Here is a 55,489-nt window from a genome sequence, read left to right as displayed (position 1 = left end):
GGCACGATGTCCATATGGAGGCCGCGCAGGCTACCCATCAGGGTACCAAAAACGGCGCTCAGCATGGTAGCGGCGAGGTAGCCGAGGGTCAGGTCACGGCGGCCCCCCAGCCAGGCAAAGAACATCAACATTGCCAAAAAGGCCAGAACAACGAGTTCCAGCACGAATAACGTGTAGACGTTGAGATGCATAGTTATGTTTTTATCAGGTTGGCGGTGGCGCGCTGCCTTAGGGCTTCGGGCCGTACTTCTCATCCCACTCACGGCGGTAGCGGCGCGCTTTGGCCCGGTCACGTAGGTAGAGATAGGCGCTGACCACGCAGACCGCGCCCGAGAACACAATGTTGCGCATGTCCTGGTCATACAGGCTGACCAGCAGGCAATCCAGCGCTGCCACGATGGCAAACCACTTATAGAGGTGGGACTGGCGACGGGTCAGGGCATTCAGCCGCTTGAGTTGGCGCGACTCATCCAGGAATTTTCGTTTTTCCATCGTGGCATCTCAGCAGGCTGGGCGACTAAAAGGGGCGGAATCATGCGGCATTGGCGGCCTAAATGTAGCAAAGAGTGCAGGCATTACGCGAGGGAATAATCTCCATGAATAAATTGCGCCAATTTCAGGCGCAGATTGTGGGGGTATAGGGTAAATTCCTTTTTCTTTACCACGCCTTAGCGTCAACTTCCCGTGCTTTATGCGGTTAAGGCCACTGCTGGCAGGCGTAACGGGCGAAAGCCGGCCGCTCGCGCAGTCGATCGTAGTAGTGTTCGAGGGCCGGCCAGTGGGGCCGCTGGAGCGGCGTCATCATCCATCGGTGCAATGACAGCCCCAGCACGATGTCCGCCAGCGTGAAGTGCGCGCCCGTCACGTAGGCCCCGGTGTGCGCCAGCTGCTGCGCCAAAATGCCGATGGCGTGGTTCCACTGCCGCTCGCCTTCAGCTAGCTGCGCGGCATCGGGGTTGGGCGGGGTGTTGCGCATCCGGGCGTTGAACACGTAGCGCCAGGCGCTGTTGAGATCGCCCAGTTGCCAATCCATCCAGCGGTCAATGTCCGCCCGGCGGCGCGCATCGGCGGGGTAGAGCGGGCTGTCCGGCTGGCTGTTGGCCAGATAGCGGCAGATGGCGTTCGACTCCCACAGGATAAAATCCCCCTCCTGCAATACCGGCACCATCCCATTTGGGTTGAGCGCCAGAAACTCCGGCTGCCGGGGATCGCGATGCCCCGCGCCCCAGGACTCCTGCTGATAGGGCAGTTGCAGCTCGTCACAGGTCCACAGCACCTTACGCACATTGATTGATGAACTCCGGCCCAATATTTTTCGCATCTCGTCTCTCCGTTATCTCGCCGCTTCTGTTAACCATAAATCATTTCCCACGGCTTGCGGGGTAAATGTTGCGCAGCCGGTGCCGATAATAGGGCTGATGCCGGCAGGCAGGCGGCGCAGGGTGCGACGCCGTCTGCAGATGACATGGAGAGCTTTATGAGCCAGCGTAAAATTACCGATGCCGCACACGTTTATCAGGATTTCGATACCCGCTTCTATGAGTGGGAGGATGGGATGGCGTCAGCCGGCCTGAAACTGGAGCTGGCGAAGCAGGATTTTGCCGGCTTTGACTGGAACGTCACCGGCTATAACTTTGGCCGGCTGATTGGCGGGGTGCTGAATGTCAGCGAACATGACATCCACCGCCAGCGCGGCAACCTGTTCTCAATGCCCGATCACATCTTGATCTTTATCGTGGTGATGGGGGCGATGGATTGCCGCTGCTTTGGCCGACGTACGCTGCTCCAGCAGGGGGACATTTTGATTCAAGACTCCTCGCAGCCAATCCTGATCCACGTCCACCCCGGCAAGCAGCCGCCGCACCTTTGCACCTACCAGTACATTATCCTGCCCAAGCATCTGGTCTCACTGAACCTGGATATCGCCGCCCTGCATGGGCATGTGCTGCCAGCGGCCGCGCCGATGAACTTCCTGTTGCGCCAGCACTTCAATAGCATGTTGCAGGTGTTTGATAACCTGACCGAAGCGGAGATTCTGGCGACCGGCGAGGGGGCCAGCGCCATGTTCCTGCACACCCTGGCGCTGGTGGGCGGGCAGCCGCTGGAGGCACCGTTCGCCTTCAGTTCGCGGCTGGAGCGCATCTGCCTCTTCATTGAGCAGAATTTGGCGCAGCCGCTCTCCGTGGAGGGGCTGTGCAAGGAGTTCGCCCTTTCGCGCGCCGCGCTCTACCGGCTGTTTGAGCCGATGGGCGGTGTGGCGCAATTTGTGCGCAACCGCCGCGCCACGCTGGCCAGACGGCTGATGCGCACCACCTCGCTTGCCGACCAGAGTCTGGCGACCATTGCCCGCCGCTGTGGCCTCTCACCGACGGCGCTGCGCCGTATCCTGTCGCAGGAGTATGGATTGTCGCCGCGCGATCTGCGTCAGGCGTTGCAGGGGCAGGCCGCCGGGCGCGAGGCGCCAGCCACCCACCTCAACTGGATCAGCAACCTGTAACCGCCGCTCACGCCCCTCATTTTTCCTCATTTAGCCGCGGGTAGGGCGATCGCCTCCCAGGTGGCGCACTACGCTTACCCCCATGCTGCCGTGGAAGGGGGACACGAGACGATGTGGAGGCGTGTATTACCGTTGATGATGCTGTGGCTGGTCGGATGCGCCAGTACGCAGACGCAGCAGGCGGCGGAGAGTTTTGCCGTAACCAGCAACCGGGCCGGGCGGGTCAGCGGTCAGGCGGTGCTGGAGCTGCATCGTGGCATTGGGGCGCTCAACCGCCGCCAACAGCAGCTGGTGCTGGAGAGCCAGCCGGACATCCCGGCGCGGCAGCCGCTGCCGCTGGAGCATACCGTGCAGCGTATGGCCGCGGCCAATGCGCTGGCGCAGTATGGCGAGGCGCTAACCGCGTTGGCACGGCAGGATCGTAGCCCAGAGGCCGCCGCTGCCTTCAGTGGCCTGATTGACAGCACGCTGGCGGCGACCGGGCTGGCTCTGCCGGTGGGCCCCCTGCGGGCGCTAGGCAACGAGCTGGCGGAACGCCACTTCCTACAACGCAAACTCACGCAGGTAAAAACCCTGATGCGGCTCTACCAGCCCGCCGTTGATCAGCTGACCGAACTACTGGTGGAGGATTTCTCCCCGGACGGCAGCGGCTATATGGCGCTGTTCCTGACCAGCGCGGCCGAGCTGCGTCTCCATGCGCGGCAACGGCTGGCTGATCCACAGGTCACGGCCAGCCAGCGGCGCGATGCGCTGGCGGCGCTGGAGATGGCTGAGCAGGCGCGTGAACAGGGTGAGGCACTGGGGCACCAGCTGGTGGAGATGCTGACGGAGTTGCGGAGCGCCCAGCACGCCACCCTGTCGCAGCTGGAGGAGGGCGGCGAGACGCGCCCGGCGCTGGCGCACTTCCGCCAGGGCGTCGGCCAGACGGAGCGGATGATGCTGTTGCTGAACAGGCCAGAGCAGGAGGGGAGCAATGAGTAATCAGGTATTGCAGCAATTGAATGCCGTACTGGCGGAGTTGGAGCGCATCAGTGCCAGCGGCGGCAGTGCAGGCAAGCGGGCCGATGGGTTATTGGCGCAACTCTACCCGCTGAAAAAGGGGTTGTTGCTGGAGGTGATTGGCACGCAGACCGCCCACTATGCGGTGCTGGCTGAAGCATTGCAGCAGGGCGCGGAGCAGGCACGACAGGCCCAACAGCAGTTGCTCAAACCCGCGGCGGTGATCGGTGGCATTGAGAATTGCATGGCGAAGGCGCTGAAGTTGCTGGCGTCGCGCTAAAAAAAACGCCCCATTCGGGGCGTTTTTTATGGGGTCAGCTTCGCTTACTGCGCGCGGGCTTTGGCCGGTGCGCTCTCTGCCGCGGTCTCTTGCGTCATGCGGAACAGCTTAGGTGCGGTCAGGATCATCAGCAGCGCAATCACGCCCGTCACGATACCGATTTGCAGGAACACATGGCTGTAGATCGCCAGTGAGGCGTGCGCATCCGGAATATCCTGCGGCACGGCAGTCAGGTTCGCTACCTTGCCAGCAATGATGGCAGCAGCCGCGGTGGTCAGGAACCAGGAACCCATGATGAAGCCCATCAGGCGCTGCGGCACCAGCTGGGCCACCATCGCCAGACCAAGGCCGGAGATCATCAGTTCACCGACGCTCTGCAGCGCATAGCTCAGCACCAGCCAGCTCACGGAGACGATGCCAGCGTCATTCGCCAGGCTCGCGCCCCACGGCAGCACCAGGAAGGCGGCGGAGCAGAGCACCATGCCGATGGCAAATTTGTGCGGCATGGGCAGGCGATCACCAAATTTGGCGTAGGCCGCGGCCAACAGCGGGCTGGCCAGCATGATCCAGAACGGGTTGAGGGCCTGGAACTGCTCCGGCTCCACGTTGAGGCCGAAGATGGTGTGCTCAACGTTATGGATGGCGAAGAAGTTCAGCGAGGTCGGCATCTGGCTATAGAGCACGAAGAACACTACCGCTTCCAGCATCAGCAGGAAAGCGACAATCATCTTGCGGCGGGCGATGCCATGCAGCGTGAAAGTCTCTTTGGCAAAGACAATGATGATGCCAACGGAGACCACGGCCAGCGCCAGGCGGGCGATGTCCTGATGGTGCAGCAGCCAGCTGGAGATGGCGGCCAGTACGGCCACGCCCACCACGGTCATCAGCAGTTTGCCCATCTGGAGCGGCTCAAAGTCTGGCTTGGAGCCATGCGCCTTCACCCAGTGGTTGCAGCACAGGAAGTTAACCAGAGTGATCAGCATCCCGACCACGCTCAGTGAGAAGGCCACGCTCCAGCCATAGTGGGCGGCCAGCCACGGGGTCGCCAGCATCGAGAAGAAGGAGCCGATGTTGATCGCCATGTAGTACATGGTGAATGCGCCATCGAGACGCGGGTCATCCTTCTCATAGCAGGTTGAGAGCAGGGACGATGGGTTGGCCTTGAACAGGCCGCTACCGACGGCGATGGTCGCCATACCAAGGTAGACCCAGAAGATGTCATGGCCGGAGTAGGCCACGCAGGCATAGCCCACCGCCAGCACCAGCGCCCCGAGCACGATCACGCGCTTGGTGCCCAGCACCTTGTCGCCCAGCCAGCCGCCAATAGCGACGAAGCCATAGACCAGCGCGCTGAAAGAGGAGAAGAGCGTAATGGATTCTGCTTCGCTCAGGCCCAGCATTTTGACCAGATAGACGGCCATGATGCCTTGCAGGCCATAAAAGCCGAAACGTTCCCAGAGTTCGATGGAGAAGATCAGATAAAACGCTTTAGGTTGCTTAAACGCGTTAAGGCTGACCTCTTGTGATGATTGTTTGTTTGATGTGGACACTAAAACCTCTTTTTTCACGACCTGTTTTAAGTTGCACAGGGAAGGGGGGGCGTAAGTGATGCCGTGGCATCCTTCGCGTTGTTATAAGATAAATAGCGGCTGGTAATGTTCCCTATCTTTGTCAATCAGGCAAGGGATTAGAAATAATCTGTTACAAACATCCCCACCGGCAGATTGCGCAGCCCTTGCAAATACAATGCAGCATGAAAGATTGCTGCTTGGGGATTTACCAAATTAATATTTTGCTTAATGAGTCATCAAAATTTACGAAGTGATATGTTCTGCTTTTATTAAGACATACAGTTTATCTGATTGCTCATAAACCACATTACTGCCAATGATAGTGTGTGACCACGCTTTACCACCATATCGCCCTGTTTAACAATAAATGGCATTTTTCTGATATCCGTAAGGAATATAAAAATGTGACTTGGTTCGCGTTTTTTGCCTAAATTTCAGGTTGAAAAAAATGTTTTTATCGGGAAGTCCAATAAAAGGCAGGGGACGATAGGGTTTTATCTGTTTTAAATCACATTTCCGATACAAAGCTAACATGCTGGTCACGAAATAAGCAGTGCAGGCAAACGGTTGCGTATTGTAATGAGGTTTGTCACGCTGATGGGGTAGGTAAAGGAAGAGGTGTTGGGGGAGAGGGGATGTACGGGCATAAAAAAACCGGCCAGAGGGCCGGTTTGGTCAGACGCGCCGTGGCGCGTCAGGGGGAGGTTAGTTCAGTTCCAGCTCGTTCATTGCAGCGATGTTGAAGCCACCGTCAACGTGCAGGATTTCACCGGAGATGCCCGCTGCCAGGTTGGAGCACAGGAACGCGGCGGAGTTGCCCACGTCCTCGGTGGTCACGGTACGGCGGATCGGGGTGACCGCTTCGCAGTGGGAGAGCATCTTACGGAAGTTCTTGATGCCGGAAGCGGCCAGGGTGCGGATCGGGCCAGCGGAGATGCCGTTGACGCGCACGCCTTCCGGGCCCATGGCGTTTGCCATGTAGCGCACGTTGGCTTCCAGGGAGGCTTTCGCCAGACCCATGACGTTGTAGTTCGGGATCGCGCGCTCTGCACCCAGGTAGGAGAGGGTCAGCAGGGCGGAGTCCGGGTTCAACATGCTGCGGCAGGCTTTCGCCATCGCCACGAAGCTGTAGGAGCTGATGTCGTGCGCGATGCCAAAGCCCTGACGGGTTACAGCGTTCACGTAGTCACCGTCCAGCTGGTCGGCCGGCGCGAAGCCGATGGAGTGAACGAAACCGTCGAATTTCGGCCAGGATTTAGCCAGTTCAGCAAACATTGCATCGATGCTTTCATCTTCTGCCACGTCACACGGCAGCACCAGGTTAGAACCCAGCTCGGTCGCGAACTCTTCAACGCGGGATTTCAGCTTGTCATTCTGGTAAGTGAAAGCCAGTTCCGCGCCTTCGCGGTGCATAGCCTGAGCGATACCGTAAGCAATGGAAAGTTTGCTGGCAACGCCAGTAATCAGAATGCGTTTGCCGGTAAGAAAACCCATAGCAATAATCCTTGTGGTCATTGTTGCGTGCGGAGGGCGCGCCGGCATCAGGCCTGGCCGCGCGTCCGCGTGAATAAACCGGGCGATTCTAGCATGCCCGGAGGAAATTGGGAGACGATTCGCGATCTGCTCCGATCAGTGGTCAAAACCGGCCATCGCGCCGCCAGGCGTCGGCGGTCAGTGCCTCCCCAAAGTGGCTGTGGATCAGGCGACGGGTGAGGTCGTGTAGCGGCGCCGCCAATACCTCGGCGGTACAGCCGCGCTCCACCACCTCGCCGTTGTGCATCACCAGCACCTGATCGCTGATATGTTTCATCATTCCCAGGTGCTGGGTCACGTAAATGTAGGATAGGCCGTGTTTTTCCTGCAATTCCAGCATCAGGTTGATGATCTGTGAGCGCATGGACATATCCAGTGAGGCCAGCGCCTCATCAGCGATGATCACCTTGGGTTGCAGGATCAGCGCGCGCGCCAGCGCCACGCGCTGCGTCTGGCCGGCGGCCAGCATGTGCGGATAGTAGCTGGCGTGGTCAGGCAGCAGCCCCACTTGGCGCAGGGTCTGGTAGATGCGCTGCTCGCGCGACGGCGCGTCCAGATCGGTGTTGATGCGCAGCGGCGCGTCCAGCAGCTGGCCGATGGGCTGCCGTGGGTTGAGCGAGGTGCTCGGGTCTTGCAAAATCATGCGGATGCGCTGGCTACGGTAGCCGTAATCACCAAATTCCAGCGGATGGTTGTCAATCAGCATCTCGCCGCCGCTTGGCTCCACCATGCCAGAGAGCATCTTCGCCAGCGTCGATTTACCGGAGCCGTTCTCGCCAATGATCGCCAGCGTCTGGCGCTCGCGCAGGGTAAAGCTCACTGGCTTCACCGCTTCCACCATCATGCGCCGGAACATGCCGGTGCGGTAACGGAAGGTTTTGCTAAGGTTGCGCACCTCAAACAGCGTCTCCATCACGACTTCTCCATGTTAAGCGGGAAGTGGCAGGCGAAGGCGTGGCTTTTCACCGGCTTCAGCGGCGGCGTCTCAATGCACTTCTTCTGCGCATAGGGGCAGCGTGGCCCCAGCCGGCAGCCAATCGGCAGGTGCTCCAGCGAGGGGATGGCCCCCGGCAGGGTGTTGAGCCGGCTCTTATGCGGCAGGGAGCGGCCAAAATCGGGCATCGCCCGGATCAGCGCCTGCGTATAGGGGTGGTGCGGCGTGGAGAGCAGATCCTCACAGGTGGCGCTCTCCACCGTCTGGCCGCAGTAGAGCACATTGATGCGGTTGGCCCACTTGCTCATCATCTGCAAATCGTGGCTGATCAGCAGAATGGTGGTGTTGTTGTTCTGGTTCAGGCGTGCCAGCAGGCGGAAAATTTGCGCCTGAGTGGTCGGCTCCATCGCGTTGGTTGGCTCATCAGCAATCAGCAGTCGTGGCTGGTTGGCCAGCGCGATGGCGATCATCACCTTCTGGCACTCCCCCTCGGTCAGCTCGTAGGGGTAACTGCCCATGATGTCCTTGTGATCCTTGATGCCCACCCGGTGCAGCAGCTCGATCGCCCGGCGCTTGCGCCAGTGCCAGCGTTGCCACCATTTGCCCTTGAAGGTCCAGCCGGGGATCGCCTGCATCAGCTGGCGGCCAATGTTCTCCGAGGGATCGAGGCAGGATTGCGGCTCCTGGAAGATCATCGACACATGGTGGCCCACCACCTTGCGCCGCTCGCGCGGCGTCAGTTGCAGCAGGTCGATGTCATTGAAGCGGAAACGATCGGCGGTGACGCGCCAGTTGTCCTTGGTCACGCCGCAGATTGCCTTGGCGATCAGGCTCTTGCCCGAGCCGGATTCACCTACCAGCCCGCGCACTTCCCCCTCCATCAGCGAGATGCTGACGCGATCGACCGCCTTGACCGGGCCGTCCGGCGTCATGAACTCAATGGTGAGGTTACGGATATCCAGCAGGGGCATCAGCGCACCCCCATCGGGATCAGATTACGCATCTGTCTACCTGTCATGATTCGATCCCCGCATTGATTGCCCGGCGCATACCGTCGCCCATCAAGTTGATGAACAGGACGCTGACCATAATGGCCGCGCCCGGTAGCATCACTGTCCAGGGGGCAACGTAGACCAGTTCCAGCGAGTCTCCCAACATCGCCCCCCACTCCGGGGAGGGAAGCTGGGCGCCGAGATCGAGAAAACCGAGGGCGGCGATGTCCAGGATCGCCATCGAGAGGGCGCGGGTGAACTCACTCACCAGCACCGCAGCAATATTAGGAAGTATGGCATACCAGAGCAGATAACGAATAGAAGCGCCATCCAGCCGCGCCGCCACCACATACTCTTTTTCCAGCTCGTCGTGTACCGCGCTGTAGACAGTGCGCACCATGCGCGGCACCAGCGCCAGCCACACCGCCAGCATCGCGTGCTCCAGTTTCGGCCCAATGAAGGCCACCACGACAATTGCCAGTAGCAGGGTCGGGATGGAGAGCAGCGTATCCAGCACGTGGTTCATCACCGCCGACCGCAGCCCGTGGGTAATGCCGGCCAGCACCCCGAGCAGGATGCCAAACAGCGCCGCGCCAAAGGTGACCACCATGGCCGAGCCGAGCGTCGGCGCCGCGCCGGAGAGCAGGCGGCTCAGGATGTCGCGCCCCAGATCATCGGTGCCGAGGAAGAAGGAGACGTTGCCGTAGCGCGACCAGGAGGGCGGCAGCAGCTGGTAGCCGAGGAACTGCTGGTCGAGCGTGTAGGGCGCGAAGTAGTGGCCGAACAGGCAGAGCACCAGCAGCAGCAGCACGCCGTAGAAGCCGATCATCGCCAGGCTGTCGCGGTAGAAGTGCAGCCAGAGCGCCCGCATCGGGCCAATGGTGCGCTTTTCGCGGTAGACGTTATCGAAGGGCATACCACTCCTTATGTTTCAATGGGTTGGTCAGCGCGCCAAGGATGTCGGAGAGCACGTTCACCACAATCACCAGCCCGCCGACCAGCATCACGCCAGCCGAGATGGCGGCATAGTCCTGCTGGCGGATGGCGTTGACCAGCCAGCGCCCCAGCCCCGGCCAGCTGAACACCACCTCGGTGATCATCGCCAGCGTCAGCATGGTGGAGAACTGCAGCCCCAGCTTGGGGATGATCGGCGGCAGCGCGTTGTGCAGCACATGGCGGCGGATCACGGTAAAGCGCGACAAACCACGGGTGGCGGCGGCCTTAATGTAGTTCTTGCTGAACACCTCATCGGTGCTGATGCGCATCAGCCGCACCACCTCGGTGGTGGGGGCAACCGCCAGCGCTGCCACCGGCAGCACCAGGTGGCGCAGGGCGCTCACCAGCATGTCATGGCGGTAGGGCGAGTCAGAGAGCCAGGCATCCACCAGCGTAATGCCGGTGACTGGCTTCAGCTGGTAGAGCAGATCCAGCCGGCCAGAGACCGGCAGCCAGCCGAGGTGCAGCGAGAAGAAGAGCATCAGCAGCAGCGCCAGCCAGAACACTGGCATGGAGAAGCCAATCAGCGCCAGCGTGCTGATCAGGGTGTCGGGCCACTTGTGGCGCGTCACCCCGGCGGTGATGCCGAGCGGGATGCCGATCAGCAGCGCCAGCCCGAAGGCCAGCAGGCACAGCTCCAGGGTCGCCGGGAACACCTCATGCAGCTGCTCGCGGATCGGCTGGCCATTGATGCTGGAGACGCCAAACTCCCACTGCAATAGGCTGTGGAAGTAGAAGGCGTAGGCATCGGTCAGCGCCGCGCCGCTCAACGGGGCGTGGGGCGTAAAGTAGCTGAGGCTGAAGCCCACCAGCGACAGCAGGAACAGCGTGATCACCAGCAGCAACAGGCGACGCAGGGTAAAGATAATCATGGTTGCGATCCCTCCGTGGCCTCGCGGTACACCCCGGCGAACGAGGCGTTGCCAAACGGGCTAAGCACCAGCCCCTTGATGTCATAACGGTAGGCCTGCAAGCGCAGCGAAGAGGCGAGCGGTAGCACCGGCAGCTGCTCCGCCAGAATGCGCTGCGCCTGCTGGTACTCATCAATGCGCTGGGCCAGCTGTTGGGAGCGCAGGGCGCGTTGCAGCACGGCATCAAACTCGCTGTTGCACCAGTGCGCGTAGTTGGTCTGCGAAGCGATAGCCGCACAGCTCAGCAGCGGCCGGAAGAAGCTGTCCGGGTCGTTGCTGTCCGTGGCCCAGCCCGCCAGCGTCAGATCGTGGTTCATCTCCATCAACCGCGCCTCCTGATAGCGCCCCTCCACCGGGCGGATCACCACCTGGATGCCCACCTGAGCCAGATCAGCCTGGATCAGCTCCGCGGTCTTCAGCGGACTGGGGTTATAGGATTGTGAGGCGGTCGGCACCCAGAGGTGCAGTTGCAAATTGGTGATGCCCTGATTTTGCAGCAGCTGGCGCGCGCGTGCCGGGTCATAGGCTGTCACGCGCGAGGCGTTGTCATAGGCCCAGGAGGCGCGTGGCAGGATCGAGGCGGCGGTTTCGGCAGTGCCGTAGTAGATGGACTGCATGAGGCGCTGGTTATTGATTGCCAGCGCAATCGCTTCCCGCACTTTCGGGTTGTCGAGGGGCGGCTTGCCAGTGTTGAACGCCAGATAAGCGACGTTCATGCCGGGGCGCAGCGTCATCCGCAGGCGCGGGTCGTCACGCAGGATGGTGAGCTGGCTGGCGGCCGGATAGGCCAACACGTCGCACTCGCCGGTCAGCAATTTGGACAGGCGGCCCGTGCCACCGGCACCAAGATCAATGATCACCTGCGGCATCCGCGGCACGCCCTTCCAGTAGGCGCCGTTGCGCGCCAGACGGATATACTGCCCGGCGCGGTACTCATTAAGCATAAACGGCCCGGTGCCCACCGGCTCGCGATCTAGCTCCTCCTGACGGCCAATCCGGGTCAGGTTATCGGCATACTCGGCCGACAGCACCGGCGCGTAGTGGGTCGCCAGATGCCAGAGGAAAGAGGCGTCCGGCTGATTGAGCTGGAACTCCACCGTATTGTCATCCAGCTTGCGGATGCGCTTCACGCTCTCCGCGAAGCGCAGGCTATCAAAGTAGGGGTAGCTGCCGCCGTTGATCTCATGGTAGGGGTGGCGCGCGTCAATAACCCGCCGGAAGCTGAACACCACATCATCGGCATTCAGCTTGCGGGTTGGCGTGAACCAGCCGGTAGTCTGGAACGGCACATCGCGGCGCAGGTGGAAACGGTAGGTCGCGCCGTTGTCGAGCACTTCCCAGCGTTGCGCCAGCTCCGGGATCAGCCGGTAGGTGTAGGGGTCAACATCCAGCAGGCGATCGTAGATCTGCGCCGCCAGGGTGTCGATCGTCAGCCCGCTGCTGGCCATCTGCGGGTTGAAGGTGTTAAGGACGCCGCTGACACAGTAGACGAACCCGCTCTGGCGGATGTCCGGGGGTGTGGCGGGCACCGGCCGGGGCGCGGCACAGACGCTGCTGGCCAGGCCGGCCAGCGCCAGCAGCCAATAGGTTAAAACTCGCATAAGCGCTTCATTGTTAAGTAAGCAATAAGATGATTGTACCGTACTCTGGCGATCACCCCAATCTGTTGCGCCGGTAGAGGGCCTTGGGTCAGGGATTTTTTGTCGTTTCCGGCCCCTCGCCCGGCAAAAGGGCATGTTTTTTCAGCATCCCGCGCAGCTGGTGGTAGGTGAGGCCGAGCAGGGTGGCGGCACGGCGCTGGTTATAGTGCGCCTGAGTCAGCGCCTGCCGCAGCAGGTCATGCTCTTGCTGGTGCTGCCAGCCGCGCAGATCCAGCGGCAGCGGCGGTAGTGCGCCAGTCTGGGCGGTGGACGGCTCCGGCGCGGCCCCCTGCGGCTGGAAGGGGTTGAGGATGATCTCATCCAGCGCGTGGTCGCTGGTGCCGTGGCGATACATCGAGCGCTCCACCACGTTTTTCAGTTCACGCACATTGCCCGGCCAGCCATAGCCCAGCAGGGTGGCGCGGGCGCGCTCGCTAAAGCCGGGAAACAGCGGCAGGTGCAGCTCACGGCACATGGAGATGGCGAAGTGCTCCGCCAGTAGCATGATGTCCTGCTGGCGGCGGCGCAGCGGCGGTAGCGGCACCACGTCAAACGCCAGCCGATCCAGCAGGTCGGCGCGGAACTTGCCGGCCGCCGCCAGCGCTGGCAGGTCGGCGTGGGTGGCACACACCAGCCGCACATCGACCCGCAGCGGCTGGCTGCCGCCAACGCGCTCAAGCTGGCCATACTCAATCACCCGCAACAGCTTCTCCTGCACCAGCATTGGCGCGGTTGCCAGCTCATCCAAAAACAGCGTGCCGCCGTCAGCGCGCTCAAACCGTCCCAGATGGCGGCGCTGCGCGCCAGTGAACGCCCCCGCCTCATGGCCAAACAGTTCGGAGTCCAGCAGGTTCTCGTTCAGCGCCGCGCAGTTGAGCGAGATAAACGGCCCTTGCCAACGGTCAGAGAGGTAGTGCAGCCGGTGGGCAATCAACTCCTTTCCGGTGCCGCGCTCGCCAATCACCAGCACGGGCTTATTTAGCTTGGCCAGACGCGAAACCTGCTCCAGCACCTCAATAAACTCATTGGCCTCGCCCAGCAGGTTATCTAAAGATTCGCTCATGGTGAAATTCGCCATTAGTTAGTGAAAATGACATAGCCCTGTTTTAGCTTAGCAGCCCGCTGGATAAAAAGTGCATCTATTTCAGCAGGATAATTTTTCCAAAAAGTTGGCATGCCGCTTGAATTACTCTTGGTGCCGGATGGCAATCCTATGTTTAAGGCGCATCATGCGCCAACGTCAAAGAGGAAGCATTTTATGGGTATCTTTTCGCGTTTCGCCGACATCGTAAATGCCAATATCAACGCCCTGTTGGACAAGGCGGAAGATCCACAGAAGCTGGTGCGCCTGATGATTCAGGAGATGGAAGATACGTTGGTTGAGGTGCGCTCCACCTCCGCCCGCGCGCTGGCCGAGAAAAAACAGCTGCTGCGTCGCATTGAGCAGGGCGAGGCCCAGCAGGCGGAGTGGCAGGAGAAGGCTGAACTGGCCCTGCGCCGCGACAAAGAGGATCTGGCCCGCGCCGCGCTGATCGAGAAGCAGAAGCTGTCCGATTTGGTCACCACCCTGAAAGAAGAGGTGACCGTCGTGGAAGAGACGCTGGATCGCATGAAGGGCGAGATTGGCGAGCTGGAGAAAAAGCTGACCGAAACGCGCGCACGCCAGCAGGCGCTGACCCTGCGCCATCAGGCGGCGGCCTCTTCGCGTGATGTACGCCGCCAGCTCGACAGCGGCAAGCTGGATGAGGCGATGGTGCGCTTTGAACAGTTTGAGCGCCGCATCGACCAGATGGAAGCCGAGGCGGAGAGCCACAGCATTGGCAAGAAAAAGTCACTGAGCCAGGAGTTCGCCGAACTGAAGGCCGACGATGAGATCAGCGCCCAGCTGGCGGCCCTGAAGGCCAAAATGCAACGCCCGGAGTAACCGGCAGCGACCGGCCTGCACCGGCGGGCCGGCGGCCTGACAGCAAGACTAAGGAGAAGTAATGAGCGCCCTATTTTTAGCCATTCCGCTGACCATCTTTGTTCTGTTCGTCGCCCCGATCTGGCTCTGGCTGCACTACAGCCGCCAGCAGCGCGGCGGGCAGCTCAGCCAGCAGGATCTGCACCACCTGACCCAGCTGACGCAGGATGCGCGCCGGATGCAGGAGCGGATCCGCGCGCTGGAGGAGATTTTGGATGCTGAACACCCGCAATGGAGAGACTCATGATGACCAACGAAAAGAAACTGTACCGCGTGCCGGAAGAGGGGATGCTGAAAGGGGTGCTGGCGGGTTTGGCCCACTACTTCAACGTGCCGGTGAAGTTGCTGCGCGTCATGGTGGTGCTCTCCCTGTTTTTCGGGCTGTTCTTCTTTACCGTGCTGGCCTATGTGATCCTCTGCTTTGTGCTCGACCCGGTGCCGGCTAACCGCTATCAGGACGAGTCGGAAGCCACCCCGCATGAGCTGCTGGATGAGGCAGACGCAGTGCTCAGTCAGAGTGAGCAACGGCTGCGAGAGATGGAGCGCTATGTCACCTCCGAAACCTTTGGCGTCCGCAGCCGTTTCCGCCAGCTGTAATCCCACCCTGATCCCGGCGGCGTGTGCCGGCGCACACGCCGTAGTCTGATTTTCCAAGGAGTTGCCATCGTGACACGCTATGCTTCTGCTGCACCGGCGAAAAGCCATATACTGAAAAAAGTACTGCGCTTTCTGTTTATGATGGCGATCAGTTATGGCCCGGCGGGTGTGGCGACGCGCATTCTGGGCGTGGTGGGCAGCCGCCCGTTGCGTTTTGTTCTGGCGCTGGTGCTGGAACCGTTGTTGAAGCGTGGACTGACCGCGCTGCTGGGCCGTTTCACCAAGGAGCCGAATGAAACGATTACAAAATGAGTTAACGTCTTTGGTCAACCGCGGCATGGATCGGCATCTGCGGCTGGCCGTCACTGGCTTGAGCCGCAGCGGCAAGACCGCCTTTATTACCGCCTTCGTCAACCAACTGCTCCACCTGCACAGCGGCGCCCGCCTGCCGCTGTTCGCCGCCGCCCGGGAGGATCGCCTGCTGGGCGTCAAACGCGTGCCCCAGCGCGATCTCGGCATTCCCCGTTTCCGTTATGATGAAGGGCTGGCCTCGCTCTATGGCGCGCCGCCCACCTGGCCAGCGCCAACCCGCGGCGTCAGCGAGATGCGGCTGGCGCTGCGCTTCCGCTCGCAGGAGTCGCTGCTGCGCCACTTCAAAGAGACCGCCACCCTCTATCTGGAGATTGTCGACTATCCCGGCGAGTGGCTGCTCGACCTGCCGATGCTGGATCACTCCTATCTGGAGTGGTCGCGGCAGATGGGCGGCCTGTTGCAGGGGCAACGCGCCGAGTGGGCCAAACCCTGGCTGGAGCTGTGCCGTCGTTGCGATCCGCTGGCCCCGGCCGACGAGAACCTGCTGGCGGCCATCGCTCAGGCCTACAGCGATTACCTGATCCGTTGCAAGGAGGAGGGGCTGCACTTCATCCAGCCGGGGCGCTTTGTGTTGCCGGGTGAACTGGCCGGCGCGCCAGCGTTGCAGTTTTTCCCTTGGCCAGAGATCAATGCGCTGGGCGAGGCACGGCTGGCGCAGGCTGGCAAGCAGACCAACATCGGCATGTTGCGTGAGCGTTTCCACTACTACTGCCAGCACGTCGTCAAAGGCTTCTATAAGGAGCACTTTGTCCGCTTCGATCGGCAGATTGTGCTGGTGGACTGCCTGCAACCCCTCAACAGTGGGCCGCAGGCGTTCAATGACATGCGGCTGGCGCTGACCCAGCTGATGCAGAGTTTCCACTATGGCAAACGCACGCTCTACCGCCGGCTGTTCGCCCCCTGCATCGACAAGCTGATGTTCGCTGCCACCAAGGCCGATCACATCACAGGCGACCAACATGCCAATCTGGTGTCGCTATTGCAGCAACTGGTGCAGGAGGCATGGCAGAATGCCGCTTTCGAGGGGATTAGCATGGACTGCGTTGGGCTGGCCTCGGTGCAGGCGACGCAGGCGGGCATGATTGACTATCAGGGCCAGCCTGTACCGGCGCTGAAGGGCCACCGGCTGGCCGATGGCGCGCCGCTCACCCTGTTCCCCGGCGAGGTGCCAGCCCGGCTGCCTGACCCGGATTTCTGGCAGCGGCAGGGGTTCCACTTTGAGCAGTTCCGGCCGCAGGCGATAGGCGTCGATACGCCGCTGCCGCACATCCGGCTGGATGCGGTGATGGAGTTTTTATTGGGAGATAGATTGCGATGAACGAGCCGCTGAAACCACGCATCAACTTTGAGGCGCCGCTGGCGCACCCGGAGCCGCCGCCGCTGCGTGCGGCACAGGCCTTCAGCGGTGAGGAGGCGGAGCACTTCCTGCCAGCCCACGCTGAGGAGCCGGTGGCGGAGGGCGAAGCCGAAGCGGCGGTGGCGCAGGCGCTGAAGCCACGCCGCAGCCTGTGGCGGCGCATGGTGACGCTGGGGCTGGGGATCTTTGGCGTCAGCGTGGTGGCTCAGGGGGTGCAGTGGGCGCATCAGGCGTGGGTGCAGCAGGAGTGGATTGCGCTGGGCGGCTGCGTGGCCGGTGGGCTAGTGGTGGTGGCCGGGGCAGGGTCGCTGATCACCGAGTGGCGACGCCTCTACCGCCTGCGGCAACGTGCGGAGATGCGCGACACCGCCCGTGACCTGTTGCACAGCCACGCGTTGGGGCAGGGGCGGGCGTTCTGCGAAAATCTGGCACAGCAGGCCGGTATTGACCGCGGCCACCCGGCGCTCCAGCGCTGGCAAGCCTCGTTGCATGAGACGCAGAGCGACCGCGAGGTGGTGGCGCTTTACGCGCAGCTGGTGCAGCCAGTGCTCGATCAGCAGGCACGCCGCGAGATCAGCCACTCCGCCGCTGAGTCGGCGTTGATGATCGCCGTCAGCCCGCTGGCGCTGGTGGACATGGCCTTTATCGCCTGGCGCAACCTGCGGCTGGTCAACCGCATCGCGCAACTGTATGGCATTGAGCTGGGCTACTTCAGCCGACTGCGGCTGTTCCGGCTGGTGCTGCTAAACATCGCCTTTGCTGGCGCATCGGAGCTGGTGCGCGAGGTGGGGGTGGATTGGTTGTCGCAGGATCTGGCCGCCCGGCTCTCCGCCCGTGCGGCGCAGGGCATCGGTGCCGGGCTGCTGACTGCCCGGCTCGGCATCAAGGCGATGGAACTGTGCCGCCCGCTGCCGTGGCTGGAGGATGATAAACCCCGCCTCGGCGACTTCCGCCGCGACCTGATTGGCCAGGTCAAAGGTGCGCTGACCAAAGGCACCACCCGCAACTGAGTTTCTCCCTGTCCAACGGGCAGGGGGTTTACAGGCGAAGGTAACCGTCTGTCAGGAAGTTCTATAAAGCGAAAAAGTAAAGACGTTTGGTACAACATGAAAGGAGGGTGGTGGGGGAAGGATAACTCGCCGCTATGCGGCTCGCCCTGCGGGCCGTTGCTGCGCAATGTTGCTCGCTCGAACCTTGGTCGAAGGTTCTCGTCCTTCCCCATTGGGAAGTTCTATGACGCTGGGAGGTAAACAAGGCGTTTGGTACAACATGAAAGGAGGGTGGTGGGGGAAGGATAACTCGCCGCTACGCGGCTCGCGCTGCTCGCTCGAACCTTAGTCGAAGGTTCTCGTCCTTCCCCGTTGGGAAGACACAGGAAGCATCAGTGTTTAAACAAGAGTAAGGCGATTTCAGAAAGGATAGTGGTGGGGGAAGGATAACTCGCCGCTACGCGGCTCGCCCTGCGGGCCGTTGCTGCGCAACGTTGCTCGCGCTGCTCGCTCGAACCTTAGTCGAAGGTTCTCGTCCTTCCCCATTGGGAAGTTCTATGACGCTGGGAGATAAACAAGGTGTTTGGTACAACATGAAAGGATGGTGGTGGGGGAAGGATTCGAACCTTCGAAGTCTGTGACGGCAGATTTACAGTCTGCTCCCTTTGGCCGCTCGGGAACCCCACCACGAAATTCGTGGATTTGCGAATTGTATGAAGGATTTCTCCCTCCTCAAAACTGCCTGGCTATTGGCGGCTCTGAGTGTTGATATCATCGCTGATATCGAAAGTGGTGGTGGGGGAAGGATTATTCGTCACTTCGTTCCTCACCCTTCGGGCCGTTGCTGCGCAACGTTGCTCGCTTTCGCTCGCTCGAACCTTGCGAAGGTTCTCACCCTTCCCCGGCACGGCGTTAAATGTCACGCTGCATCAGGTGTTGATATCATCGCTGATATCGAAAGTGGTGGTGGGGGAAGGATTCGAACCTTCGAAGTCTGTGACGGCAGATTTACAGTCTGCTCCCTTTGGCCGCTCGGGAACCCCACCACTGGCCTTGCTTACTGCTCTGTCGCGGTAAGCGGGGCGCATCATATCAAATGAACCGCCCCTGTAAAGCCTTAAAATGAAGAAAATGAATCGTTTGTCGGTTTTTTGCCCCAGGCGCTGCATTCTTCAGCTTTTTCAACGCCCAGTACGGCCATTAGAGGATGACCGTGCGGTTGCCGTAGACAAAGACGCGCTGCGCCAGCACCTTAAACAGGGCACGACTCAGAACGTTTTTCTCGACGTCACGGCCAGCGCGCATCATGTCATCTGCCGTGTAGGTGTGATCGACGTGAATCACATCCTGCATGATGATCGGGCCTTCATCCAAATTATCATTCACATAGTGCGCCGTGGCACCAATGATCTTCACGCCACGCTCATAAGCCTGATGGTACGGGCGTGCGCCGATAAAGGCCGGCAGGAAGGAGTGGTGGATGTTGATCACCTGATTCGGGTAGTGGCGCACGAACTCCGGCGTCAGGACGCGCATGTACTTCGCCAACACCACGTAGTCCGGCTGGTACTGGTCAATCTGCGCAACCAGCTGAGTATCATGCTGCTCGCGTGTCAGTCCCTCATGGCTCACCAGATGGAAAGGAATGTCAAAACGCTCTACCAGAGTTTGCAGCGTGTCATGGTTACCGATAACCGCGGCAATCTCCACATCCAGCCCGCCGTAGGCGCTCTTCATCAACAGATCGCCCAGACAGTGCGCTTCTTTGGTCACCAGCACCACAATACGGCGGCGGCCAGCGCTGTGCAGCTCACGGACGGAACCGGCCGGCAGGGCGCTGTCCAGATCGGCCAGCAGGGTGTGATCGTTGAAAATTCCCTCCAGCTCGGTACGCATAAAGAAACGGCCGGTGCGGTGATCAACATACTCATTGTTCTGCACAATATTCAGCTCATGCTTGTAACAGATGTTGGTGATCTTGGCGATCAGGCCCTTGGCGTCCGGGCAGATGGTGCGCAAAATTTTGCGTTGTACGTGCTGATGTGACATCGGGGGTTAATCCTGTTGCGTTTGCGATGTTGTGGGCGCTGCTGAACGATCGGAATGTTCTGGATTATCGTCCGCAACACTTTTTATATTTTTTGCCCGACCCGCAAGGGCAGGCGTCATTACGGCCGCTCTGCAGGTGGACTCCGTCTCTATAGTACCAGCGTTCATTTACGCGAAGAAAGCGTGAACGCTCATGCAGCAGCTGTACCGGGGCCTCCGGGCCGTCGCTGAAACGGGCGGCAAACTCCACATACCCCTCGTCAGGCTGCGCGCCGGGCGCCTCCTCCAGGATATGCAGCCCCAGCCAGCACGTCTCTGCCGCGCTCTGCACCAGACTGTCGCGCCACTGCTGCGCCTGGCACGCCGGGTGCCAACTGGCCAGCAGATACTCCACATCGCCCAGCACATAGGCAGTATAGCGTGAGCGCATCAGGGCCACCGGGGTCGGGGCTGGCTTGGCACCCGTATGGTAGGGCTGGCAGCACAGGGCGTAAGCTGAACCGCTTCCGCAAGGGCAAGTCTCGGACACAATGACTCCTGATTTAACAACTGGTTGGTGCATTAGCGCACTTGAATCTGGCAGGGAGACTATGTTACCTAACAATCTTGCCGGCTGACAATGTGGGAGAGGGGGGCTATGCGCTTTTGTCTGCTGGCAGATGTATGCAAGCGTTTACCTTGGCAGGAACATTGGGTACGATCGCGAGCGATATATTGTGGTCAAGAGTGCGCCGGTTAACCTTTGCGCCATACCCCTCGTCAGGCTGCGCGCCGGGCGCCTCCTCCAGGATATGCAGCCCCAGCCAGCACGTCTCTGCCGCGCTCTGCACCAGACTGTCGCGCCACTGCTGCGCCTGGCACGCCGGGTGCCAACTGGCCAGCAGATACTCCACATCGCCCAGCACATAGGCAGTATAGCGTGAGCGCATCAGGGCCACCGGGGTCGGGGCTGGCTTGGCACCCGTATGGTAGGGCTGGCAGCACAGGGCGTAAGCTGAACCGCTTCCGCAAGGGCAAGTCTCGGACACAATGACTCCTGATTTAACAACTGGTTGGTGCATTAGCGCACTTGAATCTGGCAGGGAGACTATGTTACCTAACAATCTTGCCGGCTGACAATGTGGGAGAGGGGGCTATGCGCTTTTGTCTGCTGGCAGATGTATGCAAGCGTTTACCTTGGCAGGAACATTGGGTACGATCGCGAGCGATATATTGTGGTCAAGAGTGCGCCGGTTAACCTTTGCGCCACCCGTTTACCGGGGCTAACGCGCCCGGATGTCGGGGGCAGGTTCACCAGTTTGGTGCACCGGTTTTACATCCGACAGGAAAAAAAACGTTTTTTAGGCCACTATTAGAGAGGAGTCAGTGAGGGGGCCAGATGGATAAACCGTTAACAAGCAAACATATCTTGATAGTGGAAGACCAAGCCGTTTTTCGCTCAATGCTTGTCGGCTACCTAAAAACACTGGGGGCCACCACCAGTGAGGCGGAGAATGGACTGGAAGCATTATCTGCGGTAGAGGAGATCGTCCCTGACCTGATCCTGTGCGATTTGGCCATGCCTGAGATGGATGGCATCGAGTTTGTTGAGAACCTGCGCCTGCAAGGCAACAAGATCCCGGTACTGGTGATCTCCGCGACGGACAACATGAGCGATGTCGCCAGAGTGTTGCGTCTGGGGGTGGAAGATGTGTTGCTGAAACCGCTTACCGACCTCAACCGGCTGCGCGAGGCGTTGCTGGCGTCGCTCTATCCCAACATGTTTACCTCGCAGGCAATGGAGGGGAACGACCTGATTCAGGATTGGTCGGCCCTGTGCCAGGATCCAACCCAAGCTGCCAAGCTGCTCAAGCAGTTGCAACCGCCGGTGCAACAGGTGTTGGCGCGTTGCCGCATCAACTATCGCCAGCTGACTATGGCGGAGCACCCAGGACTGGTGCTGGATATTGCCGCGCTCTCGCCCAACGATCTGGCATTCTATTGTCTGGATGTCACCCGAGCGGGGGAGAATGGGGTATTGGCGGCATTATTGCTGCGTGCCATATTCAACGGGCTGCTGCGTGACCATTTAACCAATCAACGCCAGCGCTTGCCGCAAATGTCCACTATTTTAAAACAGGTGAATCAGCTATTAAAACAGGCACACCTGGAGGGGCAATTCCCACTGCTGCTGGGTTATTATCATGCGGAACATAAAAATTTAATATTAGTCTCCGCAGGTCTACATGCCACGGTCAATACGGGTGAAAATCAGATTCAGCTCAGTAATGGCGTACCACTCGGTACACTGGGCGCGACCTACTCGAACCAAATTTCCCAGCGTTGTACCGCTTGGCAGTGCCAGGTATGGGGCGCGGGTGGGCGTCTGCGCCTGATGCTGACTTCAGATTAATCTGGGGTCAGCGGTTTTTCATCCGGTTTTATTCATTAATTAACCCTATTCAATATAATGCGGATCCTCCTTATTAGGTAATTTTCTTAATTTTTCTCAAACCTCACGATGAAATAAGCGCGCCCGAATGAAGGTGGTATACTCAAATCCGCTAATTTAGGGTGAACCCGCTAATGTTCATTAAATGAACGAGGCAAGAGAGAGATAGTCAATGTCTGCACCAAATAGAAAAGTAAAAAAGGCTGTGATACCTGTGGCGGGGCTTGGGACGCGAATGCTGCCTGCTACAAAAGCGATTCCTAAAGAGATGCTGCCGCTGGTAGACAAACCGCTGATCCAGTATGTGGTCAATGAGTGCATCGCCGCAGGCATCCAGGAGATTATCCTGGTGACCCACTCCTCTAAAAACTCCATTGAGAACCATTTCGATACCAGCTTTGAGCTGGAAGCGATGCTGGAAAAACGCGTCAAGCGCCAGCTGCTGGAAGAGGTTCAGGCCATCTGTCCGAAACATGTCACCATCATGCAGATTCGCCAGGGCGAAGCGAAGGGCTTGGGCCACGCTATCCTGTGCGCTCAGCCGCTGGTGGGTGATGAGCCGGTGGCCGTGGTGCTGCCGGACGTGATCCTGGACGAGTACAGCGCTGACCTGCGCAAAGAGAACCTAGCCGCCATGCTGGCCCGCTTTGATGAGAGCGGCCACAGCCAGATTCTGGTTGAGCCGGTGCCGGAGCAAGAGGTCTCCAGCTACGGCGTGGCAGACTGCCAGGGCCAGCCGCTGGCGGCCGGTGAGAGCGTCGCGATGGTCGGCATGGTTGAGAAACCGGCAGTGGATGCCGCACCTTCTAACCTGGCGGTCGTGGGCCGTTATGTGCTCTCCGCCGAAATCTGGCCTCTGCTGGCCAAGACCCAACCCGGCGCAGGGGACGAAATTCAACTGACTGATGCCATCGCCACGCTGATGGACAAAGAGACGGTTGAAGCGTTCCACCTGCAGGGCGTGAGCCACGACTGTGGCAACAAACTGGGCTACATGCAGGCGTTCGTCGAGTACGGTATGCGTCACCAGGGTTTGGGCAAAGCATTCAGTGAGTGGGTGGCCGAGTTCGTCAAGCAGGACGAAGCCCAGGCCGCCAAGCACGCCTGATACCTCTTTTTTTTCAATTTTAAAAACTAGGATTTTCCTATGAAAGTAACAGTTTTTGGTATTGGTTATGTCGGCCTGGTGCAAGCCGCCGTCCTAGCTGAAGTTGGTCACGATGTCCTGTGTGTAGATGTGGATGAGCGCAAGGTCGAGAACCTGAAAAAGGGCATTATCCCCATTTATGAGCCGGGCCTGACCCCGCTGGTTCAACAGAACTATGAAGCGGGCCGCCTGACCTTTACCACTGACGCCGCCCAAGGCGTGGCGCATGGCATCATGCAATTCATCGCCGTCGGCACCCCGCCAGACGAAGATGGCTCCGCTGACCTGAAGTATGTCACGGCCGTGGCGCGTACCATCGCCCAGCACATGACCGATCGCAAAGTGGTGATCGACAAGTCCACTGTGCCGGTCGGCACCGCGGACAAAGTGCGTGCCGTCATGGCAGAAACCCTGCGCCAGCGTGGCGAAGAGTATGCCTTTGACGTGGTCTCCAACCCGGAGTTCCTCAAAGAGGGTGCGGCGGTGGCAGACTGTATGCGCCCGGAACGTATCGTTATCGGTACTGACAACCCGGACGTCATCGAGCCGATCCGCGAGCTGTACGAGCCGTTCAACCGCAACCACGATCGCATGATCATGATGGATGTGCGCAGTGCCGAGCTGACCAAATATGCCGCCAACTGTATGCTGGCGACCAAAATCAGCTTCATGAACGAGATCGCCAACCTGGCGGAGATCCTGGGCGCGGACATTGAGAAAGTGCGTCAGGGCATCGGTTCTGACTCCCGTATTGGCTATCACTTCATCTATCCGGGCTGCGGCTACGGTGGCTCCTGCTTCCCGAAAGATGTGCAGGCGCTGATCCGCACCTCCGAGCAGATTGGCTACCAGCCGAAACTGCTGCAGGCGGTAGAGCAGGTCAACTACCAGCAGAAATACAAGCTGACCCAGTTCATCAAACGTGAGTTTGGCGAGAACCTGGAAGGCAAAACCTTCGCGCTGTGGGGCCTCTCCTTCAAGCCGAACACGGATGACATGCGTGAAGCCTCCAGCCGTGTGCTGATGGAAACCCTGTGGGCCGCTGGCGCGAAAATTCAGGCGTTCGACCCGGAAGCGATGGACGAAACCCAGCGCATCTATGGCCACACTGACGCACTGAAATTGATGGGCACCAAAGAAGCTGCTTTGCAAGGCGCTGATGCACTGGTAATTTGTACCGAATGGAAAAACTTCCGCGCTCCTGACTTTGATGTGATCAAGTCGTCGCTGAAGCAGCCGATCATCTTTGATGGGCGTAACCTTTACGATCCGGAGCGTCTGGCCAAGCGTGGTTTCACCTACTACGGCATCGGCCGTGGCGCCTCGGTGCAAGTGCATGATTAAGAGGTAGGTATGAAATTTCTGGTAACAGGCGCCGCCGGTTTTATTGGTTATCACGTCAGCGAGCGGTTGCTCGCCGCCGGCCATCAGGTGGTCGGGATCGATAATTTGAATGATTATTATGACGTTAATTTAAAGCTGGCGCGCCTGGCCAGACTGGAGCAGCCAGGTTTCACGTTTATCAAGTGCGACCTGGCCGATCGGCAGGGCATGGCGGATCTGTTCGCTACCCATCGCTTCCAGCGGGTGATTCACCTGGCTGCGCAGGCAGGGGTGCGCTACTCGCTCGAGAATCCCCATGCCTATGCCGAGGCCAATTTGGTGGGGCACCTGAACATTCTGGAAGGGTGCCGGCACCATAAGGTTGAGCACCTGCTCTACGCCTCCTCCAGTTCGGTCTACGGCCTGAACCAGAAAATGCCTTTCTCGACCGATGATTCTGTCGATCATCCGGTCTCCCTCTATGCAGCCACCAAGAAAGCGAATGAGCTGATGTCCCATACTTATTCGCATCTCTATGGCTTGCCCACCACCGGCCTGCGCTTCTTCACCGTGTATGGCCCGTGGGGCCGCCCGGATATGGCGTTGTTCAAGTTCACCCGTGCCATGCTGGCCGGTGAGGCGATCGACGTCTATAACCACGGCCAGATGCGCCGTGACTTCACCTACATCGACGACATCGCGGAAGCGATTGTGCGGTTGCAGGATGTGATCCCCCAGACAGATGCGAATTGGACGGTAGAGCAGGGGTCGGCGGCGACCAGTTCTGCCCCTTATCGCGTCTACAACATCGGCAATAGCCAACCCGTGAAGTTGATGGAGTATATCGAGGCGTTGGAAGCGGCGCTGGGGATGGAGGCGAAGAAGAACCTGTTGCCAATGCAGCCGGGTGACGTGCTGGAGACTAGCGCGGATACGCAGGCGCTCTATGAGGCAATTGGCTTCAAACCGCAGACCAGTGTTAACGAGGGAATTAATCGGTTTGTTGCGTGGTATCGGGAATTTTACCAGCAATAACAATCGGCAAACAAAAAAGGGCGCTTCGGCGCTCTTTTTTTTATCTCTTATTTGTTTATATTTTGTAAGTAAAATGTATAAAAAAATACTCCCAAGCGGGAGTATTTTAAAAAGAGCGAGAAAAAACGTTATAGCAGGAAATCATCCAATGATTTGCCTTCTTCATCCATTGCCTTTTTAATCACCGCTGGAGTACGGCCCTGGCCGGTCCAGGTGCGCATTTCACCGTTCTCATCCTGATACTGATATTTAGCCGGACGGGCTGCACGCTTGGTTTTACCCGCAGCAGGCTTCAATGCCGCCATGGTTTGCATCAGCTCATTCGGATCAATACCGTCGGCAATTAACATTTCGCGGTATTGCTGCAATTTGCGGGAACGCTCTTCATTTTCCGCCGCTGCATGTTGTTCTTCTTCCCGGCGTTCGGTAACAACAACATCCAGTTTTTCCAGCATCTCTTCCAGCGTTTCAAGAGAACACTCTCTTGCCTGCGCCCGCAGAGTACGGATGTTGTTTAAAATTTTTAAGGATTCACTCATTGTCCTACTCTCTAATTATGATATGGGGTATTCGGCGTAATAATAGAGGGCGGACTTAACTTCTGCAACTGGCAATAGTTACTTCTGGTACTCTTACTCGTGAAATTATTAAATTTTTATAAAAAAGAGCCTGTAAACATCGGGGAATTGCACAGCAAAAGAGAGTGCAGAAAGCCTGCCAGGAATCGGCAACCGCTAAATGGCTTACTATAACAAAATATATTTCACGCCATTTATCGCTGACCACATCAGGGCCGTGGCGCTATTTTGTAAGAAAAGTGTAAAGGGGCGGGCCTGTGGTAATTTACTTCACGCTACTGCTGCCACAGGGGCAATGGCGATCGCCACTGATCTCTCAGGGAGGCTGTGCTACACTCGCGGCAATTTTTTTGCTAAGCCAGTTAGGGAGCGCAAGGGCGTATGGCTCAACTCTATTTCTATTATTCCGCAATGAATGCCGGTAAATCGACGGCGTTGCTGCAATCCTCCTATAACTATCAGGAGCGAGGGATGCGGACATTGGTATTCACTGCTGAAATTGACCAGCGCTTTGGCGTCGGCAAAGTCAGTTCACGTATTGGGCTATCTTCGCAAGCGCAACTCTATAATGCAGAGACCAATCTATTGGCGATGATTAACCAGGAGCATGTGCAGCAGCCCGTACATTGCGTGTTACTGGATGAGAGCCAATTTCTTACCAAAGAGCAGGTTAACCAATTGTGTAATGTGGTTGATGACCTGGATATTCCGGTATTGTGTTATGGCTTGCGTACTGATTTCTTGGGTGAACTTTTCATCGGCAGCCAATATTTGCTGGCCTGGGCGGATAAGCTGGTGGAGTTAAAAACCATCTGCCACTGTGGCCGCAAAGCCAACCGGGTATTACGTCTCGACCAGAATGGCCGACCCATGCAGGCGGGCGAGCAGGTGGTGATTGGCGGCAATGAGCGTTACGTGTCAGTGTGCCGTAGACACTATAAGGATGCGCTGGCCAGCGCCGAGCCGTCTCAGGACGCGCCATAGTAAATTCTTTAGCAGCGATAAAAAAACCCGCCCAGTGGGCGGGTTTTTTATTAGCGTTGCGCCTCGCAAGGCTGGCGCTTATTTCTTGGCTTTCTTGTCCGCTTTACCTGCAGAGACCAGCGCTGGCTCTTTTGCCTCTTCGCCGCGCTCCTCTTCGGTAAATTTACGGCCGTAGTAGGTATCCAGCAGAATCTGTTTCAGCTCAGAGATCAGCGGATAACGCGGGTTGGCACCCGTACACTGGTCATCAAAGGCATCTTCAGAGAGTTTATCCACTTTCGCCAAGAAGTCCGCTTCCTGCACGCCCGCCTCACGGATGGAGGTTGGGATGCCCAGCTCGGTCTTCATCTCATCCAGCCAGTTAAGCAGCTTCTCGATCTTCTGCGCGGTACGGTCGCCCGGTGCGCTCAAGCCGAGATGGTCAGCGATCTCTGCGTAGCGACGGCGTGCTTGCGGACGGTCATACTGGCTGAACGCAGTCTGCTTGGTCGGGTTGTCATTGGCGTTGTAGCGAATGACGTTGGCGATCAGCATGGCGTTCGCCAGACCGTGCGGAATGTGGAACTCAGAACCCAGTTTGTGGGCGATGGAGTGACACACCCCAAGGAAGGCGTTGGCAAACGCGATACCGGCGATGGTGGCGGCGTTGTGCACACGCTCACGGGCAACCGGGTTTTTCGCGCCATCGCGGTAGCTCTGCGGCAGGTTCTCTTTCAACAGTTTCAGCGCTTGCAGCGCCTGGCCGTCTGAGTACTCATTCGCCAGCACGGAGACGTAGGCTTCCAGCGCATGGGTGACCGCATCCAGGCCGCCAAAGGCGCACAGAGATTTCGGCATGTTCATCACCAGGTTGGCATCCACAATCGCCATATCCGGGGTCAGGGCATAGTCTGCCAGCGGATATTTCTGGCCGGTGGCATCATCCGTCACTACGGCGAACGGCGTCACTTCAGAGCCGGTGCCAGAGGTGGTAGTGATGGCAACCATCTTCGCCTTCACGCCCATTTTTGGGAACTTGTAGATGCGTTTACGGATGTCCATAAAGCGCAGCGCCAGCTCCTCGAAGTGGGTTTCCGGGTGTTCATACATTACCCACATGATCTTCGCCGCATCCATCGGTGAACCGCCACCCAGCGCGATGATAACGTCCGGTTTGAACGAGTTCATCAGCTCTGCGCCCTTGCGCACGATACTCAGGGTCGGGTCAGCTTCCACTTCAAAGAAGACTTCAGTCTCAATGCCGTGGCCTTTCAGCACGCTGGTCACCTGGTCGGCATAGCCGTTGTTGAACAGGAAACGGTCGGTCACGATGAAGGCGCGTTTGGCACCATCGGTCGCCACTTCTTCCAGGGCAATCGGCAGTGAACCGCGACGGAAATAGATGGATTTCGGAAGTTTGTGCCACAGCATGTTTTCTGCCCGTTTCGCGACCGTTTTCTTGTTGATCAGGTGTTTGGGACCCACGTTTTCAGAGATGGAGTTACCGCCCCAGGAGCCGCAGCCCAGTGTTAGGGAAGGCGCCAGCTTGAAGTTATACAGGTCACCAATCCCCCCTTGGGAGGCCGGGGTGTTGATCAGGATACGCGCGGTCTTCATCTTGTCGCCGAAGTACTTCACGCGCTCTGGCTGGTTGTCCTGATCGGTGTAGAGGCAGGAGGTGTGGCCGATACCGCCCATCGCCACCAGTTTCTCCGCTTTGACGACCGCGTCTTCAAAGTTGCTGGCCCGGTACATCGCCAGAGTCGGGGAGAGCTTCTCATGGGCGAACGGCTCAGACTCATCCACCAGAGAGACTTCGCCAATCAGCACTTTGGTAGACGCTGGCACTTTGATGCCGGCCATTTCGGCGATTTTAGCCGCGGGCTGGCCAACGATGGCCGCGTTCAGGCCGCCATTTTTCAGGATAATATCCTGCACTGCCTTCAGCTCCTGACCGCGCAGCAGGTAGCCGCCGTGGGTGGCAAAGCGCTCACGCACCGCTTCATAAACGGCGTCAACCACAATCACTGACTGTTCGGAGGCACAGATAACGCCATTATCGAAGGTCTTGGACATCAGGATGGAGGCCACCACACGTTTGATGTCAGCGCTCTCATCCACAACAACTGGCGTGTTACCGGCACCCACGCCGATAGCCGGTTTACCCGAGCTGTAGGCCGCCTTCACCATGCCTGGGCCACCGGTCGCCAGAATCAGGTTCAGGTCAGGGTGGTGCATCAGCTGGTTGGAGAGTTCAACAGATGGCTCGTCAATCCAGCCAATGATGTCTTTAGGCGCGCCAGCCGCGATGGCCGCTTGCAGCACGATGTCGGCTGCTTTGTTGGTGGCGTTTTTGGCGCGTGGGTGTGGGGAGAAGATGATGCCGTTACGGGTTTTTAGGCTAATCAGCGCCTTAAAGATAGCGGTGGAGGTGGGGTTGGTGGTGGGGACAATCCCACAAATCAGGCCAATGGGTTCTGCGATGGTGATGGTGCCGAAAGTGTCATCTTCTGACAGAACGCCACAGGTTTTTTCATCTTTGTAAGCATTGTAGATATATTCAGAGGCAAAGTGGTTTTTGATGACTTTGTCTTCCACAATACCCATGCCGGACTCAGCAACGGCCATCTTCGCCAGGGGGATGCGGGCATCAGCGGCCGCAAGGGCAGCGGCACGGAAGATTTTGTCGACTTGCTCTTGAGTAAAGTTGGCATACTCGCGCTGGGCTTCTTTGACACGGGCGACGAGCGCGTTCAATTCAGCGACATTGGTTACAGCCATAATGCTCTCCTGATAAGGTTAAACTCTTTTAGTAAATGAGCTGTCAGCGCAGCAAGTATAGCTCTCACGACCCTAGCCGGCTGGGCCTGGGATCCCGTTCCATCGGGGGGCTGCAATATTGCTTATTTACTGAAAGAGCTTGTCAGAGTGCGGCTGTGTAGTGGGCCGGCGCCTGTGGCAACCTGGTGTGACAAGAGCGAGTGGCCTGCCGTTGTTGGGTATGTGAAGATTTTACGCCCCTGCTGGGTGGCTCTTTTTGATTTAGATCAAAAAATCTCCAAGCTGACACCTTTCAGCGGGGAATTAAACGATAAATTTTCTCAAACATAAGAGCCGGCTTTTATTTTTAATCGCGAAGCAACTGTAAAAATATATAGGCACGCAAACTTGGTTAATTATTTCTTGATGTAGGTTAACATCAATATTAAATGCTAGGAAAGTTGATGGATTACCGGTGGTGATTCTATTACATTAGCGCCTTCCAAAACTTCATCCCTATGGCCCTGTTAGCGGAGCTCTGCATGAGCCAGACACTGTTAGATTTCTCAGGATACATTAAATTTTTTATCGGCCTTTTTGCCTTGGTCAACCCCATTGGCATCCTGCCGGTATTTATCAGCATGACCAGCTATCAGGCTGCCGCAGGTAGAGACAGAACTAACCTGACCGCCAATCTCTCCGTGGCCATTATCCTCTGTACCTCCCTGTTTTTGGGTGACGCCATTTTGCGGCTGTTCGGCATTTCGATTGACTCGTTCCGCATTGCGGGTGGCATTCTGGTGGTCACCATCGCCATGTCGATGATCAGCGGCAAGCTGGGGGAAGATAAGCAGAACAAGCAGGAGAAGTCCGAGAGCGCCATTCGTGAAAGCGTTGGTGTGGTGCCTCTGGCCCTGCCGCTGATGGCCGGGCCGGGTGCCATCAGCTCCACCATCGTCTGGAGTTCGCGTTACCACAGCTGGCAAAATTTGCTGGGGCTGACACTGGCGATCGCGCTCTTCTCCTTCTGCTGCTGGCTGCTGTTCCGCGCCGCGCCGCTAGTGGTTAGGCTGCTGGGCCAGACGGGCATCAACGTCGTTACCCGCATCATGGGGCTGCTGCTGATGGCGTTGGGCATTGAATTTATTGTGAACGGTATCAAAACCATTTTCCCCGGCCTGCTGTAATGTCGTTTCCTCTTGTTTTGATGCGCCCGGTCGGGCGCATCAGATAATTCGCGCCAGATTAAATGCTATTATTTGGTGCAGAATCCGCAGTGTTAAACGGCAGTCGCACTAAAATGTGGCATAAAATTGATGTCGTTGTGCTAAAACGGTTCACTTCACTGTTTTCAAACATTTTCCCCGCTTTACTCTTGCCCTGTCTCTCCCCGCTACTTACCTATGATGTTAATTTAATCACATCTTTCTGAAGGACTTGTCGGACGTGTGACAAGATGTTATTAGTGTTAAACAGCAGCTGCATAGCGATTTATTCTTTGACGGCGACATAAGTTAACGCTTTGTTTTTGAATAATTTGTTACAGCGCCACTTTTCAGGGCTAACGTAAATTGTGAATCAATTAACTGGCTGATATTACTGCCAATTTTATTGAGCCAAGTGATGCAAGCCTGTTTCTTCCAAAGTGGCAAGCTTATAAAAGAGAAATGCTTAACATTTCCGTAAAATATATTGGCACCCGTTTTTTGCTTCTGTTAATTTCCAAAACCGCCCTGTCGCGGGAACTCAGTCGGCCATGTCAAAAAGCAGGCTTGGAAATTGCTTGTTAATGCTTACTTATCTGTAGATGAATGCAATGGGGAGGGGAGAGTGGCAGTAGGATCATTAAAAGTGACACCCGCACGTTTCGCATGTTTCATGGCATTGTCCAGCTGTTTTACCGCGCAAAGCCTGTTTGCCGCCGATGTTCCTGCCAGTGCTGCCTTGGCAGAAGAGCAGAGCATCGTGATTAACAACGGCTCTGAAGTCTCCTCCCTGGACCCGCATAAAATTGAGGGCGTTCCGGAATCCAATATTATCCTAAATCTTCTGGAAGGGCTGGTTGAGACGGATGCCAAGGGTGCACTCCGTCCCGGCGTAGCAGAAAGTTGGGAAAATAACGGTTACCGGGTCTGGACGTTCCATCTTCGTCAAAATAGCCAATGGAGTGATGGTTCCCCGGTCACCGCCAAGGATTTTGTCTATAGTTGGCAGCGTCTGGTTGATCCAAAAACCGCCTCGCCCTATGCCAGCTACCTGCAATTTGGCAAGGTTGCCAATATTGATGACATTTTGGCAGGCAAAAAAACGCCTGACACCCTGGGCGTCAAGGCGCTGGATGACCATACCCTTCAGGTCACGCTGACAGAACCCGTCCCCTATTTTGTTACGCTGCTGGCCAATACCGCGCTGAAGCCCGTCAAGCAGTCGGTGATAGAGAAATTTGGCGATCGCTGGACGCAGCCGGAGCACTATGTCGGTAACGGTGCCTACCGCCTGAAGGGGTGGGTGGTCAACGAGCGCATTGATCTGGTGCGCAGCCCCACCTATTGGGACAACGCCCACACGGTGCTTGAGCAGGCCACTTTCCTGCCCATCTCCTCGGAAGTGAGCGACATTAACCGCTATCGCAGTGGCGATACGGACATCACCAACAGTGCCATCCCGCCGACGCTGTTCCCCATGGTAAAGCGGGAGTTGGGCGATCAGCTGCACATCAACCCGCTGCTCTGCACCTTCTACTATGAGCTGAACAACCAGCGCCCGCCGCTGAATGATGTGCGGGTCAGGACAGCGCTGAAGCTGGGACTGGACCGGCAGATCATCACTGACAAAATCATGGGGCAGGGGCAGATCCCGGCCTATGGCCTGACGCCCCCCTATACCGCTGGCGCGGACTTTGCCGCCCCCGCCTGGGCCGCCTGGAGCCCGCAGCAGCGCTACGCCGAGGGGCGCAAGCTGCTGGCGCAGGCAGGCTTCAATGCGGCCCATCCGTTGAAGGTCGCGCTGCTCTACAACACTTCCGACCAGAACAAGCAGCAGGCGATCGCCGCCGCCTCCATGTGGACGAAAAATTTGGGCGCGCAGGTCACGCTGCAAAATCAGGAGTGGAAAACCATGCTGGAGACGCGCCGTCAGGGCAACTTTGACATTGCCCGCGCCACCTGGTGCGCCGACTACAATGAGCCGTCCACCTTCCTCAACATGGCGGTCTCGACCAGCAGCAACAACACCCTGTTTTATCGCAGCGCGGCCTTTGACCGCCTGATGGCGCAGACGCTGGCCGCCCCGGATGAGGCCGCGCGCCGCGCTCTTTACCAGCAGGCCGAGGCCCAGCTAGATCAGGATTCGGCGCTGATCCCGGTCTATTACCGGGTCAGTGCGCGGCTGGTAAAACCCACGGTGGGCGGCTTTACCGGCCAGGATCCGCAGGATCTGACTGACCTGAAAAACTACTACCGCACCAAACCCTGACAATGTGAGGCAGCCCCATTAATCAGCAGAATTACCTGCTATAGAGAGGTGAGGGTGCACAGAGATCCGCCGTTCTGCCGTCGTTCCGGCAGGAGGGCCGCAACACTCCGTTCGCGGAACAATCTTGCCGTTCAGCGGTGAGTTCATAATAAAAATGGGAGTTCAAAACAGCATGACCAACATCACGAAAAAAACACGCCTGGCTGCGGCCATCCTGATGGCTTCCGGCCTCCTGACGGCCGGTGCCGCCGTCGCAGCCGAAGTTCCGGCGGGCGTCCAGTTGGCAGACAAACAGGAGCTAGTGCGCAACAACGGCTCGGAAGTGCAATCCCTTGACCCACATAAAGTGGAAGGGGTGCCGGAGTCCAACGTCATCCGCGATCTGCTGGAAGGGCTGGTCAACACCTCGCCAAAAGATGGCAGCATCCTGCCGGGCGTGGCGGAGAGCTGGGATAACCAAGACTTTAAAGTGTGGACATTCCACCTGCGCAAAGACGCCAAATGGTCAAACGGCGACCCGGTGACCGCCAGCGACTTCGTGTTCAGCTGGCAGCGTCTGGCCGATCCGCAGACCGCCTCGCCCTATGAGAGCTACCTGCAATATGGCCACTTCGAGAACATTGATGACATCATCACCGGCAAAAAAAGCCCGGACACCTTGGGCGTGAAGGCGCTGGATGACCACACCCTGCAAGTGACCCTGACGGAGCCGGTGCCCTATCTGGTGAAGATGCTGGCGCACACCTCCATGAAACCGGTCAACAAGAAGGTGGTTGAACAGTTTGGTGAGAAGTGGACGCAGCCGCAGAACTACGTCAGCAACGGCGCCTATAAGCTGAAAAACTGGACGGTCAATGAGCGCATCGTGCTGGAGCGCAACCCGCAGTACTGGGACAACGCCCACACCACCCTTAATCAGGTGACCTACCTGCCGATCTCCTCGGAAGTGACCGACGTCAACCGCTACCGCAGCGGCGAGATCGACATGACTTACAACAATATGCCGATTGAGCTGTTCCAGAAGCTGAAAAAAGAGATCCCGCAAGAGGTGCACGTTGACCCCTACCTCTGTACCTACTACTACGAGATCAACAACCAGAAGGCCCCATTCAACGACGTGCGTGTGCGTACCGCGCTCAAGCTGGGCCTCGATCGTGACATCATCGTCAACAAGGTGAAAAATCAGGGCGACCTGCCAGCCTATGGCTTTACCCCGCCGTACACCGATGGCGCTGAGGGCAAGCTGACCGCGCCGGAGTGGTTCGGCTGGACGCAGGAGAAGCGTAACGAAGAGGCGAAAAAATTGCTGACCGAAGCGGGCTATGGTCCCGGCAAGCCGCTGACCTTCGACCTGCTCTACAACACCTCTGACCTGCACAAGAAGCTGGCGATTGCCGTGGCCTCCATCTGGAAGAAAAACCTGGGCGTAAACGTGAAGCTGGAGAACCAGGAGTGGAAAACCTTCCTGGATACCCGCCATCAGGGCACCTTTGACGTGGCGCGCGCCGGTTGGTGCTCGGACTACAACGAACCGACCTCGTTCCTGAACACCATGCTCTCAGACAGCAGCAACAACACCGCCCACTATAAGAGCCCGGCCTTTGACAAGCTGATCGCCGATACCGTGACGGTGAAAACCGACAGCGAGCGTGCCGATCTCTACCAGAAAGCCGAAGCGCAACTGGACAAGGACTCGGCGATTGTACCGGCCTACTACTACGTGAACGCGCGTCTGGTGAAACCTTACGTCGGGGGTTACACCGGCAAGGACCCGCAGGACTCGGTCTATTCCAAAGATCTCTACATTATCAAGCACTGATGCCATCAGGGCAGGGGGGAAGCCCCCTGCCTGCCACGATAATGAAAAGACACTGTGAGCTGTTGTGATAGAGCCGCATTTGCGGCTTCGAGGTACGGGCAATGTTAAAGTTTATTTTCCGCCGCTGTCTGGAAGCCATTCCGACGCTGTTTATCCTGATTACCATCTCGTTCTTTATGATGCGTCTTGCGCCTGGCAGCCCTTTTACCGGCGAGCGTAATCTTCCGCCCGAGGTCATGGCGAACATTGAGGCGAAATACCACCTCAATGATCCGATGTATAAACAATATTTCAACTACCTGGAGCAGCTGGCGAAAGGGGATTTTGGCCCGTCGTTCAAATATAAGGACTATACGGTCAACGATCTGGTCGCCGCCTCCTTCCCGGTCTCGGCCAAGCTGGGGCTGGCCGCCTTCCTGATGGCGATGGTGCTGGGCGTGAGTGCCGGCGTGATTGCCGCGCTCAACCAGAACACCAAGTGGGACTATACGGTGATGGGCTTCGCGATGACCGGGGTGGTGATCCCGAGCTTCGTGGTCGCGCCGCTGCTGGTGCTGGTCTTTGCCATCACGCTGAAGTGGCTGCCGGGTGGTGGCTGGAACGGCGGTGCGCCCAAGTTCGTTATCTTGCCGATGGTGGCACTCTCGCTGGCCTACATTGCCAGCATTGCACGCATCACCCGTGGCTCGATGATTGAGGTGCTGCACTCCAACTTCATCCGCACCGCGCGGGCCAAGGGGTTACCGCTGCGCCGCATCATCCTGCGCCATGCGCTGAAGCCCGCGATGCTGCCGGTGATCTCCTATATGGGGCCAGCGTTTGTCGGCATCATCACCGGTTCAATGGTGATCGAGACCATCTATGGCCTGCCGGGCATTGGCCAGCTGTTTGTCAATGGTGCCCTGAACCGTGACTACTCGCTGGTGCTGAGCCTGACCATTCTGGTTGGCGGCCTGACCATCCTGTTCAACGCGATCGTTGACGTGCTCTATGCCGTGATCGATCCCAAAATCCGTTATTGATGCTGGAGCACCTGTATGATTGTCAGTAAAAGAAACAGCGAGGCTCTGGAGCAGTTCAGCGAGAAGCTGGATGTCGAGGGGCGCAGCCTGTGGCAGGATGCCCGCCGCCGCTTTATGCACAACCGCGCGGCCGTCACCAGTCTGGTGGTGCTGTGCCTGATTGCCCTGTTCGTGACGTTGGCGCCGATGCTGGCGCAGTTTACCTATGAAGATACCGACTGGAACATGATGTCCGCCGCGCCGGACATGGCGTCAGGCCACTACTTCGGCACCGACTCCTCTGGCCGCGACCTGCTGGTGCGAGTGGCGATTGGCGGCCGCATCTCCCTGATGGTGGGGGTCGCGGCGGCGCTGGTGGCGGTGGTAGTGGGGACCCTGTATGGCTCGCTGTCGGGCTACCTCGGCGGCAAAACCGACTCGGCGATGATGCGCCTGCTGGAGATCCTTAACTCCTTCCCGTTCATGTTTTTCGTCATCCTGCTGGTGACCTTCTTTGGCCAGAATATCCTGCTGATCTTCGTGGCCATCGGCATGGTTTCGTGGCTGGATATGGCACGTATCGTGCGTGGCCAGACCCTCAGCCTGAAGCGTAAGGAGTTCATTGAGGCGGCGCTGGTGTGCGGGGTCTCGACCCGCAGCATCGTCCTGCGCCATATCGTGCCGAACGTGCTGGGGGTGGTGGTGGTCTACGCCTCGCTGCTGGTGCCAAGCATGATCCTGTTTGAGTCCTTCCTGAGTTTCCTTGGGCTGGGCACGCAGGAGCCGTTGAGCAGTTGGGGCGCGCTGTTGAGCGACGGCGCGAACTCAATGGAAGTTTCACCCTGGTTGCTGCTATTCCCGGCAGGTTTCCTGGTTGTCACTCTGTTCTGTTTTAACTTTATCGGCGATGGCCTGCGTGATGCCCTCGACCCGAAAGATCGTTAAGGAGTGCGCCATGAGCACCTTAGATAGCATTACCTCCCTGCACCGTTCCGCGTCAGCGGAAACGGGCAGCCTGTTGAGCGTGCGCGACCTGCGCGTGACCTTCACGACCCCGGACGGTGCCGTCACTGCCGTCAACGATCTCAATTTCGAGCTGCGTGCCGGTGAGACGCTGGGCATCGTCGGTGAGTCCGGCTCCGGCAAATCCCAGACCGCCTTTGCGCTAATGGGGCTGCTGGCGGGCAATGGCCGCGTGGGCGGCTCGGCCACCTTGAATGGCCGTGAAATCCTCAACCTGCCGGAAGCCCAGCTGAACAAGCTGCGGGCCGAGGAGATCTCCATGATCTTCCAGGATCCGATGACCTCCCTCAACCCTTATATGCGGGTGGGCGCGCAGCTGATGGAAGTGTTGCAGCTGCACAAAAAGATGGGCCGCAGTGAGGCATTTGAGGCCTCGGTGCGGATGCTCGACGCGGTGAAGATGCCCGAGGCGCGCAAGCGCATGAACATGTACCCGCATGAGTTTTCCGGCGGTATGCGCCAGCGGGTGATGATCGCGATGGCGCTGCTCTGCCAGCCCAAACTGCTGATTGCCGATGAGCCGACCACCGCGCTGGATGTGACGGTGCAGGCGCAGATCATGACGCTGCTCAATGAGCTGAAGCGTGAGTTCAATACCGCCATCATCATGATTACCCACGATCTGGGCGTGGTGGCGGGCATCTGTGACAAGGTGCTGGTGATGTACGCCGGCCGTACCATGGAGTATGGCAGCGCGCGCGAGGTGTTCTACCAGCCGACCCATCCATACTCTATCGGCCTGCTGAACGCGGTGCCGCGTCTGGATGCGGAAGGGGAGGCGTTGATGACCATCCCTGGCAACCCGCCAAACCTGCTGCGCTTGCCGAAAGGGTGCCCGTTCCAGCCGCGTTGCCCCTATGCGATGGAGATCTGCGCCAACCCGCCGCCGTTGGAACACTTTGGCCATGGCCGTTTGCGCGCCTGCTATAAGCCGCTGGAGGAGTTGGTATGAACAGCACCGCAGAGAAAAAAGTGTTGCTCGAAGTGGCCGACCTGAAAGTCCACTTCGACATCAAAGATGGCAAACAGTGGTTCTGGCAGCCGCCAAAACGGCTGAAGGCCGTCGATGGCGTCACGCTGCGCCTGTATGAGGGCGAAACCCTTGGGGTGGTCGGTGAGTCAGGCTGTGGCAAATCCACCTTTGCCCGCGCCATCATTGGGCTGGTGAAGGCAACCAGTGGGCGCGTGGCCTGGCTGGGCAAAGACCTGCTCAATATGAGTGATGCCCAGTGGCGTGAAACGCGCAGCGACATCCAGATGATCTTCCAGGACCCGCTGGCCTCGCTCAACCCGCGCATGACCATCGGTGAGATCATTGCCGAGCCGCTGCGCACCTACCATCCGAAAATGCCGCGTCAGGAGATCAAGGAGCGGGTGAAGGCGATGATGATGAAGGTGGGGCTGCTGCCAAACCTGATCAACCGCTATCCGCATGAGTTCTCCGGTGGCCAGTGCCAGCGCATCGGCATCGCCCGCGCGCTGATTCTGGAGCCGAAGCTGGTGATCTGTGACGAACCGGTCTCGGCGCTGGACGTCTCGATTCAGGCGCAGGTGGTGAACCTGTTGCAACAGTTGCAACGTGAGATGGGGCTATCGCTGATCTTTATCGCCCACGATTTGGCGGTGGTGAAGCATATCTCCGACCGGGTGCTGGTGATGTATCTGGGCCATGCGGTGGAGCTGGGCACCTACGATGAGGTGTACCACAACCCGCAGCACCCCTACACCCGCGCCCTGATGTCAGCGGTGCCCATTCCTGACCCGGATAAGGAGAAGGAGAAGACGATCCAGCTGCTGGAGGGCGATCTGCCATCGCCCATCAACCCGCCGTCAGGCTGCGTGTTCCGCACCCGCTGCCCGATTGCCGGGCCAGAGTGCGCCCAGACCCGCCCGCTGCTGGAGGGCAGTTTCCGCCACGCGGTCTCCTGCCTGAAAGTCGACCCGCTGTAATCCCCTGACACCGCGCTCCGGCGCGGTGTTTTTTCTATCCGCAGGAAGAGCGACAGCGGCTAAAAAAAGCGCATATAGTTACAACATACTTTTAAAGCCCAAGATGCATCGTCAGCCTATTCGTTAGCAGAGAGATGAGGGCTTGGTAAAGGCAAAAAGGGGAAAGGAATAATGAGGGCAGAGGGGAAAAGTTAAAGAGATAAGCAACCGGCGGCACACCGCCAAATGTCAGGCAAGAGGGCATGGCGGAGAATCGCAAGGACTCTCCGCATGCAGGCATGCGGAGTAGGGGATCACTCTTTCCACAGAATGTGACAAAGCTTGTGATCTTTTTCGCGGCAGATCAAGACGCGGGCAAACACGTCATTGATGGGTTCCCCATCGGCTTCCGCCAAACCAATTACCACTTCAGCGAAGAAGTCCGGGTTGAGGTCATAATCAACATGCTCGTGCCAATCCTCGGACGGGTCATACAGCTCCGCACCACCGCGCTCCTCAAATTGCAGGTTAAACAGCAGGATATCCGCAGGATCCAGGTTGTCGCCGGCCAGTTCGAGAAAAATGTCATAAGCCTGCTCAAGCGTCTCATCTTCAGTCAGGCGATTATTCAGATCCATATACAATCCTGTTAGCAAGGGGGTATGCAGTCAGCATAGCATGCGCCGTGGCGCGCTTTACTGCCAGGCCGCAATTCCATAGCGGTGCGGCCTGAGGGCGTGGTTCGCTTTTTACAGCAGCGGGCTGAAAAAGTAAAACAGCCGCTCGACGATCCGGTGCCAGAATGGTCGATTGAGCCACTTTTTTGCGTTGAGCAGCGTGGAGCGGGCGATATAGTCCTCTTGCACCCGCGCCAAATCGGCACCAAACCCATCATCATCAATCACCAGCGTGATCTCGAAATTCAGCCACAGGCTGCGCATATCGAGGTTGACGGTTCCCACCAGACTCAATTGCCCATCTACCAGCACGCTCTTGGTGTGCAGTAGGCCGCCCTCAAACTGGTAGATGTTGACCCCGGCCTCCAATAGCTCATTGAAGAAGGCGCGGCTGGCCCAATCCACCAGCATCGAATCATTCTTGCGCGGCATGATGATGCTGACCTCCACCCCGCGCTGCGCCGCGGTACAGATGGCGTGCAGCAGGTCATCGCTTGGCACGAAGTAGGGGGTGGTCATGATCAGCTGCTCGCGGGCGGAGTAGGCGGCCGTCAGCAACGCCTGATGAATCATCTCCTCCGGGAAGCCGGGGCCAGAGGCGATCACCTGGATGGTATGGCCGCTCTCCTGTTCAAAGGGCATCACCGAGCTTTCCGGCTCCGGCGGCAAGATGCGCTTGCCGGTCTCAATCTCCCAGTCGCAGGAGTAGACGATGCCCATGGTGGTCGCCACCGGCCCCTCCATGCGCGCCATCAGATCCACCCACTGGCCGACGCCGGCATCCTGCTTGAAGTAGCGCGGATCGACCATGTTCATGCTGCCGGTGTAGGCCACGTAGTTATCAATCAGCACCACCTTGCGGTGCTGGCGCAGATCCATCCGGCGCAGGAAGACGCGGAACAGGTTCACCTTCAGCGCCTCGACCACCTCAATGCCAGCGTTGCGCATCATGGCCGGGTAGGGGCTGCGGAAGAACGGCAAACTGCCAGCGGAGTCGAGCATCAACCGGCAGTGGATGCCGCGCCGCGCCGCCGCCATCAGTGACTCCGCCACCTGATCCACCAGCCCGCCTGGCTGCCAGATGTAGAACACCATCTCAATGTTGTGACGCGCCAGTTCAATGTCACGGATCAGCGCCTTCAGGGTGTCATCGCAGGTGGTCAGCAGCTGGAGTTGGTTGCCCTTGACGCCCGGCACCCCCTGGCGGCGTTCGCAGAGCTGGAACAGCGGCAGGGCGACCTCGCTGTTTTCGCTGGCAAAAATATCCTTGGAGTGCTTTAGCTCATTCAGCCAGCGCGCGGTGGCAGGCCACATCGCCTTGGCCCGCTCGGCGCGGCGCTTCCCCAAATGCAGTTCACCAAACGAGAGATAGGCGACAATGCCCACCAGTGGCAAGATATAGATAATCAATAGCCAGGCCATGGCAGAAGGGACGGCCCGGCGTTTCATCAGGATACGCAGGGTGATCCCGGCGATCAGCAGCCAATAGCCGAAGACCATTAGCCAACTGATCACGGTGTAAAATGTTGTCATACGAGCGACATTCCTGTTCGCAAACCATTTCAGTGAGTTTACGCAGAGTTAAGAAAAGGGGAAACCTTTTGTCTTACTTAATCCATCCACTGATCAGACCTGAAAGTGCCGACGGCGTGAGCATCAGGGCAGGCGCGGTCTGGCAGGGAATAGCCTTGTTAATGCAGGGGATTTAACCGCGGGCAGCGGCACTTTTTAGACTTGGATCACACATTGAAATGCCTATAATGCCCGTGCCACCCAAAGTTTGAGAGTCTTTTCCATGAAACGCAGCAGAAATGAAGTTGCCCGCTGGCGTATGCACCGTCAACAACAGCGTCGCCGTAGCCGCTGGCTGGAAGCCCAATCACGCCGTTACCGGCACATCTACCGCATCCGCCAGGTCAACCATCATCAACTGCGGCGCCTGGCGCTCAACGCGGTGTACCAATGGTAAATGCCAAAACAGTCCCTGACGGGACTGTTTTGCTATCGGCCGCTTAGAAGGTGCGGCGGAAGGGTTTCACCACCACGGAGCGATAGATGCCTGCCGCCAGGTATGGCTCGGCATCTGCCCAGGCTTGCGCCTCGGCCAGTGAGTCAAACTCCGCAATGATGGTCGAGCCGCTGAACCCGGCGTCGCCCGGCTCATTGCTGTCGATGGCCGGGTGTGGGCCAGCCACCACCAGACGCCCCGCGTCATGCAGCGCCTGCAAACGGGCCAGGTGCGCCGGGCGCTCCGCCTGACGTTTCGCCAGGGTATCGGGGTAATCCTCACAGTAGAACAGATAGAGCATACTTCACCTTTTATATCAGTGGGCTGAATGGGCCTCTACCATAGCCGATCCGATGGGCTGACGGAAAGGGGGGTGGGATTGCTGAAAAAATGGCCGCCCGCCGTTTTCAGATCAATCAAAGCGCGAGAGTTGCCTCAAGCTTATTGAATATGATTGCTATTTGCATTTAAACTTGCGGCTCCAGAGGAAAAAGAAACATTATGCCGCTAACAACCTTCACATTTCATCGCAGGATCTCACTGCCAGTCGTGCTCTCTGTTGGGCTGCACGCCGCGGTAGTGGGCGGTTTGCTCTATGCCTCATTCAACCGGGAGATCACCCTGCCGCCCCAACAGGAGACGCCGATCAGCGTCACCATGGTCAACCCGGCCGATTTCGCGCCACCCAAGCCGGTAGAAGCACCGCCGCAGGCCGAGCCAGAGCCGACGCCACCGGAGCCGGAGGTGCAGCCTGAGCCGGAACCCGAGCCGCCACCGCCGCCCAAGGCCATCACCATTGAGAAGCCCAAGCCCAAGCCGGTGGAGAAGAAGGTAGAGAAACCCAAACCGAAGCCGAAGCCGAAAGAGGTGGCGAAGCCGGTGAAACGTGAGGTGGAGCCTGCGCCGTCGCCATTTGAGCAGACGGAAAAAACCGCGACCACCTCCCAGCCAGCGCCAGCCGCGGCGGCCCAGCCGACGGTGTCGCAGGGGCCGCGCCCGTTGCAGCGCAGCCAGCCGCTCTATCCGCAGCGCGCCTTTGCCCTGCGCCTTGAGGGGCGTGTTAAGGTGCAATTTGATGTTGAAGGCGATGGCAGCGTCAGCAATGTGCGGGTGCTCTCCGCTGAGCCGCGCAACATGTTTGAGCGCGAGGTGAAGCAGGCGATGCGCAAATGGCGCTATGACAAGGCCGGCAAAGATCTGGTGGTAACCATTGTGTTCAAGATCAATGGTGGCAGCAGCATCCAGTAAACCCGCCATAAAAAAGCCACGGCCTGTGCCGTGGCTTTTTTGTTTGCGAGGGGAGTTACGCCTCGTCCAGACTGAAGTTGCCTTTCCCGGCAGGCAGGGCGCGTGACTTGCCCTGATCGTCCACCGCCACATAGGTGAACACCGCCTCCGTCGCGCGGTAGCGCTGGCCGAGCGGCTCAGAAGAGACCTTCTTCACCCACACTTCGACGTGGATAGTCATGGAGCTACGGCCGGTGCGTACGCAGCGCGCGTAGCAGCACACCACGTCGCCCACCGCGACCGGCTTCAGGAAGGTCATGCCATCCACCCGCACGGTCACCACGCGGCCCTCGGCAATCTCCTTGGCCTGGATTGCGCCGCCCATATCCATCTGCGCCATTAGCCAGCCGCCAAAGATATCGCCATTGGCATTGGTATCCGCCGGCATCGCCAGCGTACGCAGCACCAGCTCGCCGTTGGGTAAACTCTGTTTTTCACTCATGCTCTTGCTTCACAATAAAAAAGAATGTCCCGGCCGCAGCCGGGAGGGGAGTTATTTTTTTGCCCTTCAGGCTTTTTTGCTCTTCCGGCATGTGGCGGTAGATATAGATGCCGCTGAACAGGGTAAACACCAGCGTCAGGGCGGTCAGGCCGAAGACCTTGAAGTTGACCCAGACGTTTTGCGGCAGCCAGAAGGCGACATAAATATTGGCCAGACCGCACACCAGGAAAAACAGCGCCCAGGCCAGGTTCAGGCGGCCCCAGGCGTGATCGGGCAGCGTCAGCTCCTTGCCCAGCATCCGCTGGATCAACGGCTTCTTCAGCACCAGCTGGCTGACCAGCAGCGCCGCGGCAAACAGCACGTAGATCACTGTCACTTTCCATTTGATAAACAGGTCATCATGGAACACCAGCGTCAGGGTGCCAAACACCGCCACCATGACGAACGTGATTAGGGTCATCTTCTCCACCTTGCGGTACTTTACCCAGGTAAAGACCAGCGCCAGCGCCGTGGCGGCGATCAGCGCGCCAGAGGCGATGTAGATGTCATAAAGCTTGTAAAAGGCAAAAAAGACAATCAGGGGCAGAAAATCAAGAAACTGCTTCATAATTCATTCCAGTAGCGATCCATCGTCCGACTATACCGGATTCAATGGGGGCTGTGTATCTCGGGGCACCGTGCATTATCCGCCAGTCAGGGCGGCAGTGCGCGTATTTTATACAAGGTGGCGGCCAGAAAGGCAAAGGGCGCCCGCAGGCGCCCTTTGGGGCAGTGCGCTTAGGCACGCAACAGCATGTAGAGACGGTAGAGATAGATCAACAGCATGGCGGAGATGAGGTTGCTCAGCGCCGTCATTACCACGGTGGCGACGGTTGGCGTCAGCGCCGTCAGCTGGCTGATCAAAAACAGCAGCAGCAGTTTGGCCGCCAGCCAGAGCATCATCGCCGGCACCACCAACTTCACGTTAGCGTAGGCGAGGCGGGCGCTCTGGCGGATTGCCGCCACCACGCCCATCCGCTCGCTCGCCACCATCACCGGCGCCAGCGACACGGCAATGGCAATCAGCACGCCCGGCAGGATAAACAGCATCAAGCCGAGCTGGATCAGCAGCGTGCAGATAAACATCAGCAGCAACAAGCGCGGCAGGATCGGCGCGGAGGTTCCCAGCGCACGCAGCACGCTGGTCGGCTGCCGCTCAGACACCATGCGGATCAGCGTCAGCATCCCGCCGGCCAACAGCACATTGCCCACCAGCGCGGAGAAGGTCGCCGCGGCAGAGACTTTCAGCAACACCATCTGCTGCTCCGGGGACATCTGCTGGATAATCTCCTGCAACCCCATGCCGGCCGTTGAGGTCAGGTCACTCTCTGCATTGGCCAGAATGGCAAGCTGGCCGCTGTCAGGGGTAAAGGCCTGATTCAGCAAGACAGAAATAAAGGCAGTCAGCAGCGCCAGCAACAGGATGCTGGCAAGCTGGTTGCGCATAAAATTAAAACTGTCACGGTACAACGTGTTGGCCGTGATGGGCATGAAAACTCCTTGGCGACAATCAAATCAGTAAGCCGCTGATTGTAACCTGTTACGGACCGGTGTGGCACCCCGCGTTCAGCGTCAGGGCGTCATCCGGCGGCAGAGTGACCGGCAGGGGCGGCAGGCCATAGCGTGCCCGCGCCCGGTCGCAGGCATCATTATGCACGCCGTTCTCACCGGATTGGTCAAACTCCCGGCACGGGGTCGGCCGGTTCAAATAGATGGAGCAGGAGACAGCGTGTCCAATATCGCCCTCAAGCGCGACGCAGCGCGGCGATTTACTGTTGGTTCCTTGCATGCAACGAAGAAACGGGGTCAGCGGCTCGGTACGATCGACAGGCACAACCCCGCCACCGTCCTCCGCTTCAGCCCAATAGAAAGAGACCCGGAAATGGGCGCAGCAGGCGCCACAACTGACACAAGGATTAAGATGTTCGCTCATCTTGATTACCCACCGACTCCTTACGGCTTCGAACCAAAACCCACAGGGAGTGAGCAACTTACCCACGCCCCCCACGTTACGCAAATGAAATTTTAAGCTAAAAAAGCCCCGAGAAAAGTGACTTACTTTTGATCTGGATCAATTCATTGTTTTTTAATGAAATCAGCAAAACGTGACGGGATGACACCTTTGTCAAATCAATGTAAAGATGCGAACGCATTCAAAATATAAATGCAATGACATTAACTATTTACGCATGAAGGTGTTTGAGCCAAAAGGAGTGGAAAATGAAGAAGGCGTCTTGGATTCTGCTGGCCGCGGCGGCCCTGCCGACGGTGGTCTCCGCGCATCAGGCCGGGGACATTATCGTCCGGGCCGGGACAGCGACGGTGCGCCCGACCGAGGGATCGGACAATGTGCTGGGGCTTGGCCCGTTCAATATCGATAACAATACCCAGCTGGGGCTGACCTTCAGCTATCTGGTCACCGACAACATTGGCGTGGAGCTGCTGGCGGCGACGCCCTTCAAGCATAAGATTGGCCTGCAATCCACGGGCACCATCGCCGAGGTGAAGCAACTGCCGCCAACCCTGATGGCGCAGTACTACTTCGGCGACAAACAGGACAAATTGCGCCCCTATCTAGGCGTGGGCGTCAACTACACCACCTTCTTTGATGAGAAGTTCAATGACACCGGCACCTCAGCGGGACTGAGCGACCTCAGCCTGAAGGACTCCTGGGGCATCGCGGGGCAGGCGGGGCTGGACTACAACCTGAATGCGCACTGGCTGCTGAATATGTCGGTCTGGTGGATGAACATTGAAACCAAGGCACGCTTCAATGCTGGCGGTGAGCACCAGAGCATCGACACGCGCATCGATCCTTGGGTGTTTATGTTTGGGGCGGGCTACCGCTTCTGATCGCCAGAGGCAAAAAAGGCGCACCGGGGTGCGCCTTTTTTATGCGGTTGCCGAGTTACTTGATCTGCATTGCGTTTTCAACCGACTTCACGCCTGTCACCTGGCGCGTCACCTGGACGGCATGGTTGGCGTCCGCCACTGAGCTGACAAACCCGCTCAGCTGTACGCGGCCCTTGAAGGTCTCTACATTGATCTCACGGGATTTCAGCGAGTCATCCGCCAGCAGGGCAGACTTCACCTTGGTGGTCACCACGGTGTCATCAATATAGCCGCCGGTGCCCTCGGATTTGGCGGTCGGCGCGCAGGCCGAAAGGGTCAGCGCCACCATCAGCGCCATGCACATTGCAGATAAGGCTTTAAATAACTTCATATCCATTCTCCATGTCAATTTAGGGTGGCGAGCGCCACGGCCAGCGGCTGCGGCCAGCGCAGGTTTAATAAGTCTGGTAGATAGATGGCAATTCGACAAATCGACAGGAGAAATAAGCAGCACAAAGAACGCCTTACCGCACAAAAGGGTAAGGCGTGGGGGAACTAGCGGCGGGTGGCGGCCTTCATCTCACGCACAAAAGCGCCGAGCTGGCTGAGCATCTCCGCCGGCTGCGTGTGGTGGCGCTCAATGATGCGCACAATCGCCGAGCCAGAGATCGCCCCGGCCGCGCCGGCGGCCAGCGCCTCGCGTACCTGCGCAGGCTCAGAGATGCCAAACCCCTGCAACGGCGGCGCGGCCTGATACTCCGCCAGCTTGTCAATCAGGTGGCCGAGCGGCAACTGGGCGCGCTGTTCGGTGCCGGTCACCCCGGCGCGCGACAGCAGGTAGGTGTAGCCACGGCCGTGGGTCGCCACCTCGCGCAGCAGTTCATCATCGGCGTTGGGCGGGCAGATGAAGATCGGGGCGATCTGGTGGCGCAGGGCGGCGGTACGGAACGGCGCGGACTCCTCCAGCGGCACATCTGCCACCAGCACCGAGTCGACGCCCACCTCGGCGCAGCGCTGGTAGAAGGCATCGATGCCCTTGTGGAACACCAAATTGGCGTACATCAGCAGGCCAATCGGCAGGGTCGGGTGCTTCTGGCGGATCGCTGCCAGCATCTCGAAACAGCGGTTGGGCGTCACGCCAGCGGCGAAGGCGCGCAGCGTGGCATTCTGGATGGTCGGGCCATCCGCCAGCGGATCGGAGAAGGGGATACCCAGCTCCAGCGCATCCGCCCCGGCTTCCACCAGCGTATCCACGATCGCCAGGGAGAGCTCCGGATTGGGGTCGCCAAGGGTAACAAACGGGACGAAGGCCCCCTCCTTGCGGGTTGCCAGCTCGGTAAAACGTTGCTGATAGCGTTCCATTAGATCTCTCCCCGTGTTTTCAAAATGTCGTGAACGGTGAAGATGTCCTTGTCACCGCGGCCGGACAGGTTCACCACCAGAAGCTGCTCTTTTTCCGGCTCCTGCTTGATCATCTTCAGCGCATGGGCCAGCGCGTGGGAGGACTCCAGCGCCGGGATGATGCCCTCGCTGCGGCAGAGCGCCTTGAAGGCGTCCAGCGCCTCCTCATCGGTGACCGAGACATACTCGGCACGGCCAATGCTGTTGAGGTGGGCGTGCTGCGGGCCGACGGAGGGGAAATCCAGCCCGGCGGAGATGGAGTAGGACTCCTCAATCTGCCCATCTTCGGTCTGCATCATCGGCGCTTTCATACCAAAGTAGATGCCTACCTTGCCATGTTTGAGCGGCGCGCCATGCTGGCCGCTCTCAATGCCCAGCCCGGCTGGCTCCACGCCAATCAGGCCGACCGACTCCTCTTCGATGAAGTCCGCGAACATGCCGATGGCATTGGAGCCGCCGCCGACACAGGCCAGCACCGCATCCGGCAGGCGGCCCTCGCGCTCCAGCACCTGCGCCTTGGTCTCTTCGCCAATCATGCGCTGGAACTCACGCACCAGCGTCGGGTAGGGGTGCGGGCCAGCGGCGGTGCCGAGCATGTAGTGGGCGGTCTCGTAGCTGCCCGACCAGTCGCGCAGCGCCTCGTTACAGGCATCTTTCAGCGTGGAGGAGCCGCTGTGCACCGGGATCACCTCCGCGCCCATCAGCCGCATACGGAAGACGTTCGGCGACTGACGCGCGATATCTTTCGCGCCCATATAAATGCGGCACTTCAGGCCGAGCAGGGCGGAGGCGAGGGCAGAGGCCACGCCATGCTGGCCGGCACCGGTCTCCGCGATGATCTCAGTCTTGCCCATCCGTTTCGCCAGCAGCGCTTGGCCGAGCACCTGATTGGTTTTGTGCGCGCCGCCGTGCAGCAGATCCTCGCGCTTCAGATAGAGCTTGGTGCGGGTGCCGGCGGTCAGGTTGCGGCACAGGGTCAGGGCGGTGGGGCGACCGGCGTAGTTTTTCAGCAGTTCCATAAACTCAGCCTGGAACTCCGGGTCGCGCTGGGCGCTGACAAAGGCCTCTTCCAGCTGTTTCAGCGCCGGCACCAGGATTTGCGGCACATACATGCCGCCAAATTCGCCAAAGTAGGGATTAAGTAGAGTCATGCTATCAGTCCTGTCGGTAAAGACGGTAAAACGGCGCGCCTCAGTAGGCGCGCAACGTCTGGAATACGGCCATCACTTTCGCGGCATCCTTGATGCCTGGTGCCTGCTCAACGCCGGAGTTGAAATCCAACCCGGCGCAGCCCAACTGGGCCGCCTGCACGCAGTTGTCAGCGCTCAGGCCACCGGCCAGCAGCACATTCTCCAGCGGCTGCCCGGCCAGCAGGCCCCAGTCGAAGCGCTGGCCGGTGCCGCCCGCGCCGTTGTCCAGCACATAGCGGTCAACGTGGCGCAAATCGCGCGCGGGCAGGTGGTCGCGTACCGAAAGCGCCTTCCAGAGGCGGCAGGCGGCGGGCAGTGCCTCACGCAATGCATCGATGTAAGCCTGATCCTCCGCGCCATGCAATTGCACCGCGTGTAACCCCAGCGTGGCGGCAACATCCGCCACCTCGGCCACCGGCTGGTCGCTGAACACGCCGACATACTTCAGCGGCGCGCCCGCCATCACCTGTTGCGCCTGCGCAATGCTGACGCAGCGAGGCGATCGGGCGGCGAAGATCAGCCCGCCATAGGCGGCCCCGGCCTCTGCCGCGGTCTGGGCGTCCTGCGCGCGGGTCAGGCCGCACACCTTGTTCTCACCCAGCATCACCCGGCGCACCGCCGCACCCAAATCCTCCTCGGCCATCAGCGCACTGCCAATCAGGAAGCCGTTGGCGAAGCGGCTCAGGGCGCGTACCTGGCCGTAGGTGTTGATGCCGGACTCGCTGATCACCGTCACGCCCGGCGGCAGCAGCGGCGCGAGGCGGCGGGTGCGGTCAAGGTCGATGCTCAGGTCGCGCAGGTCGCGGTTGTTGATGCCCACCACCTTGGCACCGAGGCGCACCGCGCGGGCCGCCTCCTCCTCGCTGATCACCTCGGTCAGCACACCCATCTTCAGGCTGTGCGCCACTTCCGCCAGCTGGCGGTACTGCTCATCATCCAGCACCGAGAGCATCAGCAGGATGGCGTCGGCCTGATAGTGGCGCGCCAGATAGATCTGGTAGGGATCAATAATGAAATCCTTGCACAGCACCGGCTGGGTCGCCACGGCGCTCACCTGCGGCAGGAAGTCAAAACTGCCCTGAAAATACTTCTCATCGGTCAGCACCGAGATGGCGGAGGCATACTCCTTATAGACGCCAGCGATCTGTGCCGGGTCGAAATCCTCGCGGATTAGCCCCTTGGAGGGCGATGCCTTTTTGCACTCCAGAATGAAGGCGGTGCGGGCGCCCTGAAGCGCGTGGTAGAAGCTGCGCTGGCTGGGGCCAAGCAGATGTTCAAACTCGGCCAGCGGCTGTTGCTGCTGACGGGCCGCAACCCAAATTGCCTTGTCACGGACGATCCGATGGAGCACGGTTTCCTGCATCACTCACTTATCCTCTTGCTGCCAATGCACTGACACGCTGGTAGGCGTCGCCGCTGCGGATCACCGCCAGCGCCTGTTGCGCGTTCTGTTTAATCTCTTCCTGGCCAAACAGCTTCAGTAACAACGCGACATTGGCGGCCACCGCCGCCTCATGCGCGGGTTCACCTTTACCTTGTAACAAGCGTGCCAGAATGTCACGGTTTTCTTCCGGCGCGCCACCCCGCAACGCCTCAAGCGGATAGCTCGGCAAGCCAAAGTCGGCCGGAGTGAGCTGATAGTGGCTGATCTCGCCCTGATTCAGCTCCGCCACCTGGGTCGGCGCGTGGATGGCCACCTCATCCATGCCGCCGCCGTGCACCACCGCCGCGCGCTGGTAGCCGAGGGTGCGCAGGGTTTCGGCGATCGGCAGCACCAGTTCCGGGCTATAGACGCCAATCAGCGCCAGCGGCGGCCGTGCCGGGTTGATCAGCGGCCCCAGCACGTTAAACAGGGTGCGGGTCTTTAACTGCTGGCGCACCGGCATCGCGTGGCGGAACCCGGTGTGATACTGCGGCGCGAACAGGAAGCAGACGCCCAGATCGTCCAGCGCCTGACGCGCCTCTTGCGCTGGCAGGTCGAGGCGGATGCCAAAGGCCGCCAGCAGGTCGGAGGAGCCGGAACGGCTGGAGACGCTGCGGTTGCCATGCTTGGCGACGCGCACCCCGCAAGCTGCCGCCACAAAGGCGCTGGCGGTGGAGATGTTGATGCTGTTACTGCCGTCGCCGCCGGTGCCAACGATGTCGGCAAACAGGTAGTCCGGGCGCGGGAAGGGCTGGGCATCCGCCAGCAGCGCCTGTGCGGCACCGGCAATCTCCTCCGGCCGCTCGCCGCGCACCTTCATGCTGATCAGCGCCGCCGCCAGCTGCTCCGGGGCCAGTTCGCCTTGGATAATCGCGCCAAACAGCTGGCGGCTCTCCGCCTGGCTCATGGTGCCAGCGCGGTAGAGGCGCTCAAGGATGGCGGCGTTGCTCTCATGGGTAAGGGTAGTCATGGCTCTCTCTCCTTGTCTCAGGCCAACGCCCAGGCCAGGGTCTGCTCCAGCAGACGCGCGCCCTGTGAGCTTAAAATGGATTCAGGGTGGAACTGGAAACCGCAGACGCGGTCGGCATCGTGGCGCACCGCCATCACCATCCCATTGAAGCGGGCGTTGACCTGCAACCCCTGCGGGATGGCGCTGCCCACCAGCGAGTGGTAGCGCGCCACCGGCAGCGGGTTTGGCAGGGCGGCGAACATCGCCTCGCCATCGTGCTCCACCAGCGACGCCTTGCCATGCAAAATCTCGCCAGCCTGCCCGACGTGGCCGCCATAGGCCTCAACAATCGCCTGATGGCCGAGGCAGATGCCGATAATCGGCAGCTGGCCGCGCAGGCGCTGCAACAGCTGTGGCATACAGCCCGCCTCAGAGGGCGCGCCGGGGCCGGGTGACAGCATCAGGATCGGCTGCTCCATCTCTTTTAGCTTATCGATGATGGTGTCGGCCGGGATGTGGTTGCGGTAGATCACCACCCGGTGGCCGAAGGTGCGCAGTTGATCCACCAGGTTGTAGGTAAAGGAGTCAACGTTATCGAGCAGCAGGATATCAGCCATCAGAACACCTCCCGGGCGTGATGTGCGGTAGCAATGGCGCGCAGCACGGCGCGGGCTTTGTTGCGGGTCTCATCGGCTTCCGCCTGCGGCACGGAGTCCAGCACCACACCAGCACCGGCCTGAATGGTGGCGATGCCCTCCTCGACATAGGCGGAGCGGATGACGATGCAGGTGTCGAGATCGCCGTGGGCGGTCAGGTAGCCCACCGCGCCGCCGTAGCTGCCGCGTCGGCTCTGCTCCGAGGCGGCAATCAGCTGCATGGCGCGCACCTTCGGCGCGCCACTCAGGGTGCCCATGTTCATGCAGGCCTGATAGGCGTGCAGCACATCCAGATCGTGGCGCAGGGTGCCCACCACCCGCGACACCAGATGCATCACGAAGGAGTAGCGATCCACCTTGGTCAAATCCGCGACGTAGCGGCTGCCCGGCTCGCAGATGCGCGCCAGGTCGTTGCGCGCCAGATCCACCAGCATCAGGTGCTCGGCCAGCTCTTTGTGGTCGGTGCGCATCTCCAGCTCAATGCGGCTGTCGAGATCGCGATCCAACGAGCCATCGGCATGGCGGCCACGCGGGCGGGTGCCGGCAATCGGGTAGATCTCAATCTGGCGGCTCTCGGCGTCATACTTCAGGGCGCTCTCCGGCGAAGCGCCGAACAGCTGGAAGTCGTTGTCCTGCATGAAGAACATATAGGGGCTGGGGTTGCTCTCCTTCAGGGTCTGGTAGGCGGCCAGCGGTGACGGGCAGGGCAGGGAGAAGCGGCGCGACGGCACCACCTGGAAGATCTGCCCCTCGCGGATCGCCGCCTGCAACCCGCTGACCACCGCGCCAAACGCCTCGTCGCTCTGGTTGCAGCTCAGCGCCATGTCCTGCACCGCCGGGCGCGGGATAGCGTGCGCCGGTTGCTGCACCTGATGCTGCACCTGCTCCAGCCGCTGTTGCAGCCGTTGGCGCTCGCTGGCGGAGGGGGTGAACAGGCTGGCCTGAATGCGGCAGGCGCGCGTCTGGTGATCCAGCACCAGCAGGGTTTCGGCCAAATAGAAGCAGTAGTCCGGGCAGCGCTGGTCGGCCCGCAGCGGCGGCAGCTCCTCAAACCCGGCCACCAGATCATAGGCAAACAGGCCGCCGAGGAACATCGCCTCGCGCTCCTCCATCGGGCTGTTGACCAGCGCCAGCAGGCGGCGCAGCGCGTCAAATACCGACAGCGATTGCAGACGGGCATCCTCATCCTGCAACGGGTCAATGGCCGGGAAGGTCAGCTCGCGGCCGTTTGGCCGGACGCACACGGCCACCTCTGGTGGCAGCGCCGCATCCAACAGCGGCAGCAGCGACGCGCCGTTGGCGGTCAGCGCCTGAATGGAGACCTCGCGACCCAGCGCGGTGATGCGCAGCGCGCTGTCAACGATCAGCAGGCTCTTTAAATTCTTTTTGCTGGTGATCTCGGCGGACTCCAGCAGCAGCGTGGCCGGGCGTGCGCCGCACAGCTGGTTGAACAGGGTGGTCGGGTCATTGCGGTAGAGGCCGCTGACGCTCAGTAACTCCAGATCGGGACGAGGTGTGTTCATTTTTATTGTTCCTGCCTAGTTTTAAGCCACAAAAAAACCCGCGGGGTGCGGGCTTTTGCAAATCGACACTCTGATAACAGAGATGCGTGATTACGCCGCCCGCCAAAGGGAGAAGCGCCACCAACCAAGTCGGGTCATCTGCATCGTTTTCATTATCAGGGCCTCATGTTTGTGAACTTGTGTACTAGTTAAATGGTTCAGCGGCACAATGTCAACCCCTCATCCAGATGATTTAACATGCAATGGCTTGAAATGATAAAAGTGATGAATATGCGATAGGGCTGGCATCTGCTTGCCACTCTGGGGTAACGTGCCGCCACCGCCCCACGGGGCACCACGCTTTTTTGCAGGATGACCATGTTGACTGACGCCACTTCCCCCGCCTTTACCCTGTTCGATCTCCATAGCCACACCACCGCCTCGGACGGCCTGCTGACGCCTGCCGCGCTGGTGGCGCGCGCGGTGGAGATGCGGGTCGGGGTACTGGCGATCACTGACCACGACTGCGTCGAGGGGCTGGCCGCCGCCGCCGAGGCGATCGCCGCGCAGCAACTGCCGCTGCGGCTGGTCAATGGCGTGGAGATCTCTACGCTGTGGGAGAACCACGAGATCCACATCGTCGGCCTGAACATCGATCCGCAGCACCCGGCCATGCAGGCGCTGCTGGCGCAACAGCTCACCTACCGCCACCAGCGGGCGGAGGAGATGGCGCACCGGCTGGAGAAGGCGCACATCCCCGGCGCACTGGAGGGGGCCTTGCGCTTCGCCAATGGCGGCGCGGTGACACGCGGCCACTTCGCGCGCTTTTTGGTGGAGGCCGGCAAGGCGGACAACATGGCGCAGGTGTTCAAAAAGTACCTGGCCAAGGGGAAAACCGGCTATGTGCCGCCGCAGTGGTGTACAATAGAACAGGCCATTGATGTTATTCATCAATCCGGCGGTCAGGCGGTGGTTGCCCACCCTGGCCGCTATGATCTGTCCGCCAAGTGGCTGAAACGCCTGCTGGCCTACTTCGCTGCCCACGGCGGCGACGCGATGGAGGTCGCCCAGTGCCAGCAGGCGCCAAACGAGCGCACGCAACTGGCCGCCTATGCCCAGCAGTTCCAGCTGCTCGCCTCGCAGGGATCGGACTTCCACCAGCCCTGCCCGTGGATTGAGCTGGGGCGCAAGCTCTGGCTGCCGGGCGGCGTGGAGCCGGTCTGGCGTGACTGGCCGGCCGCCTGACGGACCCATCAACGATAACGAGGTATTTGATGACCCAGTTTTTTTATGTTCACCCTGAAAACCCGCAACTGCGCCTGATCAATCAGGCGGTGGACGTGCTGCGCAAGGGCGGGGTGATTGTCTATCCAACCGACTCCGGCTACGCCTTGGGCTGCCGCCTGGAAGAGAAGGGGGCGATGGAGCGCATCTGCCGCATCCGCCAGCTCGACAGCAACCACAACTTCACGCTGGTGTGCCGTGACCTGAGCGAGCTCTCCACCTACGCCTACGTGGACAACAGCGCCTTCCGCCTGATCAAGAACAACACCCCCGGCCACTACACCTTCATCCTGAAGGCGACCAAAGAGGTGCCGCGCCGCCTGATGAGCGAGAAGCGCAAAACCATCGGCCTGCGCGTGCCCTCCAACCCCATCGCGCTGGCGCTGCTGGATGTGTTGCAGGAGCCGCTGATGTCCACCACCCTGATGCTGCCGGGCAATGACTTCGCCGAATCTGACCCGGAGGAGATCAAGGAGGTGTTGGGCAAGCAGGTGGATCTGGTGATCCACGGCGGTTTCCTCGGCCAGCAGCCGACCACGGTGATTGACCTCACGGACACCACGCCAGAGGTGATCCGCGAGGGCGCTGGCGACCCCGCGCCGTTCCGTTAAGGCGTTGCCCGGCCAGTGCGCCGGG

Annotated in this window: 53 protein-coding genes, 2 tRNA genes, 4 other RNA genes, 2 pseudogenes and 1 other annotated feature (1 of these 62 cut by a window edge); of the genes and pseudogenes, 26 read left to right on the top strand and 35 right to left on the bottom strand. The window is 59.3% G+C overall.

Going from position 1 to position 55,489, the window contains the following annotated elements; all coding sequences use genetic code 11:
• The 3 genes from ACK3SD_RS09730 to ACK3SD_RS09720 all read right to left on the bottom strand — a co-directional run.
• A protein-coding gene (locus ACK3SD_RS09730; RefSeq protein WP_481125344.1) for a GGDEF domain-containing protein crosses the window boundary here: on the bottom strand, positions 1-191 show its beginning. 943 nt of this gene lie to the left of the window's left edge; the window shows 191 of its 1,134 coding nt (coding positions 1-191); it begins with the start codon at positions 189-191; its stop codon lies off the left edge, out of view.
• 37 nt (positions 192-228) lie between these two features.
• Positions 229-492: a hypothetical protein gene (locus tag ACK3SD_RS09725; protein ID WP_137763371.1), complete on the bottom strand. Its 264-nt coding sequence runs from the start codon at positions 490-492 to the stop codon at positions 229-231.
• 205 nt (positions 493-697) lie between these two features.
• Positions 698-1,321 carry a glutathione S-transferase family protein gene (locus ACK3SD_RS09720; protein WP_481125343.1) on the bottom strand — a complete coding sequence of 208 codons (624 nt, stop codon included), beginning with the start codon at positions 1,319-1,321 and terminating at the stop codon, positions 698-700.
• Positions 1,322-1,477: 156 nt separating this feature from the next.
• Between ACK3SD_RS09720 and ACK3SD_RS09715 the strand changes: the two genes are divergently transcribed.
• From ACK3SD_RS09715 to ACK3SD_RS09705, 3 genes are all read left to right on the top strand, one after another.
• Complete coding sequence (locus tag ACK3SD_RS09715; RefSeq protein ID WP_481125342.1) at positions 1,478-2,497, top strand: AraC family transcriptional regulator; 1,020 nt, start codon at positions 1,478-1,480, stop codon at positions 2,495-2,497.
• 135 nt (positions 2,498-2,632) lie between these two features.
• Positions 2,633-3,478 (top strand): hypothetical protein, encoded by an 846-nt coding sequence (locus ACK3SD_RS09710; protein ID WP_481125341.1) that lies wholly within the window; start codon positions 2,633-2,635, stop codon positions 3,476-3,478.
• Positions 3,471-3,776, top strand: a complete 306-nt coding sequence (locus tag ACK3SD_RS09705) for a hypothetical protein (RefSeq protein WP_481125340.1) — start codon at positions 3,471-3,473, stop codon at positions 3,774-3,776. The genes ACK3SD_RS09710 and ACK3SD_RS09705 overlap by 8 nt, the downstream gene beginning before the upstream one ends.
• 44 nt (positions 3,777-3,820) lie before the next feature.
• On the opposite strand, the gene dtpA is transcribed toward ACK3SD_RS09705, so the two are convergent.
• The 8 genes from dtpA to pspF all read right to left on the bottom strand — a co-directional run bounded on the left by dtpA (position 3,821) and on the right by pspF (position 13,416).
• Positions 3,821-5,326: a dipeptide/tripeptide permease DtpA gene (gene dtpA, locus ACK3SD_RS09700; RefSeq protein WP_481125339.1), complete on the bottom strand. Its 1,506-nt coding sequence runs from the start codon at positions 5,324-5,326 to the stop codon at positions 3,821-3,823.
• Positions 5,327-6,052: 726 nt separating this feature from the next.
• Positions 6,053-6,841: an enoyl-ACP reductase FabI gene (gene fabI, locus ACK3SD_RS09695; protein ID WP_137763365.1), complete on the bottom strand. Its 789-nt coding sequence runs from the start codon at positions 6,839-6,841 to the stop codon at positions 6,053-6,055.
• A 142-nt stretch (positions 6,842-6,983) separates the two neighbouring features.
• Complete coding sequence (gene sapF / locus ACK3SD_RS09690) at positions 6,984-7,796, bottom strand: putrescine export ABC transporter ATP-binding protein SapF (protein ID WP_137763364.1); 813 nt, start codon at positions 7,794-7,796, stop codon at positions 6,984-6,986.
• Positions 7,793-8,785 (bottom strand): putrescine export ABC transporter ATP-binding protein SapD, encoded by a 993-nt coding sequence (gene sapD, locus ACK3SD_RS09685; protein WP_137763363.1) that lies wholly within the window; start codon positions 8,783-8,785, stop codon positions 7,793-7,795. The genes sapF and sapD overlap by 4 nt, the downstream gene beginning before the upstream one ends.
• A 43-nt stretch (positions 8,786-8,828) precedes the next feature.
• The gene (sapC, locus tag ACK3SD_RS09680) at positions 8,829-9,722 is read right to left on the bottom strand and encodes a putrescine export ABC transporter permease SapC (RefSeq protein WP_481125338.1); all 894 of its coding nucleotides are present in this window, start codon (positions 9,720-9,722) and stop codon (positions 8,829-8,831) included.
• Positions 9,709-10,674 (bottom strand): putrescine export ABC transporter permease SapB, encoded by a 966-nt coding sequence (gene sapB, locus ACK3SD_RS09675; protein ID WP_137763361.1) that lies wholly within the window; start codon positions 10,672-10,674, stop codon positions 9,709-9,711. Before sapB ends, sapC begins: the two co-directional genes overlap by 14 nt.
• Positions 10,671-12,314 (bottom strand): ABC transporter substrate-binding protein SapA, encoded by a 1,644-nt coding sequence (gene sapA, locus ACK3SD_RS09670; RefSeq protein ID WP_481125337.1) that lies wholly within the window; start codon positions 12,312-12,314, stop codon positions 10,671-10,673. Before sapA ends, sapB begins: the two co-directional genes overlap by 4 nt.
• Before the next feature lie 88 nt (positions 12,315-12,402).
• Positions 12,403-13,416: a phage shock protein operon transcriptional activator gene (pspF, locus tag ACK3SD_RS09665; RefSeq protein ID WP_481125336.1), complete on the bottom strand. Its 1,014-nt coding sequence runs from the start codon at positions 13,414-13,416 to the stop codon at positions 12,403-12,405.
• 195 nt (positions 13,417-13,611) lie between these two features.
• On the opposite strand from pspF, the gene pspA reads away from it, so the two are divergent.
• The 6 genes from pspA (at position 13,612) to ACK3SD_RS09635 (ending at position 17,652) form a co-directional block, all read left to right on the top strand.
• Positions 13,612-14,277, top strand: a complete 666-nt coding sequence (pspA, locus tag ACK3SD_RS09660) for a phage shock protein PspA (RefSeq protein ID WP_137763358.1) — start codon at positions 13,612-13,614, stop codon at positions 14,275-14,277.
• A gap of 61 nt (positions 14,278-14,338) precedes the next feature.
• On the top strand, positions 14,339-14,563 hold the full coding sequence (gene pspB / locus ACK3SD_RS09655; RefSeq protein WP_137763357.1) for an envelope stress response membrane protein PspB: 225 nt from the start codon (positions 14,339-14,341) through the stop codon (positions 14,561-14,563).
• Entirely contained in the window at positions 14,563-14,913 is a 351-nt protein-coding gene (pspC, locus tag ACK3SD_RS09650) for an envelope stress response membrane protein PspC (protein WP_481127527.1), read from the top strand. The genes pspB and pspC overlap by 1 nt, the downstream gene beginning before the upstream one ends.
• A gap of 69 nt (positions 14,914-14,982) precedes the next feature.
• Complete coding sequence (locus ACK3SD_RS09645; protein WP_240775679.1) at positions 14,983-15,225, top strand: phage shock protein PspD; 243 nt, start codon at positions 14,983-14,985, stop codon at positions 15,223-15,225.
• Positions 15,206-16,603: a YcjX family GTP-binding protein gene (locus ACK3SD_RS09640; protein ID WP_481125335.1), complete on the top strand. Its 1,398-nt coding sequence runs from the start codon at positions 15,206-15,208 to the stop codon at positions 16,601-16,603. The genes ACK3SD_RS09645 and ACK3SD_RS09640 overlap by 20 nt, the downstream gene beginning before the upstream one ends.
• The gene (locus ACK3SD_RS09635; RefSeq protein ID WP_481125334.1) at positions 16,600-17,652 is read left to right on the top strand and encodes a TIGR01620 family protein; all 1,053 of its coding nucleotides are present in this window, start codon (positions 16,600-16,602) and stop codon (positions 17,650-17,652) included. Before ACK3SD_RS09640 ends, ACK3SD_RS09635 begins: the two co-directional genes overlap by 4 nt.
• Positions 17,653-17,757: 105 nt before the next feature.
• On the opposite strand, the gene ACK3SD_RS09630 is transcribed toward ACK3SD_RS09635, so the two are convergent.
• The 9 genes from ACK3SD_RS09630 to ACK3SD_RS09590 form a co-directional block, all read right to left on the bottom strand.
• A non-coding RNA gene (locus ACK3SD_RS09630) (RtT sRNA) lies at positions 17,758-17,875 on the bottom strand.
• A 45-nt stretch (positions 17,876-17,920) separates the two neighbouring features.
• Positions 17,921-18,015: non-coding RNA, RtT sRNA (locus ACK3SD_RS09625), on the bottom strand.
• Positions 18,016-18,061: 46 nt separating this feature from the next.
• Positions 18,062-18,188, bottom strand: a non-coding RNA gene (locus ACK3SD_RS09620) — RtT sRNA.
• Between the two features lie 45 nt (positions 18,189-18,233).
• A tRNA-Tyr gene (locus ACK3SD_RS09615) sits at positions 18,234-18,318 on the bottom strand.
• A gap of 103 nt (positions 18,319-18,421) precedes the next feature.
• Positions 18,422-18,547: non-coding RNA, RtT sRNA (locus ACK3SD_RS09610), on the bottom strand.
• Between the two features lie 45 nt (positions 18,548-18,592).
• Positions 18,593-18,677, bottom strand: a tRNA-Tyr gene (locus ACK3SD_RS09605).
• Between the two features lie 154 nt (positions 18,678-18,831).
• Positions 18,832-19,680, bottom strand: a complete 849-nt coding sequence (purU, locus tag ACK3SD_RS09600) for a formyltetrahydrofolate deformylase (protein WP_137763353.1) — start codon at positions 19,678-19,680, stop codon at positions 18,832-18,834.
• Positions 19,681-19,744: 64 nt separating this feature from the next.
• Positions 19,745-20,209 carry a YchJ family protein gene (locus tag ACK3SD_RS09595; protein ID WP_481125333.1) on the bottom strand — a complete coding sequence of 155 codons (465 nt, stop codon included), beginning with the start codon at positions 20,207-20,209 and terminating at the stop codon, positions 19,745-19,747.
• A 106-nt stretch (positions 20,210-20,315) separates the two neighbouring features.
• Positions 20,316-20,708: a YchJ family metal-binding protein gene (locus tag ACK3SD_RS09590; RefSeq protein ID WP_481125332.1), complete on the bottom strand. Its 393-nt coding sequence runs from the start codon at positions 20,706-20,708 to the stop codon at positions 20,316-20,318.
• A gap of 350 nt (positions 20,709-21,058) precedes the next feature.
• Here ACK3SD_RS09590 and rssB point away from each other — a divergent pair, with 350 nt between their 5' ends.
• From rssB to ACK3SD_RS09570, 4 genes are all read left to right on the top strand, one after another.
• Positions 21,059-22,072: a two-component system response regulator RssB gene (rssB, locus tag ACK3SD_RS09585; RefSeq protein ID WP_481125331.1), complete on the top strand. Its 1,014-nt coding sequence runs from the start codon at positions 21,059-21,061 to the stop codon at positions 22,070-22,072.
• Positions 22,073-22,283: 211 nt separating this feature from the next.
• Positions 22,284-23,219 carry a UTP--glucose-1-phosphate uridylyltransferase GalU gene (galU, locus tag ACK3SD_RS09580; RefSeq protein WP_137763350.1) on the top strand — a complete coding sequence of 312 codons (936 nt, stop codon included), beginning with the start codon at positions 22,284-22,286 and terminating at the stop codon, positions 23,217-23,219.
• A 39-nt stretch (positions 23,220-23,258) separates the two neighbouring features.
• Complete coding sequence (locus tag ACK3SD_RS09575) at positions 23,259-24,602, top strand: UDP-glucose dehydrogenase family protein (RefSeq protein WP_481125330.1); 1,344 nt, start codon at positions 23,259-23,261, stop codon at positions 24,600-24,602.
• A gap of 9 nt (positions 24,603-24,611) precedes the next feature.
• Complete coding sequence (locus ACK3SD_RS09570; RefSeq protein ID WP_481125329.1) at positions 24,612-25,616, top strand: NAD-dependent epimerase; 1,005 nt, start codon at positions 24,612-24,614, stop codon at positions 25,614-25,616.
• Between the two features lie 128 nt (positions 25,617-25,744).
• On the opposite strand, the gene hns is transcribed toward ACK3SD_RS09570, so the two are convergent.
• Positions 25,745-26,155, bottom strand: coding sequence for a histone-like nucleoid-structuring protein H-NS (hns, locus tag ACK3SD_RS09565; RefSeq protein WP_137763347.1), 411 nt, complete (start codon positions 26,153-26,155; stop codon positions 25,745-25,747).
• Positions 26,156-26,575: 420 nt separating this feature from the next.
• On the opposite strand from hns, the gene ACK3SD_RS09560 reads away from it, so the two are divergent.
• Entirely contained in the window at positions 26,576-27,178 is a 603-nt protein-coding gene (locus tag ACK3SD_RS09560) for a thymidine kinase (protein WP_481125328.1), read from the top strand.
• A 78-nt stretch (positions 27,179-27,256) separates the two neighbouring features.
• Here the strand turns inward: ACK3SD_RS09560 and adhE are convergent, their stop codons facing one another.
• On the bottom strand, positions 27,257-29,938 hold the full coding sequence (adhE, locus tag ACK3SD_RS09555; protein ID WP_481125327.1) for a bifunctional acetaldehyde-CoA/alcohol dehydrogenase: 2,682 nt from the start codon (positions 29,936-29,938) through the stop codon (positions 27,257-27,259).
• A gap of 521 nt (positions 29,939-30,459) precedes the next feature.
• Here adhE and ACK3SD_RS09550 point away from each other — a divergent pair.
• The 7 genes from ACK3SD_RS09550 (at position 30,460) to oppF (ending at position 39,184) form a co-directional block, all read left to right on the top strand.
• Positions 30,460-31,104 (top strand): YchE family NAAT transporter, encoded by a 645-nt coding sequence (locus ACK3SD_RS09550; protein ID WP_137763344.1) that lies wholly within the window; start codon positions 30,460-30,462, stop codon positions 31,102-31,104.
• A 691-nt stretch (positions 31,105-31,795) separates the two neighbouring features.
• The gene (locus ACK3SD_RS09545; RefSeq protein WP_481125326.1) at positions 31,796-33,391 is read left to right on the top strand and encodes an ABC transporter substrate-binding protein; all 1,596 of its coding nucleotides are present in this window, start codon (positions 31,796-31,798) and stop codon (positions 33,389-33,391) included.
• Positions 33,392-33,563: 172 nt separating this feature from the next.
• Positions 33,564-35,210 (top strand): oligopeptide ABC transporter substrate-binding protein OppA, encoded by a 1,647-nt coding sequence (oppA, locus tag ACK3SD_RS09540; protein WP_481125325.1) that lies wholly within the window; start codon positions 33,564-33,566, stop codon positions 35,208-35,210.
• A gap of 101 nt (positions 35,211-35,311) precedes the next feature.
• Positions 35,312-36,232, top strand: a complete 921-nt coding sequence (oppB, locus tag ACK3SD_RS09535; protein WP_137763341.1) for an oligopeptide ABC transporter permease OppB — start codon at positions 35,312-35,314, stop codon at positions 36,230-36,232.
• Positions 36,233-36,247: 15 nt separating this feature from the next.
• The gene (gene oppC, locus ACK3SD_RS09530; RefSeq protein WP_137763340.1) at positions 36,248-37,156 is read left to right on the top strand and encodes an oligopeptide ABC transporter permease OppC; all 909 of its coding nucleotides are present in this window, start codon (positions 36,248-36,250) and stop codon (positions 37,154-37,156) included.
• A gap of 10 nt (positions 37,157-37,166) precedes the next feature.
• Positions 37,167-38,186 (top strand): oligopeptide ABC transporter ATP-binding protein OppD, encoded by a 1,020-nt coding sequence (oppD, locus tag ACK3SD_RS09525; protein ID WP_481125324.1) that lies wholly within the window; start codon positions 37,167-37,169, stop codon positions 38,184-38,186.
• A complete protein-coding gene (gene oppF, locus ACK3SD_RS09520) occupies positions 38,183-39,184 on the top strand; it encodes a murein tripeptide/oligopeptide ABC transporter ATP binding protein OppF (protein ID WP_137763338.1) in 1,002 nt (333 codons plus the stop codon). Before oppD ends, oppF begins: the two co-directional genes overlap by 4 nt.
• A gap of 293 nt (positions 39,185-39,477) precedes the next feature.
• On the opposite strand, the gene ACK3SD_RS09515 is transcribed toward oppF, so the two are convergent.
• Both ACK3SD_RS09515 and cls read right to left on the bottom strand, forming a co-directional pair.
• Positions 39,478-39,801, bottom strand: a complete 324-nt coding sequence (locus ACK3SD_RS09515) for an HI1450 family dsDNA-mimic protein (RefSeq protein ID WP_137763337.1) — start codon at positions 39,799-39,801, stop codon at positions 39,478-39,480.
• 111 nt (positions 39,802-39,912) lie between these two features.
• Complete coding sequence (gene cls, locus ACK3SD_RS09510) at positions 39,913-41,373, bottom strand: cardiolipin synthase (protein WP_481125323.1); 1,461 nt, start codon at positions 41,371-41,373, stop codon at positions 39,913-39,915.
• A gap of 262 nt (positions 41,374-41,635) precedes the next feature.
• On the opposite strand from cls, the gene ACK3SD_RS09505 reads away from it, so the two are divergent.
• Positions 41,636-41,809 carry a YciY family protein gene (locus tag ACK3SD_RS09505; protein WP_137763335.1) on the top strand — a complete coding sequence of 58 codons (174 nt, stop codon included), beginning with the start codon at positions 41,636-41,638 and terminating at the stop codon, positions 41,807-41,809.
• 43 nt (positions 41,810-41,852) lie between these two features.
• Here the strand turns inward: ACK3SD_RS09505 and ACK3SD_RS09500 are convergent, their stop codons facing one another.
• Positions 41,853-42,149: a YciI family protein gene (locus ACK3SD_RS09500; protein ID WP_137763334.1), complete on the bottom strand. Its 297-nt coding sequence runs from the start codon at positions 42,147-42,149 to the stop codon at positions 41,853-41,855.
• A gap of 200 nt (positions 42,150-42,349) precedes the next feature.
• Here ACK3SD_RS09500 and ACK3SD_RS09495 point away from each other — a divergent pair, with 200 nt between their 5' ends.
• Positions 42,350-43,096, top strand: a complete 747-nt coding sequence (locus ACK3SD_RS09495) for an energy transducer TonB (RefSeq protein WP_481125322.1) — start codon at positions 42,350-42,352, stop codon at positions 43,094-43,096.
• A 55-nt stretch (positions 43,097-43,151) separates the two neighbouring features.
• On the opposite strand, the gene yciA is transcribed toward ACK3SD_RS09495, so the two are convergent.
• The 4 genes and pseudogenes from yciA to ACK3SD_RS09475 all read right to left on the bottom strand — a co-directional run bounded on the left by yciA (position 43,152) and on the right by ACK3SD_RS09475 (position 45,549).
• Positions 43,152-43,577 carry an acyl-CoA thioester hydrolase YciA gene (yciA, locus tag ACK3SD_RS09490; protein WP_481125321.1) on the bottom strand — a complete coding sequence of 142 codons (426 nt, stop codon included), beginning with the start codon at positions 43,575-43,577 and terminating at the stop codon, positions 43,152-43,154.
• A gap of 73 nt (positions 43,578-43,650) precedes the next feature.
• A pseudogene (locus ACK3SD_RS09485) lies at positions 43,651-44,184 on the bottom strand (septation protein A); the annotation flags it as partial.
• A gap of 170 nt (positions 44,185-44,354) precedes the next feature.
• Complete coding sequence (locus tag ACK3SD_RS09480) at positions 44,355-45,107, bottom strand: YciC family protein (protein ID WP_481125320.1); 753 nt, start codon at positions 45,105-45,107, stop codon at positions 44,355-44,357.
• A gap of 49 nt (positions 45,108-45,156) precedes the next feature.
• The gene (locus ACK3SD_RS09475; protein WP_137763329.1) at positions 45,157-45,549 is read right to left on the bottom strand and encodes a YkgJ family cysteine cluster protein; all 393 of its coding nucleotides are present in this window, start codon (positions 45,547-45,549) and stop codon (positions 45,157-45,159) included.
• A 287-nt stretch (positions 45,550-45,836) separates the two neighbouring features.
• On the opposite strand from ACK3SD_RS09475, the gene ompW reads away from it, so the two are divergent.
• On the top strand, positions 45,837-46,469 hold the full coding sequence (ompW, locus tag ACK3SD_RS09470) for an outer membrane protein OmpW (protein ID WP_481125319.1): 633 nt from the start codon (positions 45,837-45,839) through the stop codon (positions 46,467-46,469).
• Positions 46,470-46,524: 55 nt separating this feature from the next.
• Here the strand turns inward: ompW and ACK3SD_RS09465 are convergent, their stop codons facing one another.
• The 6 genes and pseudogenes from ACK3SD_RS09465 to ACK3SD_RS09440 form a co-directional block, all read right to left on the bottom strand.
• A complete protein-coding gene (locus ACK3SD_RS09465; protein WP_481125318.1) occupies positions 46,525-46,839 on the bottom strand; it encodes a BON domain-containing protein in 315 nt (104 codons plus the stop codon).
• A gap of 164 nt (positions 46,840-47,003) precedes the next feature.
• The gene (trpA, locus tag ACK3SD_RS09460) at positions 47,004-47,810 is read right to left on the bottom strand and encodes a tryptophan synthase subunit alpha (RefSeq protein ID WP_481125317.1); all 807 of its coding nucleotides are present in this window, start codon (positions 47,808-47,810) and stop codon (positions 47,004-47,006) included.
• A complete protein-coding gene (gene trpB, locus ACK3SD_RS09455) occupies positions 47,810-49,000 on the bottom strand; it encodes a tryptophan synthase subunit beta (protein WP_481125316.1) in 1,191 nt (396 codons plus the stop codon). The genes trpA and trpB overlap by 1 nt, the downstream gene beginning before the upstream one ends.
• 40 nt (positions 49,001-49,040) lie before the next feature.
• On the bottom strand, positions 49,041-50,402 hold the full coding sequence (gene trpCF, locus ACK3SD_RS09450; RefSeq protein WP_481127526.1) for a bifunctional indole-3-glycerol-phosphate synthase TrpC/phosphoribosylanthranilate isomerase TrpF: 1,362 nt from the start codon (positions 50,400-50,402) through the stop codon (positions 49,041-49,043).
• Between the two features lie 7 nt (positions 50,403-50,409).
• Positions 50,410-52,028 (bottom strand): annotated as a pseudogene (gene trpD / locus ACK3SD_RS09445) (bifunctional anthranilate synthase glutamate amidotransferase component TrpG/anthranilate phosphoribosyltransferase TrpD).
• Positions 52,028-53,590, bottom strand: coding sequence for an anthranilate synthase component 1 (locus ACK3SD_RS09440; protein ID WP_481125315.1), 1,563 nt, complete (start codon positions 53,588-53,590; stop codon positions 52,028-52,030). Before ACK3SD_RS09440 ends, trpD begins: the two are co-directional and overlap by 1 nt.
• Before the next feature lie 28 nt (positions 53,591-53,618).
• Positions 53,619-53,719: a sequence feature (Trp leader region), on the bottom strand.
• Between the two features lie 228 nt (positions 53,720-53,947).
• On the opposite strand from ACK3SD_RS09440, the gene rnm reads away from it, so the two are divergent.
• Both rnm and ACK3SD_RS09430 read left to right on the top strand, forming a co-directional pair.
• On the top strand, positions 53,948-54,814 hold the full coding sequence (gene rnm / locus ACK3SD_RS09435) for an RNase RNM (RefSeq protein ID WP_481125314.1): 867 nt from the start codon (positions 53,948-53,950) through the stop codon (positions 54,812-54,814).
• A gap of 29 nt (positions 54,815-54,843) precedes the next feature.
• Positions 54,844-55,464, top strand: coding sequence for an L-threonylcarbamoyladenylate synthase (locus ACK3SD_RS09430; protein ID WP_481125313.1), 621 nt, complete (start codon positions 54,844-54,846; stop codon positions 55,462-55,464).
• Positions 55,465-55,489: the final 25 nt, after the last annotated feature.

The organism is Chimaeribacter sp. YP20170169, assembly GCF_056739715.1.
The sequence above is the reverse complement of the archived record's forward strand: the minus strand, read 5'-3'. Positions and strand labels throughout refer to the sequence as shown.

Coding starts and splice junctions, on each gene's coding strand:
- ACK3SD_RS09725 (WP_137763371.1), bottom strand. CDS start 492: ATGGAAAAACGAAAATTCCTGGATGAGTCGCGCCAACTCAAGCGGCTG.
- ACK3SD_RS09720 (WP_481125343.1), bottom strand. CDS start 1,321: ATGCGAAAAATATTGGGCCGGAGTTCATCAATCAATGTGCGTAAGGTG.
- ACK3SD_RS09715 (WP_481125342.1), top strand. CDS start 1,478: ATGAGCCAGCGTAAAATTACCGATGCCGCACACGTTTATCAGGATTTC.
- ACK3SD_RS09710 (WP_481125341.1), top strand. CDS start 2,633: ATGATGCTGTGGCTGGTCGGATGCGCCAGTACGCAGACGCAGCAGGCG.
- ACK3SD_RS09705 (WP_481125340.1), top strand. CDS start 3,471: ATGAGTAATCAGGTATTGCAGCAATTGAATGCCGTACTGGCGGAGTTG.
- fabI (WP_137763365.1), bottom strand. CDS start 6,841: ATGGGTTTTCTTACCGGCAAACGCATTCTGATTACTGGCGTTGCCAGC.
- sapD (WP_137763363.1), bottom strand. CDS start 8,785: ATGCCCCTGCTGGATATCCGTAACCTCACCATTGAGTTCATGACGCCG.
- sapC (WP_481125338.1), bottom strand. CDS start 9,722: ATGCCCTTCGATAACGTCTACCGCGAAAAGCGCACCATTGGCCCGATG.
- sapB (WP_137763361.1), bottom strand. CDS start 10,674: ATGATTATCTTTACCCTGCGTCGCCTGTTGCTGCTGGTGATCACGCTG.
- sapA (WP_481125337.1), bottom strand. CDS start 12,314: ATGCGAGTTTTAACCTATTGGCTGCTGGCGCTGGCCGGCCTGGCCAGC.
- pspF (WP_481125336.1), bottom strand. CDS start 13,416: ATGAGCGAATCTTTAGATAACCTGCTGGGCGAGGCCAATGAGTTTATT.
- pspA (WP_137763358.1), top strand. CDS start 13,612: ATGGGTATCTTTTCGCGTTTCGCCGACATCGTAAATGCCAATATCAAC.
- pspB (WP_137763357.1), top strand. CDS start 14,339: ATGAGCGCCCTATTTTTAGCCATTCCGCTGACCATCTTTGTTCTGTTC.
- pspC (WP_481127527.1), top strand. CDS start 14,563: ATGACCAACGAAAAGAAACTGTACCGCGTGCCGGAAGAGGGGATGCTG.
- ACK3SD_RS09640 (WP_481125335.1), top strand. CDS start 15,206: ATGAAACGATTACAAAATGAGTTAACGTCTTTGGTCAACCGCGGCATG.
- ACK3SD_RS09635 (WP_481125334.1), top strand. CDS start 16,600: ATGAACGAGCCGCTGAAACCACGCATCAACTTTGAGGCGCCGCTGGCG.
- purU (WP_137763353.1), bottom strand. CDS start 19,680: ATGTCACATCAGCACGTACAACGCAAAATTTTGCGCACCATCTGCCCG.
- rssB (WP_481125331.1), top strand. CDS start 21,059: ATGGATAAACCGTTAACAAGCAAACATATCTTGATAGTGGAAGACCAA.
- galU (WP_137763350.1), top strand. CDS start 22,284: ATGTCTGCACCAAATAGAAAAGTAAAAAAGGCTGTGATACCTGTGGCG.
- ACK3SD_RS09575 (WP_481125330.1), top strand. CDS start 23,259: ATGAAAGTAACAGTTTTTGGTATTGGTTATGTCGGCCTGGTGCAAGCC.
- ACK3SD_RS09570 (WP_481125329.1), top strand. CDS start 24,612: ATGAAATTTCTGGTAACAGGCGCCGCCGGTTTTATTGGTTATCACGTC.
- hns (WP_137763347.1), bottom strand. CDS start 26,155: ATGAGTGAATCCTTAAAAATTTTAAACAACATCCGTACTCTGCGGGCG.
- ACK3SD_RS09560 (WP_481125328.1), top strand. CDS start 26,576: ATGGCTCAACTCTATTTCTATTATTCCGCAATGAATGCCGGTAAATCG.
- adhE (WP_481125327.1), bottom strand. CDS start 29,938: ATGGCTGTAACCAATGTCGCTGAATTGAACGCGCTCGTCGCCCGTGTC.
- ACK3SD_RS09550 (WP_137763344.1), top strand. CDS start 30,460: ATGAGCCAGACACTGTTAGATTTCTCAGGATACATTAAATTTTTTATC.
- ACK3SD_RS09545 (WP_481125326.1), top strand. CDS start 31,796: ATGGCATTGTCCAGCTGTTTTACCGCGCAAAGCCTGTTTGCCGCCGAT.
- oppA (WP_481125325.1), top strand. CDS start 33,564: ATGACCAACATCACGAAAAAAACACGCCTGGCTGCGGCCATCCTGATG.
- oppB (WP_137763341.1), top strand. CDS start 35,312: ATGTTAAAGTTTATTTTCCGCCGCTGTCTGGAAGCCATTCCGACGCTG.
- oppC (WP_137763340.1), top strand. CDS start 36,248: ATGATTGTCAGTAAAAGAAACAGCGAGGCTCTGGAGCAGTTCAGCGAG.
- oppD (WP_481125324.1), top strand. CDS start 37,167: ATGAGCACCTTAGATAGCATTACCTCCCTGCACCGTTCCGCGTCAGCG.
- oppF (WP_137763338.1), top strand. CDS start 38,183: ATGAACAGCACCGCAGAGAAAAAAGTGTTGCTCGAAGTGGCCGACCTG.
- ACK3SD_RS09515 (WP_137763337.1), bottom strand. CDS start 39,801: ATGGATCTGAATAATCGCCTGACTGAAGATGAGACGCTTGAGCAGGCT.
- cls (WP_481125323.1), bottom strand. CDS start 41,373: ATGACAACATTTTACACCGTGATCAGTTGGCTAATGGTCTTCGGCTAT.
- ACK3SD_RS09505 (WP_137763335.1), top strand. CDS start 41,636: ATGAAACGCAGCAGAAATGAAGTTGCCCGCTGGCGTATGCACCGTCAA.
- ACK3SD_RS09500 (WP_137763334.1), bottom strand. CDS start 42,149: ATGCTCTATCTGTTCTACTGTGAGGATTACCCCGATACCCTGGCGAAA.
- ACK3SD_RS09495 (WP_481125322.1), top strand. CDS start 42,350: ATGCCGCTAACAACCTTCACATTTCATCGCAGGATCTCACTGCCAGTC.
- yciA (WP_481125321.1), bottom strand. CDS start 43,577: ATGAGTGAAAAACAGAGTTTACCCAACGGCGAGCTGGTGCTGCGTACG.
- ACK3SD_RS09480 (WP_481125320.1), bottom strand. CDS start 45,107: ATGCCCATCACGGCCAACACGTTGTACCGTGACAGTTTTAATTTTATG.
- ACK3SD_RS09475 (WP_137763329.1), bottom strand. CDS start 45,549: ATGAGCGAACATCTTAATCCTTGTGTCAGTTGTGGCGCCTGCTGCGCC.
- ompW (WP_481125319.1), top strand. CDS start 45,837: ATGAAGAAGGCGTCTTGGATTCTGCTGGCCGCGGCGGCCCTGCCGACG.
- ACK3SD_RS09465 (WP_481125318.1), bottom strand. CDS start 46,839: ATGAAGTTATTTAAAGCCTTATCTGCAATGTGCATGGCGCTGATGGTG.
- trpA (WP_481125317.1), bottom strand. CDS start 47,810: ATGGAACGCTATCAGCAACGTTTTACCGAGCTGGCAACCCGCAAGGAG.
- trpB (WP_481125316.1), bottom strand. CDS start 49,000: ATGACTCTACTTAATCCCTACTTTGGCGAATTTGGCGGCATGTATGTG.
- trpCF (WP_481127526.1), bottom strand. CDS start 50,402: ATGCAGGAAACCGTGCTCCATCGGATCGTCCGTGACAAGGCAATTTGG.
- ACK3SD_RS09440 (WP_481125315.1), bottom strand. CDS start 53,590: ATGAACACACCTCGTCCCGATCTGGAGTTACTGAGCGTCAGCGGCCTC.
- rnm (WP_481125314.1), top strand. CDS start 53,948: ATGTTGACTGACGCCACTTCCCCCGCCTTTACCCTGTTCGATCTCCAT.
- ACK3SD_RS09430 (WP_481125313.1), top strand. CDS start 54,844: ATGACCCAGTTTTTTTATGTTCACCCTGAAAACCCGCAACTGCGCCTG.